54 protein-coding genes and 1 tRNA gene (2 of these 55 running past the window's edge) are annotated in these 57,671 nt (G+C 39.6%); 11 read left to right on the plus strand and 44 right to left on the minus strand.

What is annotated here, in order from left to right:
• The 8 genes from recD to RHO15_09990 form a co-directional block, all read right to left on the minus strand.
• Window positions 1-1,014, minus strand: the 5' portion of a protein-coding gene (gene recD, locus RHO15_09955; GenBank protein WVD63772.1) for an exodeoxyribonuclease V subunit alpha. 861 nt of this gene lie to the left of the window's left edge; 1,014 of the gene's 1,875 nt are visible here — the first part of the coding sequence; its start codon is at window positions 1,012-1,014; its stop codon lies off the left edge, out of view.
• A 137-nt stretch (window positions 1,015-1,151) separates the two neighbouring features.
• Window positions 1,152-2,060 carry an N-acetylglucosamine kinase gene (nagK, locus tag RHO15_09960; GenBank protein ID WVD63773.1) on the minus strand — a complete coding sequence of 303 codons (909 nt, stop codon included), beginning with the start codon at window positions 2,058-2,060 and terminating at the stop codon, window positions 1,152-1,154.
• 142 nt (window positions 2,061-2,202) lie between these two features.
• Window positions 2,203-2,829, minus strand: coding sequence for a protein-L-isoaspartate(D-aspartate) O-methyltransferase (locus RHO15_09965; protein WVD63774.1), 627 nt, complete (start codon window positions 2,827-2,829; stop codon window positions 2,203-2,205).
• A gap of 27 nt (window positions 2,830-2,856) precedes the next feature.
• Entirely contained in the window at window positions 2,857-3,870 is a 1,014-nt protein-coding gene (gene truD, locus RHO15_09970) for a tRNA pseudouridine(13) synthase TruD (protein WVD63775.1), read from the minus strand.
• On the minus strand, window positions 3,867-4,355 hold the full coding sequence (gene ispF / locus RHO15_09975; GenBank protein WVD63776.1) for a 2-C-methyl-D-erythritol 2,4-cyclodiphosphate synthase: 489 nt from the start codon (window positions 4,353-4,355) through the stop codon (window positions 3,867-3,869). The genes truD and ispF overlap by 4 nt, the downstream gene beginning before the upstream one ends.
• Complete coding sequence (gene ispD / locus RHO15_09980) at window positions 4,346-5,080, minus strand: 2-C-methyl-D-erythritol 4-phosphate cytidylyltransferase (protein ID WVD63777.1); 735 nt, start codon at window positions 5,078-5,080, stop codon at window positions 4,346-4,348. The genes ispF and ispD overlap by 10 nt, the downstream gene beginning before the upstream one ends.
• Complete coding sequence (ftsB, locus tag RHO15_09985) at window positions 5,081-5,368, minus strand: cell division protein FtsB (GenBank protein ID WVD63778.1); 288 nt, start codon at window positions 5,366-5,368, stop codon at window positions 5,081-5,083.
• Window positions 5,369-5,377: 9 nt separating this feature from the next.
• Complete coding sequence (locus tag RHO15_09990; protein WVD64998.1) at window positions 5,378-5,707, minus strand: TusE/DsrC/DsvC family sulfur relay protein; 330 nt, start codon at window positions 5,705-5,707, stop codon at window positions 5,378-5,380.
• 179 nt (window positions 5,708-5,886) lie between these two features.
• Here RHO15_09990 and RHO15_09995 point away from each other — a divergent pair.
• Window positions 5,887-5,974: transfer RNA gene (locus RHO15_09995), tRNA-Ser, on the plus strand.
• Window positions 5,975-6,555: 581 nt separating this feature from the next.
• Here the strand turns inward: RHO15_09995 and RHO15_10000 are convergent.
• From RHO15_10000 to RHO15_10100, 21 genes are all read right to left on the minus strand, one after another.
• On the minus strand, window positions 6,556-8,211 hold the full coding sequence (locus tag RHO15_10000; protein ID WVD63779.1) for a ShlB/FhaC/HecB family hemolysin secretion/activation protein: 1,656 nt from the start codon (window positions 8,209-8,211) through the stop codon (window positions 6,556-6,558).
• 151 nt (window positions 8,212-8,362) lie between these two features.
• Complete coding sequence (locus RHO15_10005) at window positions 8,363-10,033, minus strand: filamentous hemagglutinin N-terminal domain-containing protein (protein ID WVD63780.1); 1,671 nt, start codon at window positions 10,031-10,033, stop codon at window positions 8,363-8,365.
• 629 nt (window positions 10,034-10,662) lie between these two features.
• On the minus strand, window positions 10,663-12,387 hold the full coding sequence (locus tag RHO15_10010; GenBank protein WVD63781.1) for a filamentous hemagglutinin N-terminal domain-containing protein: 1,725 nt from the start codon (window positions 12,385-12,387) through the stop codon (window positions 10,663-10,665).
• 701 nt (window positions 12,388-13,088) lie between these two features.
• Window positions 13,089-14,759, minus strand: coding sequence for a filamentous hemagglutinin N-terminal domain-containing protein (locus RHO15_10015; GenBank protein WVD63782.1), 1,671 nt, complete (start codon window positions 14,757-14,759; stop codon window positions 13,089-13,091).
• Window positions 14,760-15,214: 455 nt separating this feature from the next.
• Window positions 15,215-16,210: a hypothetical protein gene (locus RHO15_10020; GenBank protein WVD63783.1), complete on the minus strand. Its 996-nt coding sequence runs from the start codon at window positions 16,208-16,210 to the stop codon at window positions 15,215-15,217.
• 19 nt (window positions 16,211-16,229) lie between these two features.
• Entirely contained in the window at window positions 16,230-17,156 is a 927-nt protein-coding gene (locus RHO15_10025) for an ACP S-malonyltransferase (protein ID WVD63784.1), read from the minus strand.
• Window positions 17,157-17,166: 10 nt separating this feature from the next.
• Window positions 17,167-18,537: a hypothetical protein gene (locus tag RHO15_10030; GenBank protein WVD63785.1), complete on the minus strand. Its 1,371-nt coding sequence runs from the start codon at window positions 18,535-18,537 to the stop codon at window positions 17,167-17,169.
• The gene (locus RHO15_10035; GenBank protein WVD63786.1) at window positions 18,534-19,313 is read right to left on the minus strand and encodes an outer membrane lipoprotein-sorting protein; all 780 of its coding nucleotides are present in this window, start codon (window positions 19,311-19,313) and stop codon (window positions 18,534-18,536) included. The genes RHO15_10030 and RHO15_10035 overlap by 4 nt, the downstream gene beginning before the upstream one ends.
• 8 nt (window positions 19,314-19,321) lie before the next feature.
• The gene (locus RHO15_10040) at window positions 19,322-20,632 is read right to left on the minus strand and encodes an FtsX-like permease family protein (GenBank protein WVD63787.1); all 1,311 of its coding nucleotides are present in this window, start codon (window positions 20,630-20,632) and stop codon (window positions 19,322-19,324) included.
• Window positions 20,633-20,634: 2 nt separating this feature from the next.
• Window positions 20,635-21,288, minus strand: a complete 654-nt coding sequence (locus RHO15_10045) for a hypothetical protein (protein ID WVD63788.1) — start codon at window positions 21,286-21,288, stop codon at window positions 20,635-20,637.
• Window positions 21,272-21,979, minus strand: a complete 708-nt coding sequence (locus RHO15_10050) for an ABC transporter ATP-binding protein (protein WVD63789.1) — start codon at window positions 21,977-21,979, stop codon at window positions 21,272-21,274. Before RHO15_10050 ends, RHO15_10045 begins: the two co-directional genes overlap by 17 nt.
• Complete coding sequence (locus RHO15_10055) at window positions 21,963-22,979, minus strand: hypothetical protein (GenBank protein WVD63790.1); 1,017 nt, start codon at window positions 22,977-22,979, stop codon at window positions 21,963-21,965. Before RHO15_10055 ends, RHO15_10050 begins: the two co-directional genes overlap by 17 nt.
• A 19-nt stretch (window positions 22,980-22,998) precedes the next feature.
• Window positions 22,999-24,216: a beta-ketoacyl synthase N-terminal-like domain-containing protein gene (locus tag RHO15_10060; GenBank protein ID WVD63791.1), complete on the minus strand. Its 1,218-nt coding sequence runs from the start codon at window positions 24,214-24,216 to the stop codon at window positions 22,999-23,001.
• Window positions 24,209-26,773 (minus strand): beta-ketoacyl-[acyl-carrier-protein] synthase family protein, encoded by a 2,565-nt coding sequence (locus tag RHO15_10065; GenBank protein ID WVD63792.1) that lies wholly within the window; start codon window positions 26,771-26,773, stop codon window positions 24,209-24,211. The genes RHO15_10060 and RHO15_10065 overlap by 8 nt, the downstream gene beginning before the upstream one ends.
• Before the next feature lie 131 nt (window positions 26,774-26,904).
• A complete protein-coding gene (locus RHO15_10070) occupies window positions 26,905-28,065 on the minus strand; it encodes an aminomethyltransferase family protein (protein WVD63793.1) in 1,161 nt (386 codons plus the stop codon).
• Window positions 28,066-28,096: 31 nt separating this feature from the next.
• Entirely contained in the window at window positions 28,097-28,381 is a 285-nt protein-coding gene (locus RHO15_10075; protein WVD63794.1) for a phosphopantetheine-binding protein, read from the minus strand.
• A 20-nt stretch (window positions 28,382-28,401) separates the two neighbouring features.
• Entirely contained in the window at window positions 28,402-28,950 is a 549-nt protein-coding gene (locus tag RHO15_10080; GenBank protein ID WVD63795.1) for a 3-hydroxyacyl-ACP dehydratase FabZ family protein, read from the minus strand.
• A gap of 3 nt (window positions 28,951-28,953) precedes the next feature.
• On the minus strand, window positions 28,954-29,709 hold the full coding sequence (locus RHO15_10085; protein ID WVD63796.1) for an SDR family NAD(P)-dependent oxidoreductase: 756 nt from the start codon (window positions 29,707-29,709) through the stop codon (window positions 28,954-28,956).
• A gap of 24 nt (window positions 29,710-29,733) precedes the next feature.
• A complete protein-coding gene (gene acpS, locus RHO15_10090) occupies window positions 29,734-30,102 on the minus strand; it encodes a holo-ACP synthase (GenBank protein ID WVD63797.1) in 369 nt (122 codons plus the stop codon).
• Window positions 30,103-30,118: 16 nt separating this feature from the next.
• Complete coding sequence (locus tag RHO15_10095) at window positions 30,119-31,768, minus strand: ShlB/FhaC/HecB family hemolysin secretion/activation protein (protein ID WVD63798.1); 1,650 nt, start codon at window positions 31,766-31,768, stop codon at window positions 30,119-30,121.
• A 67-nt stretch (window positions 31,769-31,835) separates the two neighbouring features.
• Complete coding sequence (locus RHO15_10100) at window positions 31,836-34,379, minus strand: filamentous hemagglutinin N-terminal domain-containing protein (protein ID WVD63799.1); 2,544 nt, start codon at window positions 34,377-34,379, stop codon at window positions 31,836-31,838.
• A gap of 670 nt (window positions 34,380-35,049) precedes the next feature.
• Between RHO15_10100 and nfsB the strand changes: the two genes are divergently transcribed.
• Window positions 35,050-35,694 carry an oxygen-insensitive NAD(P)H nitroreductase gene (gene nfsB, locus RHO15_10105; protein ID WVD63800.1) on the plus strand — a complete coding sequence of 215 codons (645 nt, stop codon included), beginning with the start codon at window positions 35,050-35,052 and terminating at the stop codon, window positions 35,692-35,694.
• 92 nt (window positions 35,695-35,786) lie between these two features.
• On the opposite strand, the gene RHO15_10110 is transcribed toward nfsB, so the two are convergent.
• Complete coding sequence (locus tag RHO15_10110) at window positions 35,787-36,185, minus strand: DoxX family protein (GenBank protein WVD63801.1); 399 nt, start codon at window positions 36,183-36,185, stop codon at window positions 35,787-35,789.
• 16 nt (window positions 36,186-36,201) lie between these two features.
• Entirely contained in the window at window positions 36,202-36,987 is a 786-nt protein-coding gene (locus RHO15_10115; GenBank protein ID WVD63802.1) for a class III extradiol ring-cleavage dioxygenase, read from the minus strand.
• Between the two features lie 230 nt (window positions 36,988-37,217).
• Between RHO15_10115 and RHO15_10120 the strand changes: the two genes are divergently transcribed.
• Window positions 37,218-38,108, plus strand: coding sequence for a LysR family transcriptional regulator (locus RHO15_10120; GenBank protein ID WVD63803.1), 891 nt, complete (start codon window positions 37,218-37,220; stop codon window positions 38,106-38,108).
• A 272-nt stretch (window positions 38,109-38,380) separates the two neighbouring features.
• Window positions 38,381-39,103: a deoxyribonuclease I gene (endA, locus tag RHO15_10125; protein ID WVD63804.1), complete on the plus strand. Its 723-nt coding sequence runs from the start codon at window positions 38,381-38,383 to the stop codon at window positions 39,101-39,103.
• A gap of 36 nt (window positions 39,104-39,139) precedes the next feature.
• On the opposite strand, the gene grxB is transcribed toward endA, so the two are convergent.
• The 5 genes from grxB to RHO15_10150 form a co-directional block, all read right to left on the minus strand.
• The gene (grxB, locus tag RHO15_10130) at window positions 39,140-39,790 is read right to left on the minus strand and encodes a glutaredoxin 2 (GenBank protein ID WVD63805.1); all 651 of its coding nucleotides are present in this window, start codon (window positions 39,788-39,790) and stop codon (window positions 39,140-39,142) included.
• 263 nt (window positions 39,791-40,053) lie between these two features.
• On the minus strand, window positions 40,054-40,464 hold the full coding sequence (locus RHO15_10135; GenBank protein WVD63806.1) for a Pr6Pr family membrane protein: 411 nt from the start codon (window positions 40,462-40,464) through the stop codon (window positions 40,054-40,056).
• Between the two features lie 164 nt (window positions 40,465-40,628).
• Entirely contained in the window at window positions 40,629-41,138 is a 510-nt protein-coding gene (gene tpx, locus RHO15_10140) for a thiol peroxidase (protein WVD63807.1), read from the minus strand.
• 147 nt (window positions 41,139-41,285) lie between these two features.
• Window positions 41,286-41,732 (minus strand): hypothetical protein, encoded by a 447-nt coding sequence (locus tag RHO15_10145; GenBank protein WVD63808.1) that lies wholly within the window; start codon window positions 41,730-41,732, stop codon window positions 41,286-41,288.
• A 219-nt stretch (window positions 41,733-41,951) separates the two neighbouring features.
• A complete protein-coding gene (locus tag RHO15_10150) occupies window positions 41,952-42,620 on the minus strand; it encodes an inner membrane CreD family protein (protein WVD63809.1) in 669 nt (222 codons plus the stop codon).
• A 220-nt stretch (window positions 42,621-42,840) separates the two neighbouring features.
• Between RHO15_10150 and RHO15_10155 the strand changes: the two genes are divergently transcribed.
• Complete coding sequence (locus RHO15_10155) at window positions 42,841-44,049, plus strand: PLP-dependent aminotransferase family protein (protein ID WVD63810.1); 1,209 nt, start codon at window positions 42,841-42,843, stop codon at window positions 44,047-44,049.
• 138 nt (window positions 44,050-44,187) lie between these two features.
• Here RHO15_10155 and trmB read toward each other — a convergent pair whose 3' ends face one another.
• The gene (gene trmB / locus RHO15_10160; protein ID WVD63811.1) at window positions 44,188-44,913 is read right to left on the minus strand and encodes a tRNA (guanosine(46)-N7)-methyltransferase TrmB; all 726 of its coding nucleotides are present in this window, start codon (window positions 44,911-44,913) and stop codon (window positions 44,188-44,190) included.
• A 200-nt stretch (window positions 44,914-45,113) separates the two neighbouring features.
• Here trmB and RHO15_10165 point away from each other — a divergent pair, with 200 nt between their 5' ends.
• The 5 genes from RHO15_10165 to RHO15_10185 all read left to right on the plus strand — a co-directional run bounded on the left by RHO15_10165 (window position 45,114) and on the right by RHO15_10185 (window position 51,844).
• Window positions 45,114-46,301, plus strand: a complete 1,188-nt coding sequence (locus RHO15_10165; protein WVD63812.1) for an NAD(P)/FAD-dependent oxidoreductase — start codon at window positions 45,114-45,116, stop codon at window positions 46,299-46,301.
• A 379-nt stretch (window positions 46,302-46,680) separates the two neighbouring features.
• Window positions 46,681-47,655 carry an efflux RND transporter periplasmic adaptor subunit gene (locus RHO15_10170; protein WVD63813.1) on the plus strand — a complete coding sequence of 325 codons (975 nt, stop codon included), beginning with the start codon at window positions 46,681-46,683 and terminating at the stop codon, window positions 47,653-47,655.
• A gap of 24 nt (window positions 47,656-47,679) precedes the next feature.
• The gene (locus RHO15_10175; protein WVD63814.1) at window positions 47,680-48,873 is read left to right on the plus strand and encodes an ABC transporter permease; all 1,194 of its coding nucleotides are present in this window, start codon (window positions 47,680-47,682) and stop codon (window positions 48,871-48,873) included.
• Entirely contained in the window at window positions 48,873-50,057 is a 1,185-nt protein-coding gene (locus tag RHO15_10180; GenBank protein ID WVD63815.1) for an ABC transporter permease, read from the plus strand. The genes RHO15_10175 and RHO15_10180 overlap by 1 nt, the downstream gene beginning before the upstream one ends.
• A 428-nt stretch (window positions 50,058-50,485) precedes the next feature.
• Window positions 50,486-51,844 (plus strand): MFS transporter, encoded by a 1,359-nt coding sequence (locus RHO15_10185; GenBank protein ID WVD63816.1) that lies wholly within the window; start codon window positions 50,486-50,488, stop codon window positions 51,842-51,844.
• 154 nt (window positions 51,845-51,998) lie between these two features.
• Here RHO15_10185 and rplS read toward each other — a convergent pair whose 3' ends face one another.
• From rplS to rpsP, 4 genes are read right to left on the minus strand one after another with little or no spacing between them, the layout of a single operon-like run.
• Window positions 51,999-52,349 carry a 50S ribosomal protein L19 gene (rplS, locus tag RHO15_10190; protein ID WVD63817.1) on the minus strand — a complete coding sequence of 117 codons (351 nt, stop codon included), beginning with the start codon at window positions 52,347-52,349 and terminating at the stop codon, window positions 51,999-52,001.
• Between the two features lie 42 nt (window positions 52,350-52,391).
• A complete protein-coding gene (trmD, locus tag RHO15_10195) occupies window positions 52,392-53,144 on the minus strand; it encodes a tRNA (guanosine(37)-N1)-methyltransferase TrmD (GenBank protein ID WVD63818.1) in 753 nt (250 codons plus the stop codon).
• A 12-nt stretch (window positions 53,145-53,156) separates the two neighbouring features.
• The gene (rimM, locus tag RHO15_10200; GenBank protein ID WVD63819.1) at window positions 53,157-53,693 is read right to left on the minus strand and encodes a ribosome maturation factor RimM; all 537 of its coding nucleotides are present in this window, start codon (window positions 53,691-53,693) and stop codon (window positions 53,157-53,159) included.
• A 15-nt stretch (window positions 53,694-53,708) separates the two neighbouring features.
• Complete coding sequence (gene rpsP / locus RHO15_10205) at window positions 53,709-53,957, minus strand: 30S ribosomal protein S16 (GenBank protein WVD63820.1); 249 nt, start codon at window positions 53,955-53,957, stop codon at window positions 53,709-53,711.
• Window positions 53,958-54,343: 386 nt separating this feature from the next.
• Between rpsP and RHO15_10210 the strand changes: the two genes are divergently transcribed.
• Entirely contained in the window at window positions 54,344-55,126 is a 783-nt protein-coding gene (locus tag RHO15_10210) for an ABC transporter substrate-binding protein (GenBank protein WVD63821.1), read from the plus strand.
• A gap of 172 nt (window positions 55,127-55,298) precedes the next feature.
• On the opposite strand, the gene RHO15_10215 is transcribed toward RHO15_10210, so the two are convergent.
• The 3 genes from RHO15_10215 to RHO15_10225 form a co-directional block, all read right to left on the minus strand.
• Window positions 55,299-56,234 carry a TPM domain-containing protein gene (locus RHO15_10215; GenBank protein WVD63822.1) on the minus strand — a complete coding sequence of 312 codons (936 nt, stop codon included), beginning with the start codon at window positions 56,232-56,234 and terminating at the stop codon, window positions 55,299-55,301.
• Between the two features lie 13 nt (window positions 56,235-56,247).
• Complete coding sequence (locus RHO15_10220) at window positions 56,248-56,889, minus strand: LemA family protein (GenBank protein WVD63823.1); 642 nt, start codon at window positions 56,887-56,889, stop codon at window positions 56,248-56,250.
• A 75-nt stretch (window positions 56,890-56,964) separates the two neighbouring features.
• Window positions 56,965-57,671: the 3' portion of a PFL family protein gene (locus tag RHO15_10225; GenBank protein WVD63824.1), read on the minus strand. 649 nt of this gene lie beyond the right edge of the window; 707 of the gene's 1,356 nt are visible here — the last part of the coding sequence; the start codon falls outside the window, past its right edge; its stop codon occupies window positions 56,965-56,967.

Below are 57,671 nucleotides of genomic sequence, written 5' to 3' on the forward strand. Positions count from 1 at the left end.
TTGTGAGGCAGTATATTCACCTTGCGCAAATGAACATAAATCACCTAATACCGCCCCCGCTTCCACGGATGAGAGCTGTTCCCTGTCGCCTAATAAAACTAATCGGGTTTGTGCGGGTAACGCATCAATAATGCTGGCCATCATCGATAAATCAACCATCGATGCCTCATCAATAATTAAAATATCCACATGTAAAGGATTATCATGGTGATACGTAAACTGCGCAGAGTGAGGCGATACCCCAAGTAAACGATGCAGCGTCACCGCTTCATTGGGTAAGAATAAGTTTATCTGCTTTGGCGATAATAACCGTCCCATCGCCTGATTCAACGATTCAGTCAAGCGCGCAGCGGCTTTACCCGTCGGCGCAGCGGCCATAATACGTAACGGTTTACCGTGGTTTAATTGGCCAAGCACTAAAGCGGCCAATAATTTGGCAACTGTGGTGGTTTTACCAGTTCCCGGGCCACCAGAAATAATCGCAACTTGTCTGGTTAAGGCGGTTGCAACCGCAATTTTTTGCCAGTCAGGTACGGATAAATTATCCGGAAAGAGTTGTTCAAGAATTGCAGTTAATGAGGAGATATCAGTATTGTCAGACTGACTCATACGACAAAAATAGTGACTCACTTTTTGCTCATCAAGCCAAAGGCGCTGGAAATAGAGTCGTTCATGTTGCCAAATGAGCGGCGTATTCGTCTCTCCTGTACTCACAATCGTTGACGCAGCCAAAAGCTGCTGCCAATCACTGACAGAGGGTGAGTCAAGTTGTAAGCAAAACTCAGTGATTAGCGACGCTTCTCGACCGGCAAATAAGTCAGTTTGCGTCAAGTGATCCACTGAGATACAGACATGACCTGCACGAGTTTGAGCGCTGAGATAACTAATCAAAAAATGAAATCGCTGTTTAGCGATACCTTGAAAGTGCGTTTTATCGGCTAAAAATGAGCCAAGATGCACATCAAGCGCTGAAAATAGTTTTTTCTCTACCGCTTGCTGAAATAACGAGATCATCTTCACGCTTATCCTATTGTCAAGTTTAGCCGATTTTTAAGCTCATCGTTTAATATCGTACACAGCCACTATCCGCCAGCCTGTCAGCACAACAACCTGGTACAAACAGACTCTTTAGTGATTCATCAACCTTCGTCTTAGTCGAGACAAAGTAAAGCGGCACCACGCGCACCACCTGAATCACCAAAACGCGCTTTTTCAATGCGAGGCGCTTTCATCATCTTTAATAGATAACGTGGCAAACGCTTAGGTAATTCGGCATAAATCTCATCAAAATTCGATAAGCCACCGCCGATAACCACTAATTCGGCATCAAGCACCACCAGCAGATTGGCTAAATAAAGGGCTAATAATTCCATATAGCGATCGACATGTGCCACCGCTTTCGGCTCTTTAGCATAGTAATGCTCAATAATTTTAGGTGCAGGAATTGATTCTTGATAAAAATGTTTATATAGCCAGGTAAACCCAGTGCCGGATAAATAACGTTCACAGCACCCTACCTGGCCACAACCACAAAGCATCAGCGGAATATCTGCCCCTAAGATCGCCAGCGCATCAATCGGTAACTTCATATGACCAATCTCACCCGCACAGCCGTTTAGACCCGATACAATCTCCTGATTGATGACTAGTCCACCACCCAGCCCAGTGCCTAAAATCACCCCTAAAACATTGGCATATTGCTTAAATTCTGGATCATGTGATTCTGAGAGCGTAAAACAGTTGGCGTCATTATTGATCTCAATAGGACGACTTAATTTTTTTTCAAGGTCTTGAATAAACGGTTTATTTTTGGCGATCTCAATATTGGTCGTAAAAACGGTTTTATGATGAACATCAACAATACCTGGCACCCCAATCCCAACCGCACCTTTTTGACCAAATTTTTCATCGGCCTCAAAGACCAGTCCAGCAAAGGCTTCTAAAAATGAGTGATAGCTATCATGAGGGGTATCTATTCGCTTTCGCCAAACTTCTTTCAGCTGCTTATCAAATACGGCAATCTCAATTTTAGTGCCACCAACATCAAAACCATATAACATAACTTACTCCCTATTATCTCTTATCCTGTTATATATAAACTGACTTATCATCAGAGAGTAAGAGATTTAATCAATAATACTTTTCAAATGACGTGAAAGCGTCTTAAATTATAAAAAGTTATAAAAAGGTAAAACTCGCTGACTAGACCAAATCGCCTTTCACCAAAGGAACAAAATTAACCGGAGCGATAGTTTGCACTTTAAAACGATCTTTTTCACGAACAATCACTTGTAATGTCTGTTTATCAGCACCGACTGGAATGACTAAGCGCCCTCCATCAGCCAGCTGATAAACTAAATCCTGTGGGATTTCTATCGCGGCAGCGGTCACCATAATGCCATCAAATGGCGCCTGTTCTGGCCAACCGAGCCAACCATCGCCATGTCGGGTTGAAACATTATGAATATCGAGCTGCTTGAGGCGCCTTTTGGTATTCCACTGCAAACTCTTAATGCGTTCAACTGACCAGACATGCTCAACCAAATGGGATAGAATTGCCGTTTGATACCCTGATCCAGTACCAATTTCAAGTATTTTTGCGGTCGGTTTTAATGCTAATAATTCTGTCATTCTCGCAACGATATAAGGCTGTGAAATCGTTTGCCCCGCCCCGATGGGCAGCGCACGATTATCATAAGCTTGATGAGATAGTGCTTCATCAATAAACCGTTCACGCGGAATTAATGCGATCGCTTTTAATACAGCGTCATCTTTGATACCTAATTGACGCAGCTGAGTCAGCAGTGATTGCATTTTTTTATTAAACATTAAACCCCCACAACGAAAAAGTAGACATTAATTCACAATCAGTTCTCGTAAAATACTCGTTGCATAGCTCCCCGCCGGCAACCAAAAATGCATTTTTAAGGTTTGCTCGTCTATCCACTGCCAAGTCAGCTCACTTGGTTTTAATAAAATCGCCCGTCGACTAGTCATCAGACGCTCTTTTTTTAATAAATCAATCAAGCTTTGCCATTTATCCAGGCATTGTAGTTCAAACTGCTTTGCAGCCTCTTGCGTACCAAGTGCATCATCCCCAACCATCGGCGCAGTAATTTGCAGCTCATTGTTATCGATACGCTGTTGTAATTCTGGCAATTCGGCGGCTAATGCCAAAAACCAGCTGCCTCGGCCGGTGAGTTGTAAAGCATCACCCGCTAGTGCGGTTGATGAGGTGTGATGAATAATGCGTTCGCTCACAATATCATTAAAAATGGCACTTCTTGCAGCAGATAGATAAAAACTTCTTTTTTGTCTATCTTTAACTTTAATTTCGCCATCAGCCCAGCGCTGAGCCTGCGTAATATTATGATTATCACGGCCGAAACGCTGTTCACCAAAATAGTTCGGTACGCCCTGCTGTGTAATCAGCTGTAAACGCGCGTCAAGTGCCTGACGATCACTGATATCACGAATCATTAAACTAAACCAGTTACCTTTTAATACACCAACCCGCAATTTTTTCGACTGTCTGGTTACCCGCAAAATTTCACAGCCTTCTAACGCAAAGGCAGAAAAATCAGGTGTCTCTTTTCCCGGCATATGTAAGCCAAACCACTGCTCGGTTACCGCTTGACGATCTTTTAATCCGGCATAAGTAGCCAGTTTGGCTGAAATACCGGCGAACTTGGCCAGCTGCTCAGCAACAAATTGCGTATTACAATCTGTTTTACGCAGATAAATAAGTACATGCTCACCTTGCCCATCAGGTTCAAAACCCAGATCTTCTTTGACGATAAAATCAGCACATTGCTGTTTATATTCAGCCGTAACGGCTGGTTGCCCATGTAAATACGCGAGAGGAGTCATTCATTTATTTCCGATATTTTCACTAACAGTACGACTGCTTCACAAGCAATCCCTTCTTTGCGCCCGGTAAAACCTAATTTTTCAGTGGTGGTAGCTTTCACACTCACTTGTTCAAAGTGAACTTTTAAATCTTCCGCTATATTGACACGCATTTGTGGAGTATGCGGCTGCATCTTAGGTTCTTGTGCAATAATGGTCACATCGACATTACCCAGCTGATAACCTTTCGCCAGCACTAACCGATAAGCCTCACGCATTAAGTGACGGCTATCCACACCGCGCAGCGCAGGATCGGTATCAGGAAACAGCTGACCAATATCACCTAAAGCCAAGGCACCAAGTAATGCGTCAGTCACTGCATGCAGCACCACATCACCATCGGAATGAGCCAGCAGACCATAGTCATAAGGCACTTTGACACCAGCCAGCGTTAATGGCCCTGCACCACCAAACTTATGTACATCAAAACCGTGACCTATTCGCATTCTTTATCCTTATCTGTTGGTAACGTAATAATCTGTTGCTGAGCCAAATAGAATGTTGCCAGCGCCAAATCCTCTGGCCGCGTCACTTTGAGATTATCACGGCGCCCTAATACTAAAAGCGGATGCCCACCGCAATATTCAATGGCTGAAGCCTCATCGGTTATATTGGCATGCTCAGTCAGGGCTTTGGTTAAGCTCGCTTTCAATTCACTGGCCGTAAACAGTTGAGGGGTTGCCGCCGCCCATAAATAGTTACGATCTAAGGTTTTATCAATCACCTGCTGATGAGCAGCGCTGGCCAGTTTGACGGTATCGAAAATCGGCATCGCTAAAATGCCGCCTCTGCCGACCGCAAACACCTGATCGATTAATTTATGGATATCTTCATGGGTAATACAAGGTCTTGCTGCATCATGGACTAATGCCCACTCATCATCGGCTACGTAGTTTAACCCAGCCAGGACTGAATCAGCACGATTGTCACCACCAATAACCTGCTGAACTCTGCTATCTTGCGCAACGGTCAACGAAGCAAAAATAGGATCCTTAGCACTCACCGCCACAATCACCCGTGAAATAGCTTCGCAGGTGAGTAATTTATCTAAGGTATGTTCAATAATCGTCTTATGACCAATCTTTAAATACTGTTTAGGCTGCGCACTATTCATGCGTGTGCCAAAACCAGCTGCTGGCACCACGGCAACAATCGATGGTTTCCGGATCATTTAGTTCTGCTCCGCATCACTAATCACCCGGTAAAAATGTTCATTGGGTTTTATCATCCCCAAATTAGAGCGTGCGCGATCTTCAATCGCATCAAGCCCATTATATAAATCTGCGGTTTCAGCATACATCCGATCATTTCTCAGTTTTAAGGTGCTATTTTGTGCCTGCATTTCAACCAAAACTTGCTGTACCTGATGAAAATCAGACATATTATTTTTGCCAAACCATAGCGCATATTGTAAATAGCCTAACACACAGGTTAACAGTAGAATTAATTTCCACTTCATCTTTTATTCCTACAGACACTTAGCCGGTTTTGGTAAACCAGCAAGCTTGGTGGCTTGTTTGGCGGGTCCTTGCGGAAACAGCCGTTGCAAATAGCGACTATTGCCTTTTTCGGGACCAAATTTCTTCTCCATGGCCTTCACTAACATTCGAATCGCCGGAGAAGTATTAAATTCTAAATAAAACTCACGGACAAAGTGAATCACTTCCCAATGTGCATCGCTTAATACGATTTGCTCTTGTTGTGCAATGAGTTCCACCAGTTCAGGCGTCCAGACCTGCCAATTTTTTAAATAACCTTTGTCATCAGTCTCAATCGTCTGACCATTCAATACAATTATCATAAAATTACCTTAATATTTGCCGGCTATTATAGCAATTAAACGCACTACAAACACGTCTGAACGTCATAATGATGATGAAATTTATCAATTTTGGTGATTTTTGCAGCAAATAGAAAAAAATAGTGAAATAGCTATTTACAAACTGCCGTCTCTACTTTAATATTCAGCCTCATTGCGGAAGTGTGGCCGAGCGGTTGAAGGCACCGGTCTTGAAAACCGGCGAGGGGAAACCCTCCCAGAGTTCGAATCTCTGCGCTTCCGCCATTCTTTTCGTGGTATAGCAGAAAATTTCCCTTCAAAACAGAATACCTACTGTTAGTCCTGATTTGATTTATGTCAATCTAAGCTTAATGGCTTGCGATCAAACTTAGTCATGAAATTATTCTCAGCTACACTATTCTCAATTGATACTTCCTATCAGTGTTTTTTTATCTAATAAAAGATTTATCAAAAAATATTTAATGTTAAGTTTAGGCATACTGGCGTTATTATCAGTATTTTATTGTGCTACTAGACTCTAACACAGCTAAAAATACTCGATTTGGCCTTATTGTAAACCATACCAACAATGTATGCTTCTTGTCTCAAATTGTTGTATGTGCCAAACCAATTTATTGAATATAAAGCCCTGACAACATCAACAAAGTAGCAAAATAACATTTAATACTCACAATATTTGCGCTGTCAGTTACATTAACATCTATATTGGCACGCATTTATCTGATCATGTACTGATATTTTTTCGATTAAAATATCAGCGAGCTTCATTGACGTTTTGTAACTGAGCGCATAATCAGCTGACACGGTAATATTTCCGTATCGAAAAAACATTAAAACAATGATACCTATAGCTGATAGGCTATATTAAAATTAAACAGTACGCGATCAACGGCCATATTATCAGGATGCAATAGTGGTGCAGAGAGCGACATATCATAATTAAATGCGTATAAACTTCCTCTAAATCCCGTTGCCGTACCCATTAGCTTACTTTGCTTCTCGTCACTATTTTTATCCCATACCTGCCCATAATCAAGACCAATATACCACTCAAGATTCTTGATTCCGGTAATAATATTCCAAGTATTTTGGTTATAAAAACCACTATATCCGTTACGTCCTGCTGAGTTTTCAAAGCCACGAACACTCCATCGATTTCCTATTGAGAACTGATCTTGTATCGTTAGCGCTTTAGGTGAATACTGTGCACCTAGCTGTAACTGATAATAACTATCGAAAGCTTGCAGGCCTAGATTTTTAATGTAGCTTAAGTCTAAATTGAGAATGTGGCTCTCTGGACTCACACCACCACCATCAATCATATCAGGTGTTTTTTTTGCACCTAACCACTGAACAAAACGCTGATAAGAGATCGTCGTATCGAGGACTGAATCATAGAATTGCTGCTTATAGTTCAAGCCAAATCGAATATTGGTCATATTTCGTTTCTGTAACTGTAGCTCTTGATCGCCAAATTGATAATGCGCTTTTCGTCTAAAAAGCTCTGTAATCAATTTCACCTTCTTGCTTTGATCACGGTAGATTGTTCTTGAACCTTTCAGATCAAAATAACGATTATCGCCTTGATATTTAAAATTAAGATCACTAACGGCGATGTTTTGTTTGGATTGGCTTTGACTGTAAAAAATTTCATACTCCCAATAACCAAAAGGAAATGAGTAATAAGCACTGATATTTTGATACCCGCCATATTTCGTCTGTTCTAGCTGAGTTGTACCTGATAAATAAAAGATATCATTTACCCCAGCTAAATTGTAAAGATAGCCCGCACCATTAGCTAAGGTTTTACCGGTGCTTTTATCGCCCCAGTTATTGATCCATAGTCGCGTATTCCAACGGGCAGGATTAATCACATCAATAACCACATTACTATATTCATTCTGAGATCCTGGCGCGATATAAATTTTTATGTCATCTAATGGTATGCGTTGAACTAGTTCTAATCCTTGCTCGATATCCCGAATATTTAAGATATCTTCACTTTTAAACGGTAAAACCCACTTACGAACAGCATTATCCTTAATAATGACTTTTTCAATCTTACCTGGAACCACATTAAAGATCAGTTTTTTCGTCGAAAGATCCTGATCAGGAATTTCTATACGACTTGTCACATAACCGGATTTAATAATGTAGTCTTGAATATCGATAGCCAATTGCTGAATCGCCAAAACACCTAAACAACGCCCAGCCGCATTCTGTTTGAGTTTTTTCAGACCTGCATTATTTAAAAAATCTTGATTCAGCACAATCTCATCGATTGGCAAACAGTTTTCCTCAACTGGTAAAGCTGTTGGCGTTGTAGCGTTTTTTGTATCGCTGGCATAAACATCTTTTTTTTCTAAATTATTTTCGAGCCGTGTGCTTTTATCAATATCTTGCTGGTTTTTGATGAGCCTATCTAAATTGACTTCAGCCATCGCCGAAATACAGTTGCTAAAAATAGCTAAAATAAATAAATTTTTTATTATAATTTTCATTGTTACCTTGTTTAGCTAAGAATAAAAACAGCAACGAAACGCTGCTGTTTTTATTGAATATCAATACTATGAATATAGATAAAATCATTATAAGAACGGTTATTAGTCTGATGATAATATCTCTAATCATTTATATAAAATTGTAATTAGCTCAATAAATATTATTAATATCAAAAAGTATGCCACCCTTCGCACTTATACTACCTTGTGAGTTATTAAGTGAATTAGCTTTAATTTGTAATTTTTTATTGGCCTGTAATTTACCATTTTGATTATAGACGCTATTTTGAATCTGTAGGTTAATATCACCTTGAGAAATTGTTTGACCATTGGCGTTTGTAAAACCAGTAGAGGCTGACCCAGTAGTAATATCAATCCCCCCACTACTACTTCCCGCAATGATTCCTCGAACGCTTTCATTTGGCCCATTTAGTTGGACATTATTTTGAATCGTGTTGTTATTGGTGATAAAACCATTAATCGAGCTTAATTTGACACGTCCGAATTGTGCCCTAATCAATCCGCCATTATTATTAATCTTCCCATTAGCCGATATAGTAACATTATTACCAGCATTAATTGATCCTACTATGTTATCGACGGTAGCAGCATCTATATTAACATTCATGCCTTGGATTGTTGCATTATTATTCCTCAGGGCACCTTTGGCTGTTTGTATATTAATATTCCCACCACGAATATTAGCCTGTGATTTCTCGCCAGAGTTCTTCAAATAACCATTATTAGTATTAATCGTCATTTGATTTCCTGAAGACAATTGACTATCAATATTCGTCACCGTACCACTATTAATATCGAGATTTCCGTCAGCAGAAATTAGCGCATTATTAGAGTTAGCTAGTGTACCTAGTCCATTAAGCACGAGTTTAATATTTTGATTACTCGTGATTTTACCGCCAGTATTAGTAAGTTGATAATAGACATTTGCATTAATACTACCAATACTTTTTATATTCCCTGTATTTATAAGGCGATATTTGCTATCAATATCTAAACCAGCGCCACCCGCTTCAATTTGACCTTGATTTCTGATACCCTTTTTATCTTGATTACTGAGTAATATTATTTTGTTGGCATACATCCCGCCGAGTTCAGAAATATCAATGTTATAATAGAAGTTAGAGTTTTTAGATGTCGGATTCAGTGTTTGAGTAATTTTATTATTAAGGTCAACATAGTTATTACCCGCGACAACATAAATATCTTTCGCCTTTATAACTCCGGTAATATTAACTGTTTGCCCGTGTAGCGCTAAAGTTGAGTCAGTACTTAAACCACTATCACTAATGGTGATGTCACCTCTGGAGACACTATACCCATTTAATTTATTATTTTGGGTATCTACAAAACCGGTAGACAATGTCACATTATTAGCATTAATAAATCGGCAACCACCGCAAATAATACCTGATGGATTAGCAATGATTACATTCGCTTTTGTTCCTGCAACCTCAACAGTTCCACGTATTCTTGAATAAAAACCCGAATTTACTTCATTCAAAATAACCTTAGCCGTACCATTTCTTAAATTAGCATTGCCCATAATCTGATCGGCTATCTGGGTAACTGCACCGATTTGACTGTTATTAAGAATTACACCTTGAGGATCAACATCAAATTTACTATAAACATTGTGGGAAAGTCCGTTTGCATTAGGGGTATTGATATTAACTACTTGTACCCCTCTAACATTTGAACTCGAACCATTGTTAATGATCACATTAGCATAAGTTGCATGAGATAACGGGAGCAAGAGAGAAATAACGATGGGATTAAATACCTTATAATATTTTTTATTCATAAAACCTCTAGGGAAAATGTCAATTTAAGATAATGATAAGAAAAATAAAAAATTAAGCTATAAACACCATAATCAGGACGACATCAATTACTTTGCATTGAAAAAGGCAATAACTAATTATTAAATTAGTCCTTAGCATTATACGGAGAGCTTAAACTTAGGTTTCTAATATATTTGAGGTGAAATAACAAGTCAAGATGATTATTTTCTAAAAATTTAAATTAAACATACATTCATATTTTATATCAGATTTTTTATGATTGAGGCTTGGTATATTAAATAAGAGGAGTTTATCGCTAAATATTGAATACTAAGCAATTATAAATAACTAATCCAGATAAAAGTAAGCATTTACCCGTTGTTATTTTTCAGTTAACTTTACATAAAAATGACAATAAATAATCATTTTAGCGATATAGCAATCGTGCTTTTAAGAGACTGGATAATCTGAATGCTCATTTTGAGCCTTTGAAAAGCATATCGACGTAACTTATCTCATCATATCCACAAAAGAATAATCAAACCTAAGCAGTGAAAACATCATAAAATAGAGTACTATCTTACAATGATTCACTACAGATAATTAATCAGTTACGCTCGCCCTTCGAGCAAATACCATCATATTTAACTTAATTAATTACAATACTGCCGCCATTTTGTATATCAAGGTTAATACCTCCATTAGCCGTAATAGTACCGCCTTGACTATTACCTAAAGTATCAGTTTTTATACTCAGTTTTTTACCTGCAGATATTTTACCATTTGTATTACTGACCTCTTTGCTAGCTTTGATATTTAAACCACCTAAAGACATAACTTGACCAGCAGCATTATATAAACGATTAGTTGTAATATCAATGTTACCATTACTATTAGCTACCACGATACCGGTTACGTTAGGCCTATTTAGATCAGTCCCGGTTTGTTTGGTCGACATATTATCGATAAGACCATTGGTCGTCACTAATTTCACACTGCCTAATTGAGATCGAATAAGTCCATTTCGGTTAAGAATATCACCAGTTGTGGTTATATCGACATTTTGTCCTGCATTAATAATACCATTCGTATTATCGATTGTTGTAGCGTGAGCGGTGATAGTAAAACCCTGAATAAGACCACCTGTATTTTTTAAATAATTGGTGTTTAAAACAATATTTCCCCCATTCAAGCCATTGGTTATTAACTGACCTGAATTTCTCAGTAAATTATTGTTAGTATTAATGTTTAGATGACCGAGACCTGTAATACTACCCGATTGATTGTCTACATCGGCACTATTGATATTAAGATCGGAAGATGCTTTAATCTGACCATTATTAGAGTTGGTGAAAACACCTACTTTGGGCCCGCTAACAAGTGAACCGGGTACACTCATATTCGGCTTACCTCTTGTTGTATCGATATTAATATCTTGATTACTAATAATTTGTCCACCCTTATTTAAAAACCAATAACCAGATTTTATGTTGATGGTACCTTGTGTATTGATGGTACCTCTATTATCAAAAGAACCTTGAGTATCAATTTGCAATCCTAAATTATCGGCAACAATTGTACCTTTGTTGGTAACACCTGCTAGCTCCTCGGTATTAACGAGCATAATTTTATTTGCATACATACCACCTAACTCTGAAATATCAATACTATAGGTATCATTCGCCAGACGATATGGTCCGGACACAGTGCGTACTACGGTGTTATTAGCATCAATATAGTTGTTACCTGCAATTACCGTGATATTTTTTGCGGTAACTTTCCCCTTAACAAATACATTGCGACCCAGTAGCGCAGTTGGAGAATCACTATTAAGTCCTCCGCCTATCTCACCAATAGTTATTTGTCCTTGATTTACCGTATAACCTTTTAATTTTCCATTAACAACATCTGGCTTACCTGCGGTTAATGTCACATTATCCGTATTGATAAATCCACAACCATAACAGGAGACACCTGATGGATCAGCAATGATAACACTTGCTTTATTGCCCGCCACCTCAACCATACCCGCTAAGCTTGACCCTCTCGAACCTTGAACTTCATTTAAAATGACTTTGGCTGAACCATTTGATAAATTAGCATTACCGCTAATCTGCCCCGCTAATGTTGTGTTTGCGCCTTTCGGGCTATTATTTAGTATAATCCCTTGTTTTTCAACTTGAAACTTACTATAAATGTTGTGGGAAAGACCATAACTATTCGCTCTGTTGATATTGACGACTTGTACATTTTTAGTTGTTGTTGTGCTGCCATTTTTCATTACTACATCGGCATGTGCCAGACCAGAAGAAAATAAAATAGAGATGACAATTGAATTGAAAATATGGTAGTTTTTTTTAGTTTTATTATTCATATAACCCCTTAAACAGAATATGACTTTTAGTTTATTATTATATAATGATGATGGGATGATAGGATGAGCGTATAATCAAAAATTGAATGATTGAACTTAGCCCTAATATATCATCATCAATAGTCAAAGCTTATTGAATGGCCTGCTGTTATTCAAGTATCACGCTAGTAATGAAATATAAAACGCTTTTTCTTAATCTCAAACAATCATTAGGTAATCAATAAACTTAACACCAAAGGATTAGCTTATCGGCTAAATTTGGAGTGCGTTACTATATTTGAGCGAAAATATCATGTCAAGACTCATGCTTTTCGATATAAAAAAAATTTAAGTTTTTTTAATGTATCTATGAACTATTTTTATTACCAAAAGTGTAATAAAAACACATCGCTTAGTTCAGAAGATAACACCCAGTTATTACGTCATTATTCACTTCATATTTCTCAATCAGAGTGAAGATTTAACTTATCGAAAGGTATTCTTTCAACATATTTCTTACATACAGCATTTTGTAGCACTAATAAATTTAAATCTCAGCCATAAATGAAGATTAAGTTGGAAGTTTTGGTAATACTTAACGAGGGGTTACGATGACAATGCAATAGTTAGCTCGATTAATATGAATAAACGTTATCGAACTACTAATAGTGATAGGATAAAATAAATTCATATTAGATGATAGATCGATGATTTTATAGAAGCTACTTAATGACTAATTGATCCTCAATAATATTGAGATTCACACCGTCGCTTGATGTGATAGATCCTTGTTTGTTATCGAGTGGATAGGCTTTGATATTTAATTTTTTGCCTGCCTGTATTCGCCCACCTTTATTGTTCATCCCTTTACTCATTTGCACATTAAGATCACCCAGAGAGATTATTTGTCCCGTGGTATTCTTTAATCTAGTGGCTGTCATATCAATGCCCCCTTTGCTACTTGCAGCAATAATACCGAGTAAACTACTCGCATTGACATTCACCGATGCACCTTGCTTGGTGACCATATTATCGATAACACCCTGACTCGACACTAATTTAACGCGTCCTGATTGAGATCGTATTAATCCATTGGTATTGGTGATGTCGCCTGAGGTTAAAATTTGCACACCTTGCCCACCATTAATCACGCCATTTGTATTATCGATAGAAGGCGCTAAGATCGTCACGGAATAACCTTGAATAGTGCCACCAACATTGTGAAACTCGCCATCCTTGCTATGAGTCACCTCATCATCAGCGGCATTTACAACGGATTTATCTCGATCGTACGCTATATTCGCACTTGCAGTCATATCGGGTTGGTCGGGGGATTCAGCTACGGCTGCAGCATTTGCATCAGATTGCTGAGTTGGCGAAGAATAAACCTTGATTGATGATAAGGAAGCCGCCGATACAAAGCCTATCGGTTGATATGACGCTGTATCATTATAGCGAGGTTGATTATAGGATTCTTTATCACGCACGTTATCAAGGTGATAGTTTGTTGCCGATGCTATCTCATTGGTCTGACTGCTCACTGGACTAGTGGAAAAAGTCTCTTGAGTGGCGAACAGCGGGCTCAAGTCGCTCACATTCATCGTGCTACTATTTTTGATACGGATAGCATTTTGAGTATCGGTGGGCTCGGTTTTATCAGCAGGTATAGCCGTATTTATGGTCAGGCTATTCGTTTGAAGTGATTGGGGGCCAAGTCCCTGAAGCGTCCGCGTAACCTGATTATGAATATTCATATAATGATTACCTACGGCGATAGTCAGCTCATTAGCGTCGACTTTACTGTTAATAACCACAGAATGCGATAGCAGGGTGGTTGATGAGTCGCTAGTAAAACCAGCACCATCAATCTTAATCACGCCCTGGCTCACTGGATATTCCATCAACTTTTTAGGGTTTATATCTAGATTTCCAGTACTTAGCGTCACACTATCAGTATTAATAAACTGACAACCATTACAATAGATCCCTGCTGGATTAATAATGATAACACTCGCTTTATCACCAATAACCTCTATCTTACCCTCAATATTTGACCACGTTGAAGACTGAATTTCATTTAAGATTAGTTTAGCTGAACCGTTGGCCAAGTAGCGATTAGCACTAATCTGCTCAGCTGACTGGGTATTAACATTTTTCTGACTATTATTGAAAATAAGGCCATCTTCACCCACATTAAACTCACGATAAATATTGTGAGAAACACCATCAACATTCGCCTCATTAATGTTAAATACTGGCACATTTTTAGTCATTATGGTATTGCCATTGTTCAACACTATTTCTGCATAACTTAATCCTGAACAAAAGAATAAAATCGAAATTGTGACTAAATAAAGAAGACGGAAATACTTTTTAACGTGCTTATTATTCATAAAGCCCCTTAGAAAATGAATATCACGGTTAGTCTATTCACAGTAATGATGAAATGAGCTTTTAAATAAAATTGGTACTATTTCATTTTCGCCAATACCGTCATCATCAACAATCAACGTTTATGGGAAAATATGAGACTGAGACATCACTATAGCGGCCAGATAAACCTCGCTGTTTTCAACTCAGGTAATAGCTAGTTCATCCATAAACTCAATACTTCAGGTTTAACTTGATAGCTAATCTTATGATGTAATTTACTATATTTGAGCCTCAATAACATGTCAAGATGAATGTTTTCAATAGGTTGAAAATATCCAATATGATGAGATGATCAATCCGGCTGCCACTCATCATTCGATAGAATCCGTATAATCAGCCATCATCCTAAATCACATAGGCAGTTTGAACACGAGCGCATAGTTAGTCAGCCGTAACATCACAACACAGCGACCAGCTATCCCCCTCTCTTTTGACACTCATCAAAGCGCAAATACATATCACATGCCATTAAAAAATCGCTATGCCAACGCCAATAAAGATGTAAGAAGTGATAGCCAATACAGGGTAAAAAACAAAGGATAAAATAGCCTTCAAAATTGAAAATCACATTAAACACATGCAGTAATACACTGACTAAAATTATCCAAAATAATTCTACTATCAACAGTAACACCATCCGGCTTATCATCGATTTTGCATACATAGTCGGCCATGGAACAGATTGAGAAAACAGCAGATCTATCTCTTTCAAAAAAACTCGCCCCAAAAAAATATAGCGCTTTGACGATAGAGAAAAGAACTGGTTGATTGCCTGAACAATCATACACAATATCCACATCGCAATGATTAATTGTGGTGAAGTGAACCCTTGTTCAAGCGAAAATGCCGGTTGATATTTCAATGGAATCACCGATAATATATTGAGCATAATGATAAAAAATAGAGAATAAGCCACGTATTGAGACATACTTTTAAATCTCGGGCTACAGGAAATACTCACTAGCATCTGTCTAATATAAATACGTCTTAAAAAACGGATAATCAGCAAAATATAGCATAAAGATAATATCAACAACGACACCAGACTATAAGCACCGGAAAGTAAGGTTAAACAACCTTTCACAATTATCCAGAATATACCAAACGAAAATAAGCTCACAATTTCCGGTCTTGAGAGAAAAATCGCGATGGTTGAGAAACGCTGTCCGCCAAAATCATTGACATCAACGCGCCCAACGCCCCAACTATAAGCCCAATAAGCTTGCAATTCATAAATAAAATTAAAGAGTAATAGCGCTAAGATGCCACCGATTAAGCCGCTATCATTGGCTGTGATTGAAAAGGTACTGTTTTTCCAATAAAAACCAAATACCAAAAGCACAATCAACGATACCATCAGTTGCATCCGTTTATCGTGAAAACGAATAAAAGTGAAATAATCAGGAATCATATCATACCTACTTATTAAGCTAGAGATCTTTACAATGTAGTGACATTGCCGGAGAAAAAGTCTCAAAATCACTCAATAGATTGCGCAAATAAGGTTTATTGCTGACTTCAATCAAGCATAGTGAAGATGAGGACGCCTGTACTAATAGTTGGTTCATACTTGTTCGCCACTGTACAGTATGTGTTAAATGCAAAGCTAAATTGTCTCTGATCTTTTCGGGCAAAGTCTCAGTCATACCAGTGACATTCATCCATAATTTATGTTGTGGTGATTGAATCTCAATCGTCGCTAAAAAATCACGCATTCGTTCAATCCCGTCTTGCATTAAACGGGTATGCCAAGCACCACTTACCGCTAATTTAGTCAATAAAATATGGTTATTCATCAAATAACTCGCCATTTCTCGCAGCGCCTGAGGTTCACCACCAATGACTTGTTGACGATTGCTATTATCACAACTCACATCAACCGGCAAATTCACCTGACCAATTAACTCAACAAGCCGTTGATGATCGATCCCTTTAACCACCTGCATTGTACCTTTATTCACCTGGCTTAATGTATCCATCAACTGAGCGCGAAAATAAATACAGCGGAATAGATCTTCTAATGTTAACACGTTGGCCGCATATAAGGCCGCATATTCACCCACACTATGACCACAGACACCAAAGATCTCATGTTCAGGCCGTTTTTCACGATATAAATGAAAAAGTGTCACATTGATTGCGGTTATCGCAATCTGTTGATGTAGCGTGTGGACGAGTTTATTCATCGGCCCTTTTAAACATATACGGCGAATATCAATACCTGAAATATCGCTGGCACAGTCCCAAATCACTTTGCTTTGGCTATTACTATCCCAAAGATCTGCGCCCATACCTATCGTTGGATTACCTTGGCCTGCAAATAAAAAAGCCACGGGTTGTAAATGATTTCTATCCATATTAATAACCTTAAAGATGATATTTAAAACCGAAATAGACACCAATATTTTCGCCAAAGAGCCCAAACTCTGAATCGCGACGCCCTAAGGTGCTATTCAAACCGGTATAGATTTCTACTTTACGTTCAGTACTATCGAGTATCTGGCTATAATTAATATTCATAAGCACACTTTGATCACGCAGATTAAGCACCATATAACTTTGCAAACGAGCGTGAGAATTTAGCTCAATACTAGCATAACCATTAAGATAATGTTTACGCTGAAAGTAGCCCTGATTTGAGATATTATCGATTTCCGCCGCCATTAAATATTGATAATCATCAAATGCTTTGGACAGTGGTTTAGAGTACATTTTTTGATTGAAAAAATGGATTAAATTGACCTGTTTATCCCACTGGGTTTGTGAGTAACCTTCCCCCTGAAAATAGTACTCGAGACCGAACTGGCTGAAATTATCTGAGGTATATTGCATACCCAGCGCCAACTCTACACCTGATTTTTTATGCGTTTGATAGAGTGATGTTGGAAATTGATAACCCATCGCCTGCGCGGTATATTCGCTATCGAGATGTCGCCATTGCTGTTTAGCGTGATAAGCGAGCTCGCTGTTTATCACCCACTGCGATGACCACTGATAACTATTACTCAACGCCAGCGATCCAAAATGCCCCAATTTTAGATTAAGTGAAGGCGTATTCTTTTCAAAACGATAGTCAGTATAGGTGAACAAATAACCTTCCGCCGCATTGGTGCGTTTGATCGCTGACCAATTGCTGGCAGAAATATACCGCTTATCTCTCTGCGCCAATTTCGGCACAACCACCAAAGATAAAGTATAATTAGCTGTTTCTGCTATCAGCTCTGAACGCCAAAAAGTCGGCATATAAGCCTGTTGTAACGTCGGTTCATAAAATCGACTTGATTTAAAACCAGCATAGTAGCTATTGAGTAGATTTGCGGGAGACTTAAGATAAAATAGACCTGGATTGAAATGGTGTTTACCCACTTCAATTCTTACCTTATCAGATAGTTGTGACGATACATTTAGCTGGTCTATCAATAACTTTATCTGATGATCATCCCGTTCAAATTGTCCTGCCGCTTTATCCGAAAAATTCGCTAAACCATAAACAGCTATATCAAGCAATAATTTGTCCGCAATTAACGCGCCACGCTGCTGATATTTCACAGCTAAATCAGTATAACGATTATGTCGATTATACGGCGCTTGTCCGGCTATCTGCCATAGTGGCGCTTGACGATTTATCGATGAGCGCTGTAAAAATAAAGTGATATCAGGGCTAGCCAGACACATAGCTTGCACATTATCCAGCAAACAAAAGATAGACCAAAAAGATAACAAAGACCTTAATTTCAAAGGCCACCTCGCTGAATATACTCTTTGGTAAAATGAGATAAAGGTAATGACTCAAATCGAACATCACTATAGTACATCACTGAGTAATCTTGACCATATCTGGCATCGATCACCACAATTTTTGATGGCCGATACAGACCTAACTGTAGTTGATAATCCTGATAAAGAACCTCTTTCATTAATTTATCATCTAAGGAATAGTAGGCGGCTTTGTAGGGGCGGTAACTGTTTTTTTCAACCCAATAAACGACCTTAGGATAGGTAACTTTTGACGATTTCCGGACTAAAACCAACTGATAACACTGAGTATCGCCACAAGCCGCTTCACCAGCTAGAGTTGAGTCATAAGCATACTCAAAATTAGTGACAATCACATCGCCGTTTGAAATCTGCCCCAATAATCGCTGTGAACGAGAAATGCTTATCGGTCTACGCAAATCAGGCGCATAAAACCATAGATCATACCAGTGCGATAGCATGACCTTACCTTTATCTCTAGCCGGGTAAACGAATCGCACTAAAGAACGTGCATCCGCATCTTGCCCCTTTTCAGGTTTTAAAAAACGCATTGAGATATCTAAAATCTGTTTATTTATCGGCTGTTTTGCACCAGCCTTATACTCCATGATCGTCACGGTGTAGCGAAAAGGCTGATTAGGTGAGCGAATCTCATCTGAACGCTCAATAATATCCAAGGCCCGTTTGTCACTTTGCGACGCTGCCGTCAAACTCATGAGCAGGCTGGCCATAAATATAAGTACGTGCGTTATTTTCATGTAATCCCTCATGCAAATTTAAATGCATCTGCAATATTCAATTTTGCCGCACGCAATGCCGGTAAAATAGACGCAAATGAGGCGGTGAGCATGGGTAAGGCAAAGGTAACCAGGATTAACTCAATACTATCGGTTTTAATAAAAGCGATATAACCTTGAGTCTGGCCGGGTGAAGGTGGCATGGCAATACCTTTTAGATTGATCAGCGTGGCCAAAATAAAACCAATAATGAGGCTACCGATCCCTCCGATCAAACCGATAAAACTACCCTCAAGAATAAATAGTTTTGTCACATGCCAGGGTTTAAGGCCTATAGCTCGCCAAGTCGTAATTTCTCGGGTACGTTCAATGATGCTCATCGTCAAGGCATTACTAATCATGAAAACAACTATCAAAGCAACAATCACTTTAATAAAAAAATAAATACCCGATAGTAATCCATCGACTTGACGATAAAAAAGTGATAATGATTGCCAATCTTTGATGACTAAGGGAAGCTGTTTTTGAGCAATATAATGTTGTAATTTATCGATAAAAATAGCTAAATCAGACTCATTATGTAATAAAATGACCACTTTATTCACGCCAGCGGTATCCATCATTCGCTGCGCCGTTGTCAATGGGATTTTTATCGCTACATCGTCGTAATCTTTAATCCCTGACTCAAAAATACCCCGTACTTTTAATGACAGCGCTCCTTGTCCGCCTTGAGTATTAATCACTAGTAAATCCAACCAATCACCATACTGTGCATTTAGCGTTCTAGCTAAACCACTACCCAGCGTCACTTCAGATAACTGTACACGAGATAAATCGCTTCCGGTGATCAACTGATCAAACGCGCCTAGTTTGAGTGCGGGCAAAGGTTCAATACCGATGGCTGAAAAATAACTCGCTGTCTCTTGCTCATATTGCGAGACGATGCCACTAAACTCTAACTGACCAGAAATAGTATCGATATAGTCGGATAATTCAGGATTTTCAAGTATATTGGTTTTGAGTTCTGCATAGTTATCAATAATGCTTTTGCTTTTATTTGCCGTATCAAAATAGGCTTGATGATAGATTTGCAGATGACCAACGTTGGTTCTCACCGTCTGCTCTTTCAATATCCAAAAAGAGTAATTAATAAAACCACCATAAATAAAAATAGCAACCCCACCTAATATCATGGCGGTAATTATCGATAACGTTCGCCTTTTATGACGAAATAGATTTAAAAAAGCAAACTTAACATCAGAGATAGCGCTTACCGTACAATAAACTAAGTACAGTAATATCATCACGATAATGACACTAATTAACATCAATCCATTCATATTTATTCCCCTTTCATTAGCGGCATCATTATCTGCATTATTTCCGCCATCGCCCACGCTGGAGATCTATTCGGTTTAAGCTGTAATAATTGGCTAAACTCAGCATCATAAGGGGTGAGCTGAGTTAACCAGGCTTGCGCTTGCTTGGGTAGCCGACAATTATTTAACGCCCGATACCGCATATAATTAATCTGTGCAGCTAGAGCCTGACTTAAGGCGGTTTTGGTATTATGTAATAACTCAGTATCTTGCAAAGTAATAACGCAGCGCCCGAGTTTAGCGGGTAAATAGGCATCGATTCGGGCCCTTAGATAATGAACGCGGAGATCGTCAGGATGTAAATCAACCGCTTCGTCTAAAAAGAAAAAACCCAACTTTGCATTTGCCGCAGCATGTACATAATCATTACGGGATTGATAATCATCGGCTTGCTGTAATAATCCATAGGCATAAAAAATCAGTGCCAGAATTTGATGCGAGCTTTGATATTCGGCGTATAATTGCTCCGTTGTTTGAGACAGTTCCTTAAGATCGGCTGGAAATCCCTTTTCGAGCACCGATGCTAATACTGATGGTGTGGTTGCCTGTACGGGTGAAAAGAGTATCAACCAAGTCGAAATGATCGTGACAAATAGGATTTTATCGTATCGAATCATAAACTAATTCTCCATCTTGAATTTCTATTACACGTTTGGCCCGATCCTTGAGCTGAGTTGAATGTGTTGAAACGATAAATGTTGTCTCTGTTTGCTGATTGATTGTCTGTAATAACTCTAAAATATCCTCTCCGGTCTTCATATCTAAATTACCGGTGGGTTCATCGGCCACCACCACCGCTGGTTGATGAACTAACGCCCGGGCAATGGCAATACGCTGCTGTTGACCACCTGATAATTCTCCCGGCTTGCGATGCATCAATTGACCCATACCGACACGATTTAAATAGTCGCGCGATAAGGCCTGTGCCTGCTGTTTGGTATGATAACCATTTAAAATCAAGGGATAATAGACATTATCAAACGCACTTAGCACCGGTATCAGATTAAAAAACTGAAAAATGAAACCCAGATGTTGACTGCGTATTGTCGCCAATTGATTCTCATTCAAATTAGCTAACGATTTATTCATAAAGAAAACAGAGCCAGAAGAGGGGTTATCAAGCCCGGACAAAATATTAAGCAAAGTACTTTTACCGCTGCCAGAAGGTCCACACAAGGCAACGAATTCGCCTTTGGCAATCTCTAAATGAATATTTTTCAGCGCATCGATCGCCTGCTCACCAAAGCCATAGCGCTTGGATATATCGATCAAACCGATTGCTGGCAAAGCTTTAATTTTTTGTACCATGATCGCGACGCGCTCCATAATCTGAACAAACTGAATCAAAATAGTGATAGCCACCAAAATTATCAGGTACAATTGTTCGCATCTTACCGGTTAGGTTTTGTTGCTGAAGATAGATCCAGCTTAGTGCCGGTGAAAGATGACCACTTGCACCATATACATCAACCAGATCAACCGTGCGAACGCCCTGTTTTTCTCGGCCTATTAGCTGCTGGTGTAGATGGCGATTTTTACGCAGCCCTGCGTAAGCAAGCCAGTCCAAATTAGTCGTCTCACCGAGAAGTTCTTGATAAGCTGCAGGATGGTGATCAGGCATGATATACTCACCACAATTGATCTCCAGCTCACTTTCGCGTTGACTAAACACAAAACAGCCAACCCGTTCAATACAAATATTCGTTTGGATTGACGGATATTGCGCTTTATCTTGTTTATCAATCGGTCGATCCTCTTCAGAAAACACCAACACCGGCACAGCCCGAAACGCGGAACATATCACAACAAAATCAAATACATCCCATGCCAAATACTGATCAGCCATGATCATCGCCTGCATCAAAGACTGCTTCTCGCTGCGAACTTTACAGCTAAAATCTCTTGCTGAAAACTTTTGGATCAATAGTCTGGGAGCCGTATTTATTGTTGTCATCGATAAAGGCGTCATTGCTGCTTCGAAAACACCAGACTCCCCCCATGCATCAGTATAGATAAAAGCCGTTCTAGATCGGGTTAACGCCATCCTTGTTTTATCAGTAAGCTGATTAAATGCAATCTCTGCCGCCTCATTCATTGCGTCAATATAAGCCTTAATATCCGGTTTTCTGAGTATCTCTCTTACGTACCCAGTTTTACTCATACCAAACCGCTTAAAAGCCCAGGCATTGGCCTGAGTCGATTTCAATGACAAGTTATACATATGCGATTCCCAGGCATTGAACCAGGAAGGATAATACATATGCAGGTTATCATCGGGCTCGGTCATCGCAAACGAAGATAAATACATCTTTTTTCTCCTTGCTGTTTTACTCAATATCCCTATCAAACATCACAATACTGACCAATGAACCATCTAAACCGAGGCCATATTTCAGTAAATACTTTTTATCGTGTTTAATCACACCTTGATTAACTAACACATGAGGTACCATCCCTTCATTAATCTCAGCATAACTGTGTGGTGAAATTAATTCTCGCTGACGCAGGGAATGATAGCCAATGATTAAATCAATGATGCCAGAACCCGTTGCGGTATATCCCATCAGTGCTTTATAAAGTAAAACGGGAACTGTTTTGTCGCTAAGTAATGGCACAAGTGCATTAATCTCAGGTTTATCACTAATTTGTGATCCATTACCATGAGGTATGATCGCGCATAAATCATTCAAGGTTACGTTGGCCATTGCCATTGATTTATGAATAACTTTGAGTAAAGATGCGGTAAATTGGGGCATATCATTACCACGGCTGACACTATTTTGCATAAAAGCCGAAACCAGTTTTACGCCCTCTTGCCCTTGACGCGCGTTGAAATGTGCTTGGTTTTCGAACAATACTGCACTAAATCCTTCTGAACCGAACACATTATTATTCTCTTTACCAAAAGGCTGTACTGCGGTGTCATTATCCAGCTTAAGACGAACCCCCATAAAATTGACATCTTGGGTTTTTATTTGAGAACAGTTGACCACGAGTACCAGATCTAGCCCCCCTTTCTCAACGCCTTGAATCGCCAGATGCACACCGGTCAAAGAGGAGTTGCTCGCGCAGTCTATATTGGGCGGTAAATAGCGTAATTGGTATGCTTTAACCAGCTGAGCGGCCAATTTATCTTGAGAAATTTTTGTGGTATGTAAATTTTTCAGCCCAGATTGGCGTTTCATATCTTCTACATCGCTATGATCATAAAACGCCGCATAATCCATTGCATCGGCTCGTGGACCGAGCCCAGTTAAATAGACCCTAACATTTTTTGAAGCTAATGCTGATTTAGCTACACCAGCACGACGCAACGTGTTATCGATTATTTGACAAATCATCGCAAAGACGTCATAACGTTCATCACTGAATTTGGCGACCGGTTGATTCACCGCCAAACCAAATTGCTTAACCGCTCTGTCAGAACCAAACCAGTTGGTCTTATCAGCGACTTTACTCTGCTTTAGATGGGAGATTAACTGCTCATAATCTTTAGCATAAGCTAAACACAAATCATAGCCTGTAAGCATGGCGACGTTATTCACGGTCAGATCCTTTTATCACAATGGCGTAATAATTACCGCCATCGGAAGCGCCTAGTAATAACACATGCCGTATTGTTTTATGTAGCGGTGTACAGACAAAATTGATGCGGTTATCAGCATAGGTCTGCGTATAAGGTATCGCCGCAATCGTCTGTTTTTTAATACAATCAATGACGATGGCTAAATTCATGAGTGCAGCACAAGACTCCACAAAGCCAAAATAACCATTGTAGTTCACAACAGGTATCTGAGGGTTTTCTGTCACACAAGTTTGATAGATAGCTTCAAGTTCCGTCTGAACGCTCAATCCAGCACCACTACTACTACCACAAACCAGATCAATCTCTTTGGCGGTCAGGTTGGCATCTTGTAAAGCACGGCGAATTGCTAATACCATTGCTTCAACTTTCTCGCTACACTTTATCGGCTCAAAATAGCTGATACTATTAGATTTTCCATAACCAATAATCTCAGCCTGAATCTCAATTCCGCGCGCCTTTGCACGTTCAACATCTTCCAGTAGTAACATGCAAGCCCCCTCTCCTGGCACAAAACCACGCAGCGACGGACTATATATTTGATAGGTTTGAGCCTCAGAAGTCAGATGAATTTTTCCTATAACCGCATCCATATATAATGATAAAGAAGGGAAGTGTTCATCTGCACCACCAACTAAGACTTGTGGCTGCAACTCCTGACGCACTATCTCATAACCATAAGTCAGCGCACCGAGCGAGGCATTCTCACCCGTTGCTAATGTGGTGGTATAGCCTTTTATCCCTTCTGAAATACCACAAAAGGTTGGAATTGCGTTCATGAGTGAACCGGGAAACTCAGAGGTTCTCACTTTACGAGGATCCGGTTTTAAACTTTGTAAATACTTATAGGTGGTCTCTTGAGGGCCACGTGCCATCCCCATAACTAACCCCAGCTCGCTGCCATCACGTTTAATTTTACGTTTAGCCTGATTTAAAGCAGCGGTTAAGGCGATAAGCGCAAAGGTGCCACCTCGGGTCGCTTTACGCGGATCATAACGACATAAATGTTTACGTGGTTCAAGATGATTTATTTGGAATGTGTTGAAATGCGGTTCATCTTCTGGTCGAGTTTGTCCCATCTGTTCATCGCCAAGTAAGGTAGTGAACTGTTTCGTTTTAATCAATACATCCAACAGTTCGCCAGCCTCGCTGAGCGTATCAGGATAAAATTTAACCTCACTCAATGACACTGGCGGCTGCTGCTGCCAAATATAATCTAGTATCTCGCTTATCGTATGACCAATCGCAGAGATCGCACCAATCCCAGTAATAGCCACGCGTTTAGGTGTATAGTGAGTAATGGGTACGGTAGTAGGTTTGGTACTCACAACTAAACTACAATTATTGCCGCCAAAGGCATAATTATTTTTCATAAAGACATTGATATCTTTATCCCTAAACTCATTCGGCACATAATCGAGATCACAATTCGGTCTTGGCTCGGTGAAATGTATTGTGGGTAAAACTTTTTTCTCAGGCAGTGTGACTAAACAGGCAATTAATTCGACAATACCTGCTGCGCCGATATTATGACCAAAAAAGGATTTAGTTGAGCTAATCATCAGTTTATCGGTATGAGGAAAGACCTTTTTCATCGCAAGTGTTTCGGTCCGGTCATTCGCTTCGGTTCCCGTTCCATGCGCATTAACATAATCAATCTGCTGAGGATTTAATCCTGCATTGCTTAATGCTTTCTGCATAACCTGAACGGCCCCACCAGCACGCGGATCAGGGCCGGTCTCGTGATAAGCATCGCAAGAGGTAGCATAAGACAAAATTTCACCATAGATCGTTGCGCCACGCGCAATAGCATGCTCATATTCTTCTAATACCAGCGCACCCGCCCCTTCACCAATGGACATCCCTGAACGTCCAGAATAAGGGGTACACGCGTCTGGATGCATAACGTTGAGCACATAAAAACCGGCAAAGGTAGGTAGGTAGATAGGCTCAGTACCTACGGCTAACATAGTCTTACTTTTGTTATTTTGGATATAATCAAATGCCATACCAATCGCGTTAGGGCTGGCTGTGCAGGCAGTTGCAACCAGTTCCATGCCGCCCTGAAGACCCAATAAGCTTGCCACACTAGAGCAGCAAGAAGAGAAACCACCAGAATACATGGCTTTTTTTAAACAAAAATCATCGATACGCTGCTCAAACAACGGTAAAAAAGCTTCGGTACCGGCCGAAGAGACCCCAACAATTAAACCGGTTTTCGCCAGCTGCGCCTTATTATCAATAAGTGCAGCTTGGGTCAAGGCGTCCCGACTGACTTTATACGCCCACAGCGCAGCATTATCTAAGGAAGAGATGATCTCATCTGATAATTCGGCATAATCGATATCATGTAATACCTCTGCGGCTCTGGCCTTATCAAACCAAGCTGAGAAACGCTGGCTATCCGCGACACCACAGGTTTTATTAAGTAATGCTTGTTTAAAGCCGTCAACACTATCGGCCAAAGAGGATAAAATCCCCATTCCGGTGATAACGACACGCTTTCTTTCTATGTGCATAAACTGATCTCCACTGATAACAATATCGTTATGAGTGCGAAAAAGCGCAAGCCAATACGCCAGTACTGACACGTAGCAATATCGCAAAAATAACAATGATATTGTTATACTTCCTTGTCATTCAATGGTACTTATAGTGAACTTTTTGGTTTTGAGTCATCGATATAACTATGTTCAGTCGGACTCACCAGTAAACTAAAATTATGCAAAAATGGCATGTTATGTGTCCTGCTGGCGACCTTACCAAGTACAGTATGAATATCAAACCCATCAATATCACTATAAGCATAATCGTTATCAATCAATGCTAGAATGATGTCAGAACGAGATGCAAACGAGTAGGCACTTTTTACAATGATGCCAACCTCTTTATCGGCAATCATCACTTTATCACCCAGTGCTATACCGCTACCAGCTGATAGCGGCATCATACCAACCAGCCTTCGTGTTGCGCCACGACTGGCTTTCTCACTAATGGCCGCTTTACCCACAAAATCCTCTTTATCGTACTGCACCGCCCACTGCATTTGCAGTTCAACTGGACAGCGTGAAAAAGCTTGATAGGTATCGGCATCCCAGCATGGATTTTCGACCCGAATAATCTTTTGATAATCTAATCCACCTGTTTTAAGATTAAATGGCTCGCCAAGAGTTAATAACTGCGTCCATGTTGATGCGAGCTGAGATTTTTCACCGATCAACAGATAGGCAAACTCGCCATGTTTTCCACATCGAAAGACCATCAAACCATCATCTGTATTCATATATTCGTGATAGGGCAAACCAACAATATCAAACCCGTAAACCTGTGACAAAACTTCCCATGAGTAAGGGCCTTCCAGCAACAAAGCGCCCCAAGCTTCACTATCCATTGACGCAATATCAGGCTCTTCTTGAATATCCAACGCGGTTTCTGTGGCTAAAATCGAATTGAGGCGTTGTATAATCACCTCTGCAGATAGATTTTCGGATAAAATATAGTAACCTTCGTCGGTGCAAAGCACATAAGCATCGCCAAGAATAAGCCCATTTTCATCTAATATTAAGGTATAGAGTCCTTGTTCATCCCGAATTATCGAAATATCCGCTGAGACCAGGTGATTGACAACAGACCAAGCATCATCACCATTTACTCTGACTATCGATAGATGAGAGTAGTCGACCAGTAAAGCATTTTCTCTTACCGCTTTATATTCAATTTCAGGTGTATGGTAACAAGATGGAACCTTTTTACCGTTATAGCGCCCCATAGTCACATTCTGTTGTACATGAAGATTATAAAGTGCTGTCATCTTAAATTCCCTTTTAAGTTAAGTGATATTATCAATGTTTTTTTCTATTTTTAAGGATGAAGGAGGTCAGGCTATTGATACTTCGCATATAACCAGGATCATCGCTTTCACTGACCTTAATACCAAATACTTTATCAAGCAGTACAACGATCTCTGTTGCATCCACTGAATCGAGTTTCAACCCATTACCGAACAATGCAGTATCATCATCAATTTGTGCTGCACTTTTGGGAATGTTAAGTCGCTGAATAATTTCAGTCTTAACGATATGCAAAACTGCCTTACGCTCATTGATTTGTTGTTGCATCCTTTCCATTGTTTACTCCTTATTTATTGTTATGTTACTTCTCTAAAATTAATTATTGTCCCTTGGCTGATCAGTTTTTTACCGACATGAGCAGAAACTGAATAGTGCATAAAACCATTACTATCTGAAAACGCCAATTTACTGGTCACCTCAATCGTGTCGCCAGGATAAGCCGCTTCTTTAAATTTTAAATTTTGCGATGCCAGCTTACCGCGCACTTGAGAGCGGCGCTGACGAATAATATCTAACATATTCTCATCATTGATTTTGTTATAGATATCCCGTAATGAGACTAAGGTTTCATCATATTGCTGATGATAAATCTCACAGATATCGCTTAAAAAAGAGAAGTACTCACTCGCTTGACCAAAAATTTCTGAGATAAGTACCCCTGACATAATCGGATCTTCTGGAAAATGACCCGACATATAGGGTTCGTTATAAGTAACATGTTTGACCACCCGAATGTAACCACTATGACCATATTTAAAATCATCAATACGATCGACCATCATTAGCGGTTGGCGCCAGCCCCCCATTTCTAAAAAAACCTTTGGCGGAATAGAATATTTAGCCATAAGTCACCGCATCACTAAACCACCATCGATTACGATGGTCTGTCCTACAATATAACTAGATGCTGACGAGCTTAAATAGACGACGGTATTAGCGATCTCCTCACAGGTTCCTAATCGTTTTAAAGGAATGGATGCCAGTACATCCCGCACAACGGTACGAGAGACTTTCTTGACCATCTTAGATTCAATCATACCAGGAGCGACTGCGTTAACTCTAACTCCCCTTGGCGCCAGTTCAGCCGCTATCGTGCGCGTAAATGCCAGCAAAGCCCCCTTTGAGGCACTATAATTACACTGCCCCACACTGGGAATAATTGCAGCAATTGAGGCAACGTTAATAATGGTCGGTTGGGCAGCTGAACGTAATAACATCAGCGCCGCTTTAGTTAAGCGAAATGTATTACTTAAATTAGTCTCAACAACGATATCAAAATCCTCTGTACTCATGGCAGCAAACAGATTATCTTTGACAATGCCAGCATTATTCACCAGTACATCAATTTTTTCCACCGTATCAGCTAGTTGATCGATAAGCTTCATCATCGCGGTAGAATCAGCGAGATCACACTGTAAAATATGTAAATTATCCCCTTTGGGGTGTAGTGTTTTCAGTGCTAATAAGTCAGTATCATTCGACTTATATAAAGCAAAAACTTGACAATTTTGCATCAGAAATTGTTTACAAATAGCGAGACCGATATCTCCACTTGCACCTGAAACCAAAACATTGTGACCATTTAGATCTTGATATTGATACATAGCGACACTCTCAATAGTTAACGTTTAAGCAATGATTGCAACGGCTATCGCATGGGTGCGACAATGAGAAATACTCAATGAAATTTCCGTTATCTTCTTCTCATCAATCACCTGTTTTAACTTTCCTTTAAGATTAAAATATGGACAACCCAGTTCATCATGTATCACTTCAGCATCGTGAAACAAGATACCGCAACGAAATCCGAGACCAACGGCTTTAACTATGGCCTCTTTTGCGGCCCAAAAACCGGCTGCCCGCTCATAATTAAGCTCATCCAAATTAATACTCAGACGCTCTTTTTCAGTAAAGACACGCTGTAAAAAAGCGTTATTATGGCGAGATATCGCCATTTTTATGCGTTCCACTTCAACAATATCGGTACCCACAAACATGATCTTTTCCTACCGGTTATAGCTGATATGACAGATTAAAATTCAGGTTCACTTTATCTACCGATAAGTGATCTGGATACATCAGCGGTGCCGATACAGATACATCATAATTTAGTGCATAAAGGCGACCACTTAATCCAGTTGTCGTACCGAGCAATTTAGATCGTTCATAATCACTATTTTTATTCCAGACTTGACCATAATCGAGCCCCAAATACCAGTCTATGTTCTTAAAACCGGTACTGACATTGAGTGTATTTTGTAAATAAAAACCACTATCACCATTAAGGCCAGGGCTATTTTCAAATCCGCGTACACTCCAGCGGTTACCGATTGAAAACTGGTCTTGTAAGGTTAATCCAGCGGGGGAATATTGCCCAGCCACCCTGAATTGATAATAGCCATCAAAAGGACTCAAATTGAGATATTTCAAATAATTTAAATCAAGATTAAGAATATGGCTGTGTGGGCTAACATCGCCACTTTGCATATCAGCGGTTTTTTGGGCACCAAACCACTGCACAAAACGCTGATACATGAGGGTTGTATCAAACATAGCGCCCATAAATTGTTGTTTATAATTAAGCCCAAAGCGCACATTCGTCATATTGCGTTTTTGTAGTACCAGCTCAACATCTTCTAGTTGATAATGAGCTTTTCGTCTCAGGAGTTCAGCGCTTAACGCAATTTTCTTATTTTGATCACGATAGACGGTTCTTGAACCTTTAAAATTTAAATAGGTATTTCGGCCTTGATAGTTAAAGTCAAGCTGTGCGAGATCAAGTTTTTGTTTCGATTGACTTTGACTGTAAAAAAACTCATATTCCCAGTACCCAAAAGGGATAGCGTAATAAGTACTCACACTCTGATAGCCGCCTTGTCTATTTTGAGCTTGGGTCGTCCCGGACAGATAAAAAAGATCACTGAGCCGCGCTAAGTTATAAAGATATCCAGCGCCATTGGCCAGAATCTTGCCTGTACTTTCATCTCCCCAATTATTTAACCATAAACGACTATTCCAGCGTGTCGACTGGGTAATGTTTATCACAATATTGCTATAACCGTCACGATTCCCTGGCTCGACATTGATTTTTAATGCATCGACAGGAATACGCTGTATCAATTCAAGTCCCTGTTCGATATCTCTTAAATTCAAAATATCTTCTTTTTTGAAGGGTAACACCCAATCGCGAACCGCTTTATCTTGAATCAGTATCTTTTCAATTCTACCTGGCACGACTTTTAAGGTTAATGTTTTTGTCGTTAAATCCTGTGAAGGGATCTCAATCCGGGTGGTAATATAGCCTGCGCTAATCAAATAATCTTGCATCTCTGTAGCTAATTTTTTGATACCTAAAACGCCCAAACAGCGCCCAACACCACGCTGGGTGAGTACGTCTAAGGCGGCTGGTTTTAGCACATTATTCTCAATCACAATCTGATCAATGATGAAACAGTTTTCTTCTTTTGGCAGTTCAATCGCGATCGCTTTTGGTGTATCAATATTAGAGTACACATCGTTTTTCTCTAGATTATTTTCAATTCGTGTACTTCTATCAATATCTTGTTGATTTTTAATCAACTGCTCAAAATTAACTGCCGCAGTAACCCAAAAGGATTGACTGAGTAAGATGGATATAAATAAGCAATTGATATTAATCTTCATAATTAATTCTATCTATTTAATCAGAAATAAAAGCAGCAACATCCTGTTGCTGCTATATACATAACGATTACTTAGTCAGGCCGTTCACTTTACCGTTACCAGTAAGCGTACCATTAACAGTGAGCTTATTCGGCCCTGATAATGTACCTGAATTAGCAATACTAACAGCACTAATCGTAGCTGTATTTTGGCTTCCCATGCGACCTAGATTAGAAATACGTCCCTGTGATGTCACTACCGCATCGTCAATACCGGCTATCAAACCATAGTTAGTAATCGCGCCTTTCGTATTCACATTGAGCTTCTTATCCGAGTAGATGGTATTGTTGTTAGACAAAGTACCACCTAAATTAAGCGTAAGACTCTCCACACCGTTGAGCCAGCCATAATTATTGAAATTATTCGTAATATTTAAAGACAAGTTCTTGTCTGAAGAGATGATGCCTTTGGCGGTATTTCTTTCCATCGAACCATTACCTAGCAATGAAAGTGTTCCAGTCTCAATGGCTAAATCACCTGCGGCATAAATTGTAGAATAGTTAGCATTGATACTTGTCGCTTTAATCGACGAAGAACCCACACCGCCAGACATGATGGCGTATTGATTATCTAAACGTCCAGTCAATGCAATCACTAAAGGACCACCATTTTCAGCCACTAAGCGACTACTATAGTTGTTGAGATTTCGTGCGGTAATCTCAACACCTTGCTTACCAACTAATCCGCCCTCTTGATTTGGCATCCCCAAATAAAGGCCATAACTATCCCGAAAACCTTTACTGTTTGAGTTAATAATATCGTTGGTGGCAGTCATTTTTAATTTGCCTTTAGCAACCATCAAAGATTGATCATTTTTGATATCAGTAGCAGTAATAGTGATATTATTAGCGTTGACGATACCGCCATGAGTATCTACTTGCTTAGCATTAAGGTTAACATCACCATCTTCAGAGACAATAACGCCTATCTCATTGGCAAATTTACCATTACCTAAGTCAATCGTAATGCCCTTACTACCAGTCAGACCTGCTTGAGCATTATTAAGATCTTTTCCTGTAATAGCGACTTTTTGCTCTGAAACAATCTTACCTTTGATATTATCGATTGAAGTTGCACTATTTAAGTTAAGATTACCCGCTGAGAGCATTTGACCGCCTGCATTGGTGATCAAATTAGCGTTAATCTCTATGCCCCCTTCCCCAGCGACAATACCTAATGCATCAGCGCCATCACCACTTGCTGATTTAGTCAAGGTATTGGTAATCGTGCCTTTGGTTGCATCGATTTTGACATGACCAGTTGCCGAACGAATAAGTCCACCATTATTATTAACCCGGCCCTCACTTGACAGATCAACATCGCCATAAGCATCCATCGTACCTTTATTGTTATTTATCGACTTAGCACTTGCTCCGATATAATAACCTTCAATCTGGCCATTGCTATTATTCAATTCACCAGTTTGTAAAGCAACCACCGCGCCGGCGATGCCGACTGTTTTACCTTTACCTGAATTGGTGAGAACATTACCGTTGGTATTTATCCCTAAAGTATTCGATGCGGCCATACGCCCAGCGGTATTATTTAGCGCTCCACTACTAATAAAGACGTTACTTGCCGAAGAGATATTGCCTGCCATGGTGTTATTTAGCGCAGCTTTATTGGTATCAATATTGATATCCTTATCAGCCATAATCTTACCCGTCACATTGCTCAGCGCTGCGACAGTTTTGATGTTAATCCCACCGGTTGTTCTCATCGTACCCAAATCATTAACCAGTTGTCCCTTACTATCAATTTGAATACCGCCTGTTGCAGCAGCAAATTCACCTTGATTACGAACGCCAACGCCATTTTCAGTACTGATTAAATTAATTTGATTGGCATACATACCGCCGAGTTTAGCCACATCAATACTGTAAGTACTTCTCGCACCAGTCGCAGTAACTGAGCCGGTCACAACATTATTGGTATTAACATAGTTATTACCTGCTACAACCGTAATCTCTTTTGCTTTGAGCTTGCCATTAACCACCACTGAACGCGCTAAAATTGCCGTTGGAGAATCCGTATTCAGATCTTGGATGGTAATTTTACCGCCGTTCACAGAGTATCCCTTCAACTCTCCATTTTGAACATCCGGTTTCCCCGTGGTTAAGGTCACGTTATCCGCATTGATAAACCCACAGCCACTACACGTAATGCCATTTGGATTGGCAATAATCACGCTGGCTTTATCCCCTGCGACTTCCATAAAACCGTTGAGTGAACTGGCATTTTTAGATGTAACTTCATTCAAAATGACTTTAGCGGAACCCGTGGTTAAGTTAGTATTACCGGCAATTTGTCCCGCTAAGCTAGAGTTGGTTCCATTCACGCTATTATTAAGAACAAGCCCTTCTTTACCCACATTGAGTTTATTGTAGATATTATGAGAAATCCCGTTAGCGTTAGCACCATTAATATTTACAACCGGCACACCGTTTACGGCTGTAGTTGTACCATTATTAATCACAACGTCGGCATAAGCTAAGCTCGATAGAGAAAGCAAAATGGATGTAGCGATTGGATTAAGCGCCATTAAACGCGCCTTATGTTGTTTATTTTTCATATAGCCTCTTTGAAAATTAATACTTCTGATAACAAGTTCAAAACTATTGAAGATATAAATGGATCAATCAAAAAAATTTAATCATTAAATTTTCCACCATCAATATCATCAACACTTATCAAAGTTTATGATGAAAAGTCAGAGAGTGAGGCATTACGATAACAGAGATATATATAATTCTTTCCATAGCCTCAAATAGCATCTCTCTTATTTATAAACTTAACTCCTGAAAATTAACCAACAAGCTAATTCAGGCAGCTATAACTATAATTTACCCATTAATTATGTGTCAAGATAATCCTGGCGGGTTACTTTCAGAGATCATGACAATAAGCAAACAAAATAATTAATTAAATTATTCTGTTTGCTATAATCCCAATGTAAAAATTGATTTATATCAAAAACTTAATTTAAAAAAAATTTACATAAAATTAGCGTAGTCTTTAACAGTAAAATAGCATGCATGTCATACTTTCAATTCAGCCAAAAAGTGGCAATCGAGCATAGATAAATTCATTTTCAACGATGAATTCCAGTATAAAAAATCGGGATAATTTGTCTTTTTTTCTATCATTAAAAGTGATGAAATCAGATATTATTTACCTGATAGATAAGGTAAAATCAGCAGAATAGATAAAGTTATACTAATTGATTATGCTAAGGAGATAATATGAATATTGTCGATATTTCTAAACGACGTTATACCGCTAAACATTATGATAAAACGAAAAAAATTGCTTCGGCAGATTTAAAACAGCTACTTGAGGTCTTACGGAACAGCCCATCATCAGTTAACTCACAGCCGTGGCATTTTGTTGTGGTCGATAATGAAAAAAGTGCAAATAAGATTTTACCCGCTATCAGCGATTTTAATCATGCACGTATTGTTGATTCATCCTATACAATTATTTTCTGTGTTAAAACATCATTAGATGAGCAACATTTACAGAATCTACTCGAGCAAGAAGATAAAGATGGTCGCTATGCCAATGCCAAACTAAAACAAGAACAAGATCAAGGTCGTCACTTCTTTGTTAATCTTAATAGTGCAACCTCAGAAAAACTGCTGGAGTGGGAATCAAAACAGCTCTACTTAGCACTCGGTAATGTCTTGTTTGCTGCGGCGGCAATCGGTATCGATTCAACGGCGATTGAAGGCTTTGATAATCAGAAAATGGATCAGATCTTAGATCTGCAAAAACAAGGTTTTAAAAGTGTCGTCGTGGCAAGTTTTGGCTACCATGCTGAAAATGATGGCAATGCACACAGACCAAAATCACGTCTGCCTCAAGAACAGCTCTTTACCTTTTTATAAAAAATCGCGACATCATTTTAAATGTCGCGAAAATAGCTATATTGCTGTGATCATCATGGCGACCTCAGTCGCCATGATTGATTCAATATAGATTATCGATTTCTTAAACCACAAACACTGAATTTACCAGCGCCAATAAAAAATAACGCTAAAGCAGTTAATGCCATAAATGCCGGGTATTCCCAGCCACCGCCAGGATTACCAAATGACCAGCCATTCGCTGAGTGAACCAGAGCGATGACAATCATTTGAATCACAGTTAATAAAGCAATAATTCGAGTAAAAAGACCAAAAATTAAAAATGCACCGCCAATAATTTCAAAGGCAATCGTGCCATAAGCAACGATAGCTGGTAAACCTAATAAGGCAAAATAAGCCGCTGTGCCAGCTGGCGTGAAAACAAACAGTTTCGTTAATCCATGTGCAACAAACATCACACCTAGCGCGATTCTTAATGCTAAAGCAGCGAAATCAATTTGATTATTTTTCATGTTACTTTCCTTAATATTATCCAAAAATATAGTTATCCATAGCCAGTGCTTGATAGGTAGTACCTGCACTGAGTGTTGTTATTGGTTCCCCTTTTTCACTTGCACCTAACGCAATCAATAGAGGCAAAAAATGTTCTTCCGTCGGATGGGCTTGTACAGCAAAAGGCGCTAATTGACGATAATTTTGCATCAAACTCAAATTATGTTTTTTTAACGCGTCTCTTACCCAACTAACAAAAGGTGCTATATAGCTCTTTTCGTGTCCGTTATTCTCTCCTACATCATACAAATTATGTGTCATACTCCCCGATGCAATCAATAAAATACCTTGGTCTCTCAACGGTTTTAATAATTCACCAAAAGTGAGCGCTTGTAGCTCAGTCATTGGCCAAGGCATCGAGATTTGAATAACGGGTATATTCGCCTCAGGGAACAGGTATTGTAGTGGTATCCAAGCACCATGATCAAGTCCTCGTTTAGGATCGAGATCAGCATCAATACCCTGTTTTAGCAAAATATCCTGCACTAATTTAGCTATATCGGATGCACCGCTTGCCGGATAAGATAATCGATAAAGCAGCTCAGGAAACCCACCAAAGTCATGGATTGTTTCAGGTGACTGAGCGGCCGTAATAAATGGTCGCTGTTTAGTTATCCAGTGTGCAGAAATAACCGCAATCGCTTTTATCGATTTTTTTAACAACTCATCACCTAATTGCGCTAATAGCGGACCTGAATCTCCAGGTTCAATCGCTAACATCGGAGAACCATGCGTCACAAAAACAACGGGTAATCTTTCCATATGTGACTCCTAAATATTAAATTGCCATGGGTCATAGTTAGCTTCATATCCAATTAAATAGAAGCTCAATAGGCTTTAATCATCTTTGATTGTCGGTTACTGACAAGCCATCATATGATCTCGTTGTTAAACATAACCGTAAATTATGATGACTTTATTGTATATTATGAAATATAACGACGTAAATATGCTAAAATAAGACGAATTGTCTCATTTTTAGGAACAATAATATGAATAAAGCCAATAAATTGCTAGAGATGATGGTATTTACCATGATCGTTGATGAAGGTAGCTTTGTCGCTGCCGCGAATAAACTCAAATTATCCAAGCAAGCTATCTCACGTTATTTGAATGATCTCGAAACGCGCTTACATGTGCGATTACTTCAACGAACCACCCGTAAAATTTCACTGACGCATGAAGGTCAAGATTTTTATCAGTTAGCTAAAAATATTATTTCGTCAGTGGAGGAGGCTGAGTCAATTGTCCATCTTACCCATGCCAATCCATCGGGATTATTAAGAGTGAATGTTCCACTCAGCTATGGTATTCATGTGCTAGCGCCACTCTGGCAAAAGTTTCGCGATAAGTATCCAAATATTGAATTGGATATTTCGTTATCAGATCGGACAGTCAATCTACTCGAAGAGGGCTACGATCTGGCTGTGCGTATTGGCAAACTGGACAACTCATCGCTCATCAGCCGTAAATTAAGTAGTACCCGGATTATGCTTTCAGCATCTCCACAATATTTGGAAAAATATGGTGCCCCCGAATTTCCGAATGATCTACAAAAACATCAAATTATTATGTATAGCCAATCAGCTAAACAGGATAAATGGCTCTTTGAACAAGATAAAAAAATCTATCCGGTCCATTTAAAAGCCAAAGTTTATTGTAATAATGGTGATACCTGTCGAATGATGCTGCTAGCGGATGGTGGGATCTCTTTGCAGCCAGACTTTATTATCGGTGAAGATATTGAACAGGGCCGTTTAGTTGAAGTATTGCCAGATTATAAAATAGGCCAAATTCCTATCCATGCGGTCTATCCCAGCCGAAAACTTCTGCCATTAAGGACAAAGTGCTTAATTGACTTTTTTATTGAGCAGCTATCTTAGTATCACCATCTTTTAAACAGTGCCGGCTATTTGATGTTTTAAATCGCCTGCACTACTTCTTTCGATGATGTAATGGTGATATCCAGACTAATGAGTACTCCAGAATTAACTCACCCTGAAAACACCACCACTTAGCCATCAGCTCAAACTATCAACACTTAACGCTCAAATAACCATCTTTATCATTATCTAATATGAAAAGAGGTAACATCTATCTAAAATTTACAATACAATTCACAAAAAATTATTCACGCTTACGATTATTATAAAATATGTCAAAAATTTATTGTTTACTCATTCTCGGATTCTCACTACTGACTCACAGCCTGTTCAGCCAAGCCGCAACCACCAAAATAAATAACTTTAGCCAAGCTAAGGTGGCAGCGATTAAGATCAATAAAGAGGCGTCGACTTTTTATTGTGGCTGTAAAATAGAGTGGCAAGGTAAAAAAGGCATCGTTGATTTAGACGCCTGTGGTTATAAAATTCGCCGTAATGAACTTAGAGCAAAACGCGTAGAGTGGGAGCATGTGGTACCGGCAGCGCATCTAGGTAAAAATAGACAATGCTGGCAGCAAGGTGGCCGAGCTAACTGTGCTAAAGATCCCTATTATGTAAAAATGGAAACAGATTTACATAATTTGCAACCGGCAATTGGTGAAATTAATGGCGATCGCAACAATTATCAATTTAGTCAGTGGCGTGGTGGTGGTGGTCAATATGGCGCCTGTGAAATGAAAGTCGATTTTAAAAATAAACAAGTAGAACCACCGGAATATACGCGTGGCGTGATAGCCCGTACTTACTTCTATATGCGCGATACCTATCATATTAATCTCTCTTCAGCACAAACTCAGCTCATGACAGTCTGGGATAAACTTTATCCGGTCAGCGAATGGGAATGTGAAAGAGATAGAAGAATTGCTGATGTACAGGGCAATCATAATCCCTATGTCAGTAAAGCTTGTCAGGTCATTCATCCAGTAACGCAATAATATCGGTACTCAGCACCGATATTATTGCGCAAAAGATTAAATCGCCCGATCAAGAAATAGAGGAATATGCGTTAATTTAGACATCTCCTGCATATATGCAGTGACTTTCGGAGGGAAAGATAGCCCTTTGACTATCGACAAGTTTCTTAATAAGGGAAACAGGCAGATATCATCGATCGAGAGCTCACCATTACATGCTTTAGGCGATTTTATCTCTTTTTCAATCTGCGCTAAAATCGGGGTAATATGTTTGAGTAGTACCGGCGTATCCTCGATACACTGTTGAAAATCTCCCTGTGTCTGTTGCTTTTTGTCACTAAAATAGTCGCGCGCAGAGGCTGTCGCAAACTCAGGTAAAGCAGTGCGAACAAAACGTGGCGAACAGAGTTTGCGAAATGCATCATTATCTAACTGATGGATAAGTGCCGTCATTTTAGTCAAAAGCGCACCGGTCAATACCGGTTGTCCATTATGATTATCAACGTATTTGACAATATCCAGACTTTCCGGCATAAATTGACCGTCGTCTTTGTGTAAAATAGGCACCATTTTTTTACCGACCATTGAAATCGGGGTCTTTTCATCATCATTCAATAAAAACTGCAAATCAATATCAATCTGTTTTAAACCAAAAATCATCCGCGCCCTTGTGCAGTAAGGGCAGTGATCATAAACATAGAGTCTCATGAAGGTCTCTCCTTTTCTTATTAATAATCATCAACTACACATCAAATCGACGCGTCAATCACCAACGTTCAATTCGCGCCAACAGCAAAGCAATAGCCATAAATACGGCCAGTAGTATCATCATATTCAGTAACATCTGCGGATACCCAATCCGCAAAGGATTGATGAATGGATAGGGGTAACGTTCAATCAGCTGTCCACGAACAACAATATAAATACCATAGCCCAATGGAGGCAATAAAGAATATAACAGGGTTTTTCTATCAATCCGAGGGTAAGGCCCCCCACACAAGCCAACTTAAAATACCGATAATGGGCACCACAAGATGGAGAAGTTCGTTCGTCATACACAGTTCAAAAGTTGGCGGATGATGAATAGACCGAAGCACTCCATTGTAAACAATCATCGTAATGATGATGCCAACTAAAGCATCCAACCGAATAATACGAAATAGCCGACTATCATAATGAGGCTTAAATAACAGTACTAAACTACTTATGGCCAACAGTAAATTAGCAAGGACCGTGAAGAAACTATAATAGAATATCACTCTTCCCCAGGCAGAAACAGGCTGCCACGGGCGAGTTTGTGCCGACCAATAAAGGACGGTTTTATAACTGAGCGCATAAAAAACGGCCAACACAATCAACAACTGACACAATCGATTCATCATGAAGAGATAGAAACTAAGCGCTGAAAAATGTCATAAGTACCTATCATCATTTATTTTATCCACTTGCTTAATTATTTCGTTAACCATCAAGACTCACGACTCTTTTCCATAGCGGACAAGCAACAGATATTGGCTACGGAAAGAGACCGTTTATCATTTATTCGCTATAGCGCCTTAACCGCATTGAGAACACGAGTATAATCAGGCTCATGGCTGACTTCATCGACATATTCAAGATAGACTATCTTACCTTGCTGATTGATAACAAATACTGCACGGCTCAATAATCTTAAGGCTTCAATCACCAGACCATATTTTAAACCAAAATCAAGATCTTTATGATCGGAGGTGACTTTAATCGCATCTATCCCATCGGCAGCACAATAACGAGAGAGAGCAAAAGGTAAGTCGGCACTTACCGATAAAATCGCCACATTGGTAAACTTAGCTGCTTCACTATTAAAGCGGTGCAGCTGTGCACTACAGACTGAGGTATCTACCGAGGGTACTGCATTAATAATAACAATTTTACCTGAAAAATCGGATAATTTAACCGCCGAGAAATCCAGATCTTGTACTGTAAAATCAGGGGCTTTATCGCCGACTTTAAGCTTTTTACCTAACAACGTAATCGGGTTACCCTTCATTGTTACTTCACCGGTTCTTTTTTCCATAAATGTCTCCTGAATGAATAAAATTTAACTTAAACATTATTTATCATAATGAAAGAGATAACTATCTCAGCATAAAACGGTAGCCCATATTTACCTATTTCTATTTAACAATATCAGCGATAGCTAGAATACGTTTTTAATTAACATTCACTGTTTAATCAAGGCATAAGGTTGCTTATTTTCATCGAGTATCCATTGATTATTCTCATCGACCGCCAATAAACGATTCTCTGCCACAAAAAGCGGTAACCAAACATGGCCATCTTTATCTTGTAGATAAATAACATTGCCCTGATCATGCCAGGAATAATGACCTGACCTCTCAGCATCCCCGATTTGGAGTGTATAAGTCTCTTCATCAAGCGTTAATTTGAGTGTTAACTGCTGACCATCAACCGGTAAAGTGCCTACATAGGTTCCCATATAGTCTAATGCGATTTGCGCACTATGATCACTATTAGATAGTTCGCTGCCCACCGCTGTTTTTGATGCATCGGATGTGATTGCTTGATTTGATTGATTTGATTGATTTGATTGATGATCACAGCCGAATAATACGAATGAGATCAGAAAAATAGATAAATATTTAGACATTATTTCTACCTTAATTGTTAATTACTATAAGTCTACTGATTATTGTTCTCATCTTTGCTGAGTCGATATCCAGCGTTCAATACGAGGCGTTGACAACCAGCTGAGTGCTAAAATATCAGTAGCAAAATTCTGTAGTACAAGTTGAACAATATAAGTTGAGTCCAATAGTTAATAGTCAGTATTGACTAAATTAATCAACCACTGACTCGATAGGCTATTTTAGCCTATTTTATCTACTGCTGTGAGTATCACTTTTTTCGGCTTACTTTTTTGAGAAAGGACTAAGCAGACCACAATTAACAATAAAAAGACCAAACCTGAGATAACAAATGTGATATACACGTGCTGAACAAGCATAAAATAGTAAGCAAACGAATATAAAACTAATAGACTTAAGGTATAGATTAAACCCAGTGACAATGTATTTAATGAGTGAAATAGATAGAGTAGAAAAATAAGTAAAGCGATCGTGACGCAGGAAAAATAGGCGACCTTAAAACTTAACGATAATGTTGATAGCGATAATAACAACAGATAGAAGACAACCAGCCCAGCGCCAATCAATAGATATTTAGAAAAAACCAGATTATAGCCCTTGATAAGATCTAGCAGCAGTAAAAAGCCTAAACTCAAGCCAATAAACACACTCGCATTGTCAATCATCGTGAAACTAGACTGGTAGTAAGCCAATTTTTCAGCCGGACGCGTATCAATAATTGTGCGGCTTTGGGCTGTTTTATGCTCTGGACTAAAAAGTGTAATGGTTAATGAATCATGAATGAGGTTATTTTGCGTATAGTTTTTAATAAAACTAATCGGTAACTGCAAGAGTAACAGCATCAATAAAACCATTATCAATTTTGCTAATAGGATGACTTTATTTTCCATTATTTCCCCAAACGCTTATATTATCTTAAGAATCAGCGTGATTTATAACTTAATTTTTACTTCATATAATGACAAATTTAATGCCGCGTATTATATTTAACATCTTATATATGATTAATGAGCTTATCCATTATATTCGATTTAAATAAAATTTCATTTTATTCCTTAGTAATATAGCGGTTTCTGGCTTTTTTATAAAAAAACAAAAAGGAATATTTTTATGGTGTGGAAATTTTCTGATAGAGCACTGGCATTAAAAAGCTCTACCATTCGAGAAATTTTAAAGATAATTGAGCAACCTGATATGATCTCATTTGCTGGCGGCTTACCCTCTTCAAACACCTTTCCAGTTGAAGAGATAAAACAAGCCACAGATCTTATCATGAGTAGCGATGAAGCGTTTAGTGCATTACAATATGGCCCAACAGAAGGGATCGCCCCACTACGAAAATGGTTAGCCGAATATCTTTCAAGCCGCGATAACACCACTATTACGCCGAATCAAATTATGATTGTGACCGGTTCACAGCAGGCGCTCGATTTAATCGGTAAAGCCTTAATCAATAAGGGGAGCAAGGTTTTAGTTGAGACCCCAACTTACTTAGGTGGTTTACAATCTTTTACGCAATATGAGCCAGAATATATCTCTGTTGATAGTGATGAAAAAGGCTTATTGGTTGAATCGTTAACCGATGAGATAGCGAGTCAAGCTAGCTTCATGTATGTGATTCCAAACTTTCAAAATCCAACTGGCCGCCGTTTACCGCTTGAAAGACGCCAACAGTTGGCCGAAAAAGCCAAACGCACCAATCTGATCTTAGTCGAAGATGACCCTTATGGTGAACTTGATTATCAAGGACATCGCCTGGCCGGTTTATATACCATGGCGCCAGATAATACGATCTATCTAGGCTCTTTCTCAAAAATTTTAGCACCAGGTTTACGTCTTGGTTATATTGTGGCAAATGAGGTTTTCATTGATAAACTGGTTCAATTAAAACAGTCTGCCGATCTGCATACGCCAAGCCTTACACAACGTATTGCTTATCACGTCATTAAAGATGGTTTTTTAGATAGACATATTCCTAAAATCAGGGAGCTGTATAAATCTCGTTGTCAGTTTATGTTAAGCTGCTTAGCACGTTATATGCCGGAAAATGTTGTGTGGAGCCAGCCTGAGGGCGGTATGTTTATCTGGTTAGATCTGCCTACGCATATTAATGCGACAGAATTACTTTCAGAAGCTATTCAGCATAAAGTCGCTTTTGTACCAGGCGAAACCTTCTTTGCCAACGCGCCAAAAATGAACTGTTTGCGTTTAGCGTTTGTCACCGTACCGGAAGAAAAGATCGAAGCAGGGATTCAGATTCTTGCTCAACTTTTCAAAAAACATGCTAATACATTAGAAGAGAGTCCGGTCATTATCTAAAGGATGATTGCTTTCAACGAATAAAAAACCAGCATATTGCTGGTTTTTTTATCTGCCATCAAGACTAGTTGGCTATCACCTTGGTTAAATCGAAAAATACGCATTGTCAATTGATACGTTTATGCATTATCTCTTGAATTAGGCGATACGTTTAAACATTAGATCCCATACGCCATGTCCTAAACGTTGTCCGCGCTGTTCAAACTTAGTCACAGGACGTGAATCAGGTCTGGGTACATAGTCATTGGTTACCGAGATATTTTGATAAGCTGGCAATGAGCTCATGACCGCCAACATATGCTCAGCATAATTCTCCCAATCAGTTGCCATATGAAAAATGCCGCCAATCGTCAATTTTTGACGTAATAATTCAACAAAAGGTATCTGTACAATACGACGTTTATGATGGCGGGCTTTATGCCATGGATCGGGAAAAAACAGTTGTACCATATCTAATGACTGATCAGGTATCATATTTTCTAATACCTCCACCGCATCATGGCACATTACACGAAGATTGCTTAAACCAGCCTCTTGTGCAGCCATCAGGCAAGCGCCGACACCAGGCTGATGAACTTCAATGCCAAGATAATCTCTATCAGGATTCTGTTTTGCCATCTCAACCAGAGAAGCCCCCATACCAAAGCCAATCTCTAACGTCACAGCAGATTGTCGACCAAATACGGTTTGAAAATCTAACATTGATTGTGTTTGATATTCAATTCCGAGCTGTGGCCAAACAGTTGCAATGGCCTGCGCTTGACCTTTGGTTAAACGCCCTTGTCGACGAACAAAGCTTCTAATCCGACGAATCAGTTTACCTTCATCATCGTATTGCGCGGAAACAACATTATTTTCTAACATATAGTGGGCTATCACTCTGAAATAAAAGGCGTAGTTTAACGTAAGTTACGCTTTCAAACCAGTTTTCTAAAATGCAAATCTGGATAATTTTAGATTCAATACAGATTGAACGTTGATATCAGCATTAAAAAAACACCTTAAAAAATAAATTTATTATATAATCACTGCCCGACTACTTTTATCTTTTAAATGAAATTGTTATGAATGAAATTACTATTATTGGCGCAGGCGCAGCGGGTCTTTTTTGTGCGGGAATACTTGGTCAGCAGGGCCGAAATGTGACCGTGATTGACAACGGTAAACGCGTTGGTCGAAAAATATTGATGTCTGGTGGCGGAAAATGTAATTTCACGAATATGACCGTGTCGGCAGAAAACTACATCTCAGCCAATCCGCACTTTTGTAAATCAGCGCTCAGCCGCTATACACAGTGGGATTTTTTAGATTTGGTCTCTCAATACAATATTGCTTGGCACGAAAGAGATCACGGTCAGCTATTTTGTGATCACAGTGCACAAGATATTGTCAATATGCTGGTGCAAGAGTGCCAAAAAGGCCAGATAAAATTTCAACTACAGACTCAATTTGAATCACTGCAGGCAACTGATACGGGTTTTCAAATCACTACCGATAAAGGGACTATCTTTAGCCAAAAAGTGATTGTTGCAACCGGCGGCCTGTCCATGCCGGCATTAGGCATGACTCCACTCGCCTATCAAGTTGCCCAATCACTCAATATCGCGGTTGAGCCGGTACGCGCAGGACTGGTTCCATTTACGTTACAGAAGCCACTCTTAGATAAGCTGATACCACTTTCAGGTACCGCGATTTCAGTTCTGGTAACCAGTGAGCAAGGCAACAGTTTTAAAGAAAATCTACTGTTTACCCATCGTGGACTATCAGGGCCGGTTATTTTACAAATATCTAATTATTGGCAACCGGGTGAAGCCATTACGATAAATTTGCTGCCAGATACCGATTTAAACGCTTTTTTGATCAATCAACATTCATCCCACCCTAACCAAAGTTTGAAAAATACGCTCGCTCGTTTACTCCCTAAGCGTCTTGTTGAAGTGCTTATTGAACATGAACAATTTCCTGATTTACCGTTAAAACAACTCACAGCCGCCCAGAAAAATCATATTGTCGCCAAATTAACACAATGGCAAATACAGCCGAACGGTACAGAAGGTTACCGCACAGCAGAAGTCACATTGGGTGGAATCAGTACCGATTGTTTATCGTCCAAAACCATGGCGAGCAAAGATTATCCCAATCTCTATTTTATCGGTGAAGTGGTTGATGTGGCTGGTTGGTTGGGCGGTTACAATTTTCAATGGGCCTGGAGCAGTGCATTTGCCTGTGCAAATGGAATCATTACCTCATAACCGAAACTTCTTTTTTCATTATAGTCGTTTAAAGCGCATGATCATCAATAAATCTGCGCCATTTTAACCCACATTGTTAAGCTGATCTCAAATCGAAAAAACATCGCCTCTTTTTTATCAATTTTAATCATACACGATCATCTCAATATCCGTATTGACCTTAAAATTCTGTTTAGTCTTTCGCATCATTTTTTAATATTAGTCTGATTCTTGAATAGAATCAGTAAATTAAATATTAAGATTAAATATAAATCATCAGGTAAAGTTAGCGTTTGCTTTAGGTTAATTAAATGTTAATAACACTTTCTGTGATTGATAAAGTGACTTAAATACTATATTTATTAGCAAAATTATTGATTTATTTAACTGAGATATAAATATGAATAGCAAAAAACTGCTGCCGATTTTACTAATCCTTATTCTGGCGCTTATCGCCTGGATGACCTATTATGCAACTTCAGCCAGAGCCATCGTTCTACAAGGTGAGGTCGAAGCTAATCGCGTAGATATCTCCGCGCGCATTCAAGGTCGAGCCGCTCAAATTAACTATAATGTCGGGCAAGATGTCAAAAAGGGCGATGTTCTTTTAGAATTAAGCAGCCCAGCACTACTAGCACAACGAGATTACGTTAAATCACAATTAGAAGTGGCTATCGCGAATCGCAATATCACCTATAGTACTCGTCAAGAAAATATTGATGCTCAAAAAGCCGCATTAGAGAAATCGCAAGCTGATTTAACCTTAGCGCAGCAGAGCTATAACCGTTTAGAAAAGCTCGCCGCAAAAAATCTAATTTCAAATCAACAGTTTGACGAAGCAAAAAATCAACTTCAAGTGGCAACCAAAGCAACACAAGCAGCAAAAGCCAATTATGATTTAGCCGTAAATGGTAATAGTGATGAGGTTAAAGCTCTTGCCGATGCCCAAGTGAAACAAGCCGAAACCGCTTTAGCACAAATTAATATTGATATTCAGGAATTAATCGTCCGCTCTCCGATTGATGGTCAAATTACTGCGCGCATTGCCGAGCTGGGACAGTTATATAATCCAGGTACACCACTCTTTTCACTGATTAATCTCGATGATGTTTGGTTAACCTTTAACGTCCGTGAAGATCTCCTCAACAATACTAAGCTCGGTGATCAATACCAAATTATGATTCCCGCCTTAAACCGAAAGATCACGGTAAAAATTACGGCGATTAATGCTTTAGGCCAATACGCTAACTGGCGCGCAACTAAAGCCACGGGCGATTTTGACCTAAAAACATTCGAAGTCAGAGCTCAGCCAGTTGAAAAAATTGCGGGTTTAAGACCCGGCATGAGTGCCACTATCAGTTTGAAAGCCAATTAATTATATTTTAAACAAGGATATCGAGTGAAGAATAGTATAAATAGTGTCACCTCAGAGAGAAAAAACACATTTTTTCTGATGTGGCAAAGAGAACTCAGCATAATTAGGAAAATGCCCTCATTATTTGCGTTAGTGTTTGTTTATCCTATTGTAATGATGTTAATTGTATTTGCTATCTTCAATAAGGCAAATATCACCCAATTACCGATTGCCTTTGTGGATCAAGATCAGTCAGCTATCTCGCGTCAGTTAATACAAAAAATCTCTGCGGTATCGGAAATTGCAGTAACTGTAAAATATAGTGATCTGGCGGAAGCAAAAACTGCGCTGAAATCTACCAAAGTCTATGCAGTGGTGTTAATCCCTCCCTATTTCGAAGAGAAAATGCTGGCAAACCAGCAGCCTGAAATCACGACCTTTTATAATAACCAGTTCATGACAATCGGCAGTACCTTAAATCGTGCAATCTATACCGGTTTATCTGCTTTTATCGGCAGTATACAACTCGAAAAAGTGATGAATAACAGTGTGCCGCTACCGCTGGCCACGGCGCAGCTAAAACCAGTAGAAGTCGAACTGCACCCACTGTTTAATCCGACACTAAGCTTCATCGATACGCTGGTGAATGGCCTCTATCCTACCATTATGCAAATTATTATCATGTTTGCGATTGCTGCCAGCACACAAAAAGAGAAATCAATGCAGCTGAGCCAAGGTGTTTCGGCGTTTGCCATTAATCATCCTTTTCGGTTCCTGATAAATAAATATTTTATTTATTTTATTTGGTTTTTTATCAGTCTACTTATTTTTGATCTGATCATGACCAGCTATTTTCAAGTACCGATTGCCGGTAACGTTTTCTTGTTACTATTAGGTGATGTGCTCTTTATTCTTGCTGCCATGTGTATCAGCCTGGCTTTCTCGCTGCTGATAAAAGATAAGTTAACTAATTACAGCGTTATCGGGATTATCTGTTCACCGGCATTTGGTTATACCGGACTGATTTTTCCACGTATAGCGATGAATACTTTTGCCTATATGTGGGGCGGTCTATTACCGATCACCTGGTATGTTCAAATTCGTTTAGATCAAACGCTGCGAGGTTTGCCTTCAATTGAAACATTAAAACCGATTGGCTTCCTGTTGTTGCTCATTATTATTCCACTTTGTTTAATCAGATTGAAGATTAAAAAATCTCACTCGCAAGGAGTCGCATAATGGCAAAAGCGATTTGGTCGATGATACTGACCGAACTAAAAAATATTTTCACCTCCAGGGCGATTATCGGCGTGCTATTATTGGGACCGCTGATCTATTTTGTGCTTTATCCTCAGCCATACCTACGCGAAGTATTAACTGAGATTCCAGTGGCGGTTGTTGACCAAGATAATTCAACCTTAAGCCGACAGCTTATTCGAAATATCAATGCGACAGAAGCCGTAAAAGTCGGCGCTTTTGCCTCATCGATGCAAGATGCCAAACAGCTATTAGCCCAGCATAAAGTGTATGGTATTGTATTAATCCCTTTCCGATTTGAACAACAAGTCATTGCGGGAAAATCCTCACCTATTTCGCTCTATGGTGATGCGAGCTATATTCTGATTTATAACAATGTTGCGACAGCAATTAATAGCGTCGCCTTAACCACTAGCAGTCAAATTTCGGTAAAACGACAGATCGCCCAAGGTATTGATCCGGCAATCGCCAAAGGTAATAGTCTACCTTTTATACCCAATATGATTGCCCTATTTAATCCACAATCAGGTTATGCGACCTATGCTATTCCACCAGTCTTTATTCTGATCTTACATCAGTTATTACTGATCGGTATTTTACTTGGTAGTTTTCTCTTCCGCGACCAAACCTTAAAGCAGGTCACAACGCTCACGCCCACCTTACCTATAGCACTGCGTCCGATGATACTGATTATCAGTAAATTATGTACTTATTTGATGATCTATACAGTTATTTTTTGGCTTTATATGTTAATGATCAACCTCTGTTATCACATTCCCAATCTGGCTGATTTGGTGGATCAATTTGTGTTTGGCTTTATCTTTTTAATCCCAACCATTACCTTCGCGCTAGCCCTGAGTGTCTGGATTACTCGGGTTGATGATGTCTTATTACTGCTGGTTCCCGTCAGTATGATTGTCTTTTTCTTAAGTGGCATCTCCTGGCCGATTGAATTAATACCGAGCCCTTTAGTGGCTTTTGGTCATTTAATTCCAGCTATACCCGCTATGATTGCCTCAACAGAAATGACACAAATGGGCACGCCCTTCTATCTTTTGGCGCCTAAATTGATCAATTTGGGTCTGCTCGCACTTCTCTACTTCCTGATGGGTTACTATAGCTACTACCGCAAACTAAAACAGGTTTCGTCATCATTAAACCATTAAACAGATAATTTTTTGATACGGGTCTAGCCAGGCCCGTATCAAGAAAAAACCCAGTCACACCAGTATAACCCTACACGCCCAATGTCCTAATGTTAGGGCATGCTATGCTATGCCACACTACATCACAGCATAGATAATAAGTCATATTGATTTCATTAAGAGAACTATTCAAAAAAATTAATTATTAGCTATTTGTGTCGAAAATATGTCATAATTTTTTCGATACTTTATATTCAGCAGACATAAAGTCCACTTCGTAGATGAAACCATGGATATCCGGTATCGTAATAATGATGGCTTATCTGTCACAATAAAATGAGTGATTGATATTGACAAGATAAGACTCACTTTTATCAACTATATTCGCACAGACAGCTCTCTCTACGCTAAAATCCAGACAATATTATTATAATTAATAGGTATATTTCATGAGTACAGTTGAAATTACAAATCAAGGGCAACCGAATGCCAGACCGTTAAATCGAAAGGATCTTAAGACACTTTTGCTCTCCTCTTTAGGCGGCACTTTAGAGTTCTACGATTTTGTTATCTATGCACTTTATATCGATACTATCGTTAAACCCCTGTTTATGCCTGATACTCTATCGCCGTTAGCCAAAGATCTCTTTGCCTGGGGAATTTTTGCCGCCGGTTATCTGATTCGTCCAGTCGGCGGCATTATTATGGCGCATTTCGGTGATAAAAATGGCCGTAAACGTATGTTCACGCTCAGTGTGGCGATGATGGCACTGCCAACCTTTCTGATTGGTTTCCTGCCCACCTATGAAGTACTCGGTATTCTATCCCCACTACTGCTGCTGTTAATGCGGATGTTACAAGGTGCAGCGATTGGTGGCGAAATGCCTGGCGCTTGGGTTTTTATCGCTGAACACACGCCTAAACAGCGCTATGGCTTTGGTATTGGTATGCTGACCTCTGGCATCACCGGCGGTATTATGCTCGGTTTTTTAATTACGATCATGATTAGTAGCGCTTTCTCTCGCCAAGAAATTCTTGATTTCGCCTGGCGAATTCCATTTATTCTAGGGGGTTTATTTGGTGTCCTTTCAGTCTACTTGCGTCGTTTTCTTTCGGAAACACCGGTATTTAAAGCCTTAGCTTCACGCAAAGCATTAGAGAAAAGTATTCCATTAGTCATTGTATTTAAACAGCATAAATATGCTTGCTCAGTGGTGGCGATGTTTACCTGGGCGCTATCAACCGTCATTATGGTAGGTATTTTAATCACGCCAAGCACGATTCTTGGTCATCTATACCATATCGAGGATATTAACTGGCGAATTGCCGGCTGTATTGCCGCGCTTACGTTAACCATCGGTTGTGTGTTATTTGGCTGGCTTGAGGATAAAATTAAGACCAGAAAAACAGTTTTGCTGGCTTGGGGTGGACTCGCTATTACCTCACTCTATTTCTATCAATCTCTTTCTGCGCAGATGAGTTTAACCTCACTATATGTTAACTATGGACTGATGGGATTATTTATTGGTGCAGTGGCACTGACACCCATCGTTGGCGCAAGAGCCTTCCCTACAGAAATTCGTTTTTCTGGATTATCGACTGCCTACAATTTATCTTATGCTTTTTTTAGTTTTATCACGCCACCTTTAACCATCTATTTGATTACGCCGAATCATATTCTAGGTGATCATTACTATCTGGGTGCAGGTGTCTACATTGCCTTTGTCAGTATTATTGCGATTATCACCTCGCTATTTCCACTTGCTTATTGTGGCTGGAGAGAGAGAACCACTCAATCAGCTGCTTAACTTCAAATGCGGGTTAATCCCGCTTTGATAAAAAACTATAGGCCAAAAGCAAATACCGCAAAAGCAATGTACACATCGATTATCAATATTGATAGCAAATAAAAACGGCCACCAAGGTGACCGTTTTCTCATTTTAAGATAAGTTTGCGTGAAATTAGTTAAGACGCTCTTTAATACGCGCGGCCTTACCTTTAAGATCACGTAAGTAATAAAGTTTAGCTTGACGAACCGCACCACGACGTTTAACCGTGATAGAATCGACAACTGGAGAATGTGCCTGAAATACACGCTCAACACCTTCACCATTAGAAATCTTACGGACTGTAAATGCAGAGTGTAAACCGCGGTTACGAATTGCAATTACCACACCTTCGTATGCCTGAAGACGTTTTTTGTTACCTTCAACAACCCATACTTTAACTTCCACTGAATCACCAGGACGGAATGCAGGGATATCTTTTTTTAGTTGTTCATCTTCAAGTTGCTTAATTATTTCATTTTTCATGATAATTCTCTTTCCTAGTTAAACTGAAATGTCCAATTACACTTATTCGCCAAATTCATGTTTAAATTCAGCTAATAGTTTCTGCTCTTCATCAGTCAGAGCTAGGCTTTGTAGAAGATCTTCTCTTCTTAGCCAGGTTCGCCCCAGAGATTGTTTTAATCGCCAGCGACGAATTTCTTTATGGTGACCGGAAAGTAATACTGCCGGCACCGCCATACCATCTAACACCTCAGGCCTGGTATAGTGAGGACAATCAAGTAAACCAGTTGCAAAAGAATCCTCTTCTGCCGAAGCTTCATGACCTAAGACACCCGGAATAAACCGAGATACTGCATCAATCAACGTCATTGCTGGCAACTCACCACCACTAAGCACATAATCACCAATTGACCACTCTTCGTCAATTTCAGTCTGAATTAAGCGCTCATCTATACCTTCATATCGACCACAAATTAAAACTAATTTATGGTATTTCGATAATTCGCAAACCCCATTTTGTTCAAGCTTACGCCCCTGTGGAGAGAGGTAAATTACTTTTGTATCATTGCCCATTGCAGCTTTTGCCGCCTGAATCGCATCTCGTAATGGTTGAACCATCATGAGCATTCCCGGTCCACCGCCATAAGGCCTATCGTCAACCGTCTTATGCTTATCATGCGCAAAATCACGCGGGTTCCAATACTGAATTTTTAACAGACCACTTTTGACTGCTCGGCCTGTTACCCCATAATCAGTAACTGCCTGGAACATTTCCGGAAAAAGGCTAATAACGCCAATCCACATAGACTGCCCCATTCTTATTACTGTTTAAAAGGCCGGATCCCAATCAACTTCAATCACTTTGGTTGTGAGATCAATATTTTTAATCACTTCTTGTTCAACAAAAGGCAGTAATCGCTCTTTTGCACCAAAAGCATCTTTTAAATTGGCTTTCACCACCAACACATCATTCGATCCCGTTTCCATCAGTTCAGTGACCTGACCTAGATCATAACCAGATGTAGTGATTACGCGACATCCAATCAAGTCTTTCCAATAAAAATCACCTTCAACCAGTTCAGGTAATAAATCTGCATTCACAAATATTTCAATATTGGTGAGCGCGTTGGCTTCGTCTCGATCATCAATACCCGCCATTTTGACAATGGTATCGTTACTATGTGGCTTATAGGCTTCAAGCTCAATCGTTTGCCACTCACCGGCACGTTGGATATACCAAGGTTGATAAGTGAAAATACTTTCAGGATCTTCTGTAAATGAAAAAATCCTAAGCCATCCCCGAATACCGAAGCAAGAACCGAACTTACCCACAATAATCAGATTCTCAGGTTTATTCATTTTCATTTGACTCAACAACAATTAAGCTGATTTTTGTGCTTGTTTAACTAATGCGCCAACACGGTCAGAAACCGTTGCACCTAAACCAAGCCAATGATTTACACGATCAAGATCTAAACGTAATTCTTCTGCTTTACCCTGTGCTACTGGGTTAAAAAAGCCAACACGTTCAATAAAACGACCATCACGTGGATTACGACTATCAGTGACAACCACTTGATAGAATGGACGCTTTTTAGAGCCGCCACGAGCTAAACGAATAGTTACCATAACTTCCTCTTAAAATTTAATAATTTGCCTTCACTCCGCTCTTCAAGATTAATGAAGCAATCTGAGTGTATAAAAAGCCAAAGAATTATACTCTTTTTCAAGAAAAGCGCAATGCTTAGCATCACACTATTGCCGGATTAAAATTCACCTTTTTGCTAGAATAAATCACAAACGGCTGATAGGATGTCAACATAGCTAATCGATAAGACTCATTATACTTTGGATATGAACGTTTTATGATAATAAAAAAATCAGCCATATTTACTCTTTTTTTGTTTATTTTTAGCATATCAATACTATCCGGCTGTTCGAGTAAAATAAAAGTCAAATCGCCAGACAAAAAAACCACCGTTACATTACGCTCCGCCCCAAAAAAGATTATCGTCATGGATATCAGTGCGCTAGATACACTTGACTCATTGGGGGCTGGCAAAAAAATTATCGCGTTACCACAATCAAATCTACCAACTTATTTAACGATTTATAAAAATAGTCCTTATCTCTCGATAGATCAATTTGATCATCCCAATCTCGAGCTGATAAAAGAGAACCAAGCGGATTTAATTATTACGGGTGACATCACGGCTGATGTATATCATTCGCTCGCAAAGATTGCACCGGTCTTATCGTTGAATATCGATACGCAGCACTATCGCCAGTCAATTGAGCATAACATCAACTTACTCGCAATTTTGACACAAAAACCAATGCTAGCTAAAGAGTATTTAAATCAGCTCAACACACAAATAACTGATGTGAATCAAAAAGCAAAGCTATCATCATTGACAGCAACAGTAGCACGCTATGAGCATGGTCAATTAATCCTTGCCGAGAATAGCATTCAGGCTGCTTTTATTCATGAACTACTGGGTGTGAAACGGGTAAAAAATGCATCCGAGGCCAAACCCACATCTTTAGAAACTGCTCAATTGAATAAGAACACACCCGTTATTCTTGATAACCAGTACTTTGAACAACATCCAACTGACCTGCTATTTATTGTCGATGTTGACAAAGCGACGAATCAATCGAACGATACCCACAGTTCACTGACCAAGTTGAGAGGAACACAAATTATCTACCTTGAGCCGGTTCGATGGGTGTTTGCACCGTGGGGCATTGATAACCTAAAACAACAAGTACTTGAAATCTCAACATACCTTAAATAATACGCTTCTGCTCACAGAGAGATTACACTGGGTCAGCCTTTGCACAGTTTAACAAAGCGACATTACAAATTCGTTTATTGGTTATGATAGATAACTCACCTAGCTAAATACAAAATCCCCCTCACCGTGACCGCTGAGAGGGATGCGTTGAAACGCTGAATAACATTATTAATTACCAACGACCAGAAGCACCACCACCACCGCTGCGACCGCCGCCGCCAGAGAAGCCACCAGAACTAAAACCTCCACCTCGTCCCGAACCAAATCCGCCACCAAACCGGCCGCCACCGCGACCAGAACTGCCCGATTTTGCGTATAAAAAACCTAACAGAATGGTACTCACGACAAAACCGATAAAACTGAGTTTAAGGCTGCCAAGCGCAGAATAGTCAGTCAAAAAAGCGAACAGACCGATAACAAGACCATTTAATCCGCCTGAGGCTAAATTTAATCTTCCCGTTGATCTCTTGGTCCAGGACCAAGGCAACATCTTGATAAGTAAATGACAGACAAAAAGTGAAAAGAAACCAAACATCATTAAAGATGAACCTGGAGAATCAGCAGAAACATCTCCTAACTCATTATTACCAGTATTATCGACAAAGGGGACTGTCGCCAGCTCACCCGTTAATCTTTTGATGATAGTCGTTAAGGCTTGAGATATGCCAGCATAATAATTATCCTGCCGAAAAGCCGGAATGATATCCTGCTGAATAATACGCGCTGCTTGTAGATCAGGTAGGGTACCCTCAAGTCCATAGCCAACCTCTAGTCGCACGCTATGTTCTGACTTCGCGATAACTAATAATAGTCCATTATCCTTTTGCGCCGCACCTAATCGCCACTGCTCAAAAACACGTTCAGCAAATTGTTCAATACTCTCGCCATCTAAAGTGGGTACCAACAAAATCGCAATTTGCGCACCGGATTTATCCTGTTGTTCAAACTGCTGAATTTGCTGTGCTAACTCACTCACCTGTGAAGGTATTAAAGTATTCGTCAAATCCGTAATACGTTGATTCAAAACTGGCACAGGAATTTGTGCATAAGCCATCTGTCCCAACAAGAGTATCAGGCAGCATATCGATTGAGTGATAAATCGCAACATCTTACCCTCCTGCCTATTTATCAAAACTCACTGTTGGTGCGACTGAAATGGCTTGTTCATTGGCAACCGTAAATTGCGCTTTAGGTGTATAACCCATTAATTTAGCGACTAACACACCAGGAAATCGGCGAATATAGCTATTATATTCCTGAATTGTCGCAATATATCGACCACGAGCGACGGTAATGCGATTTTCAGTTCCTTCAAGTTGTGTCATCAGATCACTATACAGCGTACTGGCTTTTAAATCGGGATAGTTTTCACTCACCGCAATTAAACGACTTAATGCCGAACTCAATTGTTGTTGTGCCTCCTGAAATTGCTTAATCACCTGCGGATCGGAAAGCTGATCGATATTGACTTGAATTGATCCAACACGCGCTCTGGCGTTGGTGACATCAGTTAAGACCTCTTTTTCATGATTGGTATAGCCTTTGACGGTATTGACTAAATTGGGCACCAGATCAGCCCGGCGCTGATATTGATTGACCACTTCAGACCAAGAGGCAATGACTTTTTCATCATAAGTTTGGCTGGTGTTATAACTGCTAAAAAACATCCCACCTAAAATCACAATCACGGCAATAAAAATAAGATAAATTGGCTTAATTTTATTGCCTGAATTACTATTACCCAGCTGGCGCGTTTCGTTCATACCTATGTTCCTTAAGTGAAAATCAACATTCATCTTGGCCAATAATCGGTTAAAAATCAGATTATTGGTATATCATTAGTTTTTAAAAGAGTGAATTGGTGCCGGAATACGGCCACCGCGTGCAATAAAGGCGTCGGAATTAAATGGATTAACCGGCATAATTGGTGCATGACCTAATAATCCGCCAAACTCAACATTATCGCCAACCTTCATCCCGACAGCGGGAATTATTCGCACCGCCGTGGTTTTATGATTAATCACCCCAATCGCGGCCTCATCTGCAATAATAGCTGAAATCGTTGCCGCGCTAGTATCACCAGGAATCGCCACCATATCCAGTCCGACCGAACAGACACAGGTCATCGCTTCCAGTTTTTCTAAATTTAATGCGCCTTTATTAACTGCATCAATCATTCCCGCATCTTCTGAAACCGGAATGAAAGCACCACTCAGCCCACCGACATGGCCACAGGCCATCACGCCACCTTTTTTCACCGCATCATTGAGCATCGCCAGTGCCGCTGTCGTACCATGCGTGCCGACCACTTCGAGCCCCATCTCCTCAAGAATATGCGCAACAGAATCACCAATTGCTGGGGTCGGCGCTAATGAGAGATCGACGATACCAAATTTAACCCCTAACCGGGTTGACGCTTCATGTCCGACAAGCTGGCCCATCCGCGTAATTTTAAAGGCGGTTTTCTTAATCACTTCAGCGACCATGTCAAAAGACTCACCTTTCACTTTTTCCAGCGCACGTTTAACAACCCCAGGGCCACTGA

It is taken from the genome of Orbaceae bacterium lpD01, from assembly GCA_036251705.1.
GTDB classification, from domain to species: Bacteria; Pseudomonadota; Gammaproteobacteria; order Enterobacterales; family Orbaceae; genus Utexia; species Utexia brackfieldae.

Coding starts and splice junctions, on each gene's coding strand:
- nagK (WVD63773.1), bottom strand. CDS start 2,060: ATGTTATATGGTTTTGATGTTGGTGGCACTAAAATTGAGATTGCCGTA.
- RHO15_09965 (WVD63774.1), bottom strand. CDS start 2,829: ATGTTTAATAAAAAAATGCAATCACTGCTGACTCAGCTGCGTCAATTA.
- truD (WVD63775.1), bottom strand. CDS start 3,870: ATGACTCCTCTCGCGTATTTACATGGGCAACCAGCCGTTACGGCTGAA.
- ispF (WVD63776.1), bottom strand. CDS start 4,355: ATGCGAATAGGTCACGGTTTTGATGTACATAAGTTTGGTGGTGCAGGG.
- ispD (WVD63777.1), bottom strand. CDS start 5,080: ATGATCCGGAAACCATCGATTGTTGCCGTGGTGCCAGCAGCTGGTTTT.
- ftsB (WVD63778.1), bottom strand. CDS start 5,368: ATGAAGTGGAAATTAATTCTACTGTTAACCTGTGTGTTAGGCTATTTA.
- RHO15_10000 (WVD63779.1), bottom strand. CDS start 8,211: ATGAAAATTATAATAAAAAATTTATTTATTTTAGCTATTTTTAGCAAC.
- RHO15_10005 (WVD63780.1), bottom strand. CDS start 10,033: ATGAATAAAAAATATTATAAGGTATTTAATCCCATCGTTATTTCTCTC.
- RHO15_10010 (WVD63781.1), bottom strand. CDS start 12,387: ATGAATAATAAAACTAAAAAAAACTACCATATTTTCAATTCAATTGTC.
- RHO15_10015 (WVD63782.1), bottom strand. CDS start 14,759: ATGAATAATAAGCACGTTAAAAAGTATTTCCGTCTTCTTTATTTAGTC.
- RHO15_10020 (WVD63783.1), bottom strand. CDS start 16,210: ATGATTCCTGATTATTTCACTTTTATTCGTTTTCACGATAAACGGATG.
- RHO15_10025 (WVD63784.1), bottom strand. CDS start 17,156: ATGGATAGAAATCATTTACAACCCGTGGCTTTTTTATTTGCAGGCCAA.
- RHO15_10035 (WVD63786.1), bottom strand. CDS start 19,313: ATGAAAATAACGCACGTACTTATATTTATGGCCAGCCTGCTCATGAGT.
- RHO15_10040 (WVD63787.1), bottom strand. CDS start 20,632: ATGAATGGATTGATGTTAATTAGTGTCATTATCGTGATGATATTACTG.
- RHO15_10045 (WVD63788.1), bottom strand. CDS start 21,288: ATGATTCGATACGATAAAATCCTATTTGTCACGATCATTTCGACTTGG.
- RHO15_10050 (WVD63789.1), bottom strand. CDS start 21,979: ATGGTACAAAAAATTAAAGCTTTGCCAGCAATCGGTTTGATCGATATA.
- RHO15_10055 (WVD63790.1), bottom strand. CDS start 22,979: ATGTATTTATCTTCGTTTGCGATGACCGAGCCCGATGATAACCTGCAT.
- RHO15_10065 (WVD63792.1), bottom strand. CDS start 26,773: ATGCACATAGAAAGAAAGCGTGTCGTTATCACCGGAATGGGGATTTTA.
- RHO15_10070 (WVD63793.1), bottom strand. CDS start 28,065: ATGACAGCACTTTATAATCTTCATGTACAACAGAATGTGACTATGGGG.
- RHO15_10075 (WVD63794.1), bottom strand. CDS start 28,381: ATGGAAAGGATGCAACAACAAATCAATGAGCGTAAGGCAGTTTTGCAT.
- RHO15_10080 (WVD63795.1), bottom strand. CDS start 28,950: ATGGCTAAATATTCTATTCCGCCAAAGGTTTTTTTAGAAATGGGGGGC.
- RHO15_10085 (WVD63796.1), bottom strand. CDS start 29,709: ATGTATCAATATCAAGATCTAAATGGTCACAATGTTTTGGTTTCAGGT.
- acpS (WVD63797.1), bottom strand. CDS start 30,102: ATGTTTGTGGGTACCGATATTGTTGAAGTGGAACGCATAAAAATGGCG.
- RHO15_10095 (WVD63798.1), bottom strand. CDS start 31,768: ATGAAGATTAATATCAATTGCTTATTTATATCCATCTTACTCAGTCAA.
- RHO15_10100 (WVD63799.1), bottom strand. CDS start 34,379: ATGAAAAATAAACAACATAAGGCGCGTTTAATGGCGCTTAATCCAATC.
- nfsB (WVD63800.1), top strand. CDS start 35,050: ATGAATATTGTCGATATTTCTAAACGACGTTATACCGCTAAACATTAT.
- RHO15_10110 (WVD63801.1), bottom strand. CDS start 36,185: ATGAAAAATAATCAAATTGATTTCGCTGCTTTAGCATTAAGAATCGCG.
- RHO15_10115 (WVD63802.1), bottom strand. CDS start 36,987: ATGGAAAGATTACCCGTTGTTTTTGTGACGCATGGTTCTCCGATGTTA.
- RHO15_10120 (WVD63803.1), top strand. CDS start 37,218: ATGAATAAAGCCAATAAATTGCTAGAGATGATGGTATTTACCATGATC.
- endA (WVD63804.1), top strand. CDS start 38,381: ATGTCAAAAATTTATTGTTTACTCATTCTCGGATTCTCACTACTGACT.
- grxB (WVD63805.1), bottom strand. CDS start 39,790: ATGAGACTCTATGTTTATGATCACTGCCCTTACTGCACAAGGGCGCGG.
- RHO15_10135 (WVD63806.1), bottom strand. CDS start 40,464: ATGATGAATCGATTGTGTCAGTTGTTGATTGTGTTGGCCGTTTTTTAT.
- tpx (WVD63807.1), bottom strand. CDS start 41,138: ATGGAAAAAAGAACCGGTGAAGTAACAATGAAGGGTAACCCGATTACG.
- RHO15_10145 (WVD63808.1), bottom strand. CDS start 41,732: ATGTCTAAATATTTATCTATTTTTCTGATCTCATTCGTATTATTCGGC.
- RHO15_10150 (WVD63809.1), bottom strand. CDS start 42,620: ATGGAAAATAAAGTCATCCTATTAGCAAAATTGATAATGGTTTTATTG.
- RHO15_10155 (WVD63810.1), top strand. CDS start 42,841: ATGGTGTGGAAATTTTCTGATAGAGCACTGGCATTAAAAAGCTCTACC.
- trmB (WVD63811.1), bottom strand. CDS start 44,913: ATGTTAGAAAATAATGTTGTTTCCGCGCAATACGATGATGAAGGTAAA.
- RHO15_10165 (WVD63812.1), top strand. CDS start 45,114: ATGAATGAAATTACTATTATTGGCGCAGGCGCAGCGGGTCTTTTTTGT.
- RHO15_10170 (WVD63813.1), top strand. CDS start 46,681: ATGAATAGCAAAAAACTGCTGCCGATTTTACTAATCCTTATTCTGGCG.
- RHO15_10180 (WVD63815.1), top strand. CDS start 48,873: ATGGCAAAAGCGATTTGGTCGATGATACTGACCGAACTAAAAAATATT.
- RHO15_10185 (WVD63816.1), top strand. CDS start 50,486: ATGAGTACAGTTGAAATTACAAATCAAGGGCAACCGAATGCCAGACCG.
- rplS (WVD63817.1), bottom strand. CDS start 52,349: ATGAAAAATGAAATAATTAAGCAACTTGAAGATGAACAACTAAAAAAA.
- trmD (WVD63818.1), bottom strand. CDS start 53,144: ATGGGGCAGTCTATGTGGATTGGCGTTATTAGCCTTTTTCCGGAAATG.
- rimM (WVD63819.1), bottom strand. CDS start 53,693: ATGAAAATGAATAAACCTGAGAATCTGATTATTGTGGGTAAGTTCGGT.
- rpsP (WVD63820.1), bottom strand. CDS start 53,957: ATGGTAACTATTCGTTTAGCTCGTGGCGGCTCTAAAAAGCGTCCATTC.
- RHO15_10210 (WVD63821.1), top strand. CDS start 54,344: ATGGATATCAGTGCGCTAGATACACTTGACTCATTGGGGGCTGGCAAA.
- RHO15_10215 (WVD63822.1), bottom strand. CDS start 56,234: ATGTTGCGATTTATCACTCAATCGATATGCTGCCTGATACTCTTGTTG.
- RHO15_10220 (WVD63823.1), bottom strand. CDS start 56,889: ATGAACGAAACGCGCCAGCTGGGTAATAGTAATTCAGGCAATAAAATT.